This is a genomic window from Rhizobium aethiopicum (genome assembly GCF_900094625.1).
Lineage (GTDB): Bacteria > Pseudomonadota > Alphaproteobacteria > Rhizobiales > Rhizobiaceae > Rhizobium > Rhizobium aethiopicum.
Genome location: NZ_FMAJ01000024.1, coordinates 1 through 46609, shown reverse-complemented (window position 1 = coordinate 46609; position 46609 = coordinate 1). Strand labels below are relative to the sequence as shown.

General features: G+C 62.0%; 44 protein-coding genes and 1 pseudogene. 19 read left to right on the top strand and 26 right to left on the bottom strand.

Annotation, left to right across the window (positions count from 1 at the left end; all coding sequences use genetic code 11):
• Positions 1–434: aldehyde dehydrogenase family protein (locus tag GA0061105_RS29040; protein WP_141130244.1), on the top strand; the 434-nt coding region annotated here is incomplete at its 5' end.
• Positions 435–765: 331 nt separating this feature from the next.
• Here the strand turns inward: GA0061105_RS29040 and GA0061105_RS29035 are convergent.
• Positions 766–1122, bottom strand: a complete 357-nt coding sequence (locus GA0061105_RS29035) for a cupin domain-containing protein (protein WP_064693153.1) — start codon at positions 1120–1122, stop codon at positions 766–768.
• Between the two features lie 364 nt (positions 1123–1486).
• On the bottom strand, positions 1487–1963 hold the full coding sequence (locus GA0061105_RS29030) for an Lrp/AsnC family transcriptional regulator (RefSeq protein ID WP_064693246.1): 477 nt from the start codon (positions 1961–1963) through the stop codon (positions 1487–1489).
• 235 nt (positions 1964–2198) lie between these two features.
• Here GA0061105_RS29030 and GA0061105_RS29025 point away from each other — a divergent pair, with 235 nt between their 5' ends.
• Positions 2199–3524 carry an NAD(P)/FAD-dependent oxidoreductase gene (locus tag GA0061105_RS29025; RefSeq protein ID WP_092754551.1) on the top strand — a complete coding sequence of 442 codons (1326 nt, stop codon included), beginning with the start codon at positions 2199–2201 and terminating at the stop codon, positions 3522–3524.
• A 57-nt stretch (positions 3525–3581) separates the two neighbouring features.
• Here GA0061105_RS29025 and GA0061105_RS29020 read toward each other — a convergent pair whose 3' ends face one another.
• The 5 genes from GA0061105_RS29020 to GA0061105_RS29000 all read right to left on the bottom strand — a co-directional run bounded on the left by GA0061105_RS29020 (position 3582) and on the right by GA0061105_RS29000 (position 11088).
• Complete coding sequence (locus GA0061105_RS29020) at positions 3582–6119, bottom strand: methyl-accepting chemotaxis protein (RefSeq protein ID WP_092754548.1); 2538 nt, start codon at positions 6117–6119, stop codon at positions 3582–3584.
• Positions 6120–6462: 343 nt separating this feature from the next.
• Positions 6463–7314, bottom strand: a complete 852-nt coding sequence (locus GA0061105_RS29015; RefSeq protein WP_092754545.1) for an alpha/beta hydrolase — start codon at positions 7312–7314, stop codon at positions 6463–6465.
• 11 nt (positions 7315–7325) lie between these two features.
• Complete coding sequence (locus tag GA0061105_RS29010; protein WP_092754542.1) at positions 7326–8813, bottom strand: NAD-dependent succinate-semialdehyde dehydrogenase; 1488 nt, start codon at positions 8811–8813, stop codon at positions 7326–7328.
• 14 nt (positions 8814–8827) lie between these two features.
• A complete protein-coding gene (locus tag GA0061105_RS29005) occupies positions 8828–10057 on the bottom strand; it encodes an iron-containing alcohol dehydrogenase (RefSeq protein WP_092754539.1) in 1230 nt (409 codons plus the stop codon).
• Positions 10054–11088: an Ldh family oxidoreductase gene (locus GA0061105_RS29000; protein ID WP_092754536.1), complete on the bottom strand. Its 1035-nt coding sequence runs from the start codon at positions 11086–11088 to the stop codon at positions 10054–10056. Before GA0061105_RS29000 ends, GA0061105_RS29005 begins: the two co-directional genes overlap by 4 nt.
• Before the next feature lie 96 nt (positions 11089–11184).
• On the opposite strand from GA0061105_RS29000, the gene GA0061105_RS28995 reads away from it, so the two are divergent.
• Both GA0061105_RS28995 and GA0061105_RS28990 read left to right on the top strand, forming a co-directional pair.
• The gene (locus tag GA0061105_RS28995) at positions 11185–11883 is read left to right on the top strand and encodes a GntR family transcriptional regulator (RefSeq protein ID WP_092754533.1); all 699 of its coding nucleotides are present in this window, start codon (positions 11185–11187) and stop codon (positions 11881–11883) included.
• Positions 11884–11937: 54 nt separating this feature from the next.
• A complete protein-coding gene (locus GA0061105_RS28990; RefSeq protein WP_064693160.1) occupies positions 11938–12531 on the top strand; it encodes a DJ-1/PfpI family protein in 594 nt (197 codons plus the stop codon).
• 73 nt (positions 12532–12604) lie between these two features.
• On the opposite strand, the gene GA0061105_RS28985 is transcribed toward GA0061105_RS28990, so the two are convergent.
• Genes GA0061105_RS28985 through GA0061105_RS28970 form a run of 4 tightly spaced genes read right to left on the bottom strand, consistent with a single transcriptional unit; the run spans position 12605 to position 16317 of the window.
• On the bottom strand, positions 12605–13795 hold the full coding sequence (locus GA0061105_RS28985) for a M24 family metallopeptidase (protein ID WP_092754530.1): 1191 nt from the start codon (positions 13793–13795) through the stop codon (positions 12605–12607).
• A gap of 31 nt (positions 13796–13826) precedes the next feature.
• Positions 13827–14240: a cupin domain-containing protein gene (locus GA0061105_RS28980; RefSeq protein ID WP_092754527.1), complete on the bottom strand. Its 414-nt coding sequence runs from the start codon at positions 14238–14240 to the stop codon at positions 13827–13829.
• Between the two features lie 25 nt (positions 14241–14265).
• Entirely contained in the window at positions 14266–15108 is an 843-nt protein-coding gene (locus GA0061105_RS28975; RefSeq protein WP_092754524.1) for a phosphoenolpyruvate hydrolase family protein, read from the bottom strand.
• Between the two features lie 12 nt (positions 15109–15120).
• Positions 15121–16317: a Tm-1-like ATP-binding domain-containing protein gene (locus tag GA0061105_RS28970; protein ID WP_092754521.1), complete on the bottom strand. Its 1197-nt coding sequence runs from the start codon at positions 16315–16317 to the stop codon at positions 15121–15123.
• A gap of 98 nt (positions 16318–16415) precedes the next feature.
• Between GA0061105_RS28970 and GA0061105_RS28965 the strand changes: the two genes are divergently transcribed.
• The 7 genes from GA0061105_RS28965 (at position 16416) to GA0061105_RS28935 (ending at position 23121) form a co-directional block, all read left to right on the top strand.
• The gene (locus tag GA0061105_RS28965) at positions 16416–17054 is read left to right on the top strand and encodes a TetR/AcrR family transcriptional regulator (RefSeq protein WP_167358595.1); all 639 of its coding nucleotides are present in this window, start codon (positions 16416–16418) and stop codon (positions 17052–17054) included.
• A 351-nt stretch (positions 17055–17405) separates the two neighbouring features.
• Positions 17406–18716, top strand: coding sequence for an ABC transporter substrate-binding protein (locus GA0061105_RS28960; protein ID WP_092754515.1), 1311 nt, complete (start codon positions 17406–17408; stop codon positions 18714–18716).
• 157 nt (positions 18717–18873) lie between these two features.
• Entirely contained in the window at positions 18874–19779 is a 906-nt protein-coding gene (locus tag GA0061105_RS28955; protein ID WP_064693167.1) for a carbohydrate ABC transporter permease, read from the top strand.
• A 1-nt stretch (position 19780) separates the two neighbouring features.
• A complete protein-coding gene (locus GA0061105_RS28950) occupies positions 19781–20740 on the top strand; it encodes a carbohydrate ABC transporter permease (RefSeq protein WP_064693168.1) in 960 nt (319 codons plus the stop codon).
• The gene (locus GA0061105_RS28945) at positions 20737–20949 is read left to right on the top strand and encodes a hypothetical protein (protein ID WP_064693169.1); all 213 of its coding nucleotides are present in this window, start codon (positions 20737–20739) and stop codon (positions 20947–20949) included. Before GA0061105_RS28950 ends, GA0061105_RS28945 begins: the two co-directional genes overlap by 4 nt.
• Positions 20936–22045 carry an ABC transporter ATP-binding protein gene (locus GA0061105_RS28940; RefSeq protein WP_092754512.1) on the top strand — a complete coding sequence of 370 codons (1110 nt, stop codon included), beginning with the start codon at positions 20936–20938 and terminating at the stop codon, positions 22043–22045. The genes GA0061105_RS28945 and GA0061105_RS28940 overlap by 14 nt, the downstream gene beginning before the upstream one ends.
• Positions 22045–23121, top strand: coding sequence for an ABC transporter ATP-binding protein (locus tag GA0061105_RS28935; RefSeq protein WP_092754509.1), 1077 nt, complete (start codon positions 22045–22047; stop codon positions 23119–23121). Before GA0061105_RS28940 ends, GA0061105_RS28935 begins: the two co-directional genes overlap by 1 nt.
• 72 nt (positions 23122–23193) lie before the next feature.
• On the opposite strand, the gene GA0061105_RS28930 is transcribed toward GA0061105_RS28935, so the two are convergent.
• From GA0061105_RS28930 to GA0061105_RS28915, 4 genes are read right to left on the bottom strand one after another with little or no spacing between them, the layout of a single operon-like run.
• Complete coding sequence (locus GA0061105_RS28930; protein ID WP_092754506.1) at positions 23194–24168, bottom strand: hydroxyacid dehydrogenase; 975 nt, start codon at positions 24166–24168, stop codon at positions 23194–23196.
• 23 nt (positions 24169–24191) lie between these two features.
• Positions 24192–24884, bottom strand: a complete 693-nt coding sequence (locus tag GA0061105_RS28925; RefSeq protein ID WP_092754504.1) for a FadR/GntR family transcriptional regulator — start codon at positions 24882–24884, stop codon at positions 24192–24194.
• 2 nt (positions 24885–24886) lie between these two features.
• Positions 24887–26056, bottom strand: a complete 1170-nt coding sequence (locus GA0061105_RS28920) for a mandelate racemase/muconate lactonizing enzyme family protein (RefSeq protein ID WP_092754501.1) — start codon at positions 26054–26056, stop codon at positions 24887–24889.
• A 55-nt stretch (positions 26057–26111) separates the two neighbouring features.
• Positions 26112–27002, bottom strand: a complete 891-nt coding sequence (locus GA0061105_RS28915; RefSeq protein ID WP_092754499.1) for a sugar phosphate isomerase/epimerase family protein — start codon at positions 27000–27002, stop codon at positions 26112–26114.
• Between the two features lie 339 nt (positions 27003–27341).
• On the opposite strand from GA0061105_RS28915, the gene GA0061105_RS28910 reads away from it, so the two are divergent.
• The gene (locus GA0061105_RS28910; protein ID WP_092754496.1) at positions 27342–28193 is read left to right on the top strand and encodes a sugar phosphate isomerase/epimerase family protein; all 852 of its coding nucleotides are present in this window, start codon (positions 27342–27344) and stop codon (positions 28191–28193) included.
• Positions 28194–28357: 164 nt separating this feature from the next.
• Here the strand turns inward: GA0061105_RS28910 and putA are convergent, their stop codons facing one another.
• Positions 28358–32065, bottom strand: coding sequence for a trifunctional transcriptional regulator/proline dehydrogenase/L-glutamate gamma-semialdehyde dehydrogenase (gene putA, locus GA0061105_RS28905; protein ID WP_092754494.1), 3708 nt, complete (start codon positions 32063–32065; stop codon positions 28358–28360).
• Between the two features lie 28 nt (positions 32066–32093).
• Complete coding sequence (locus tag GA0061105_RS28900; protein WP_092754491.1) at positions 32094–32300, bottom strand: hypothetical protein; 207 nt, start codon at positions 32298–32300, stop codon at positions 32094–32096.
• A 172-nt stretch (positions 32301–32472) separates the two neighbouring features.
• Here GA0061105_RS28900 and GA0061105_RS28895 point away from each other — a divergent pair, with 172 nt between their 5' ends.
• Positions 32473–32967 (top strand): Lrp/AsnC family transcriptional regulator, encoded by a 495-nt coding sequence (locus tag GA0061105_RS28895; RefSeq protein WP_092754488.1) that lies wholly within the window; start codon positions 32473–32475, stop codon positions 32965–32967.
• A 34-nt stretch (positions 32968–33001) separates the two neighbouring features.
• On the opposite strand, the gene GA0061105_RS28890 is transcribed toward GA0061105_RS28895, so the two are convergent.
• Positions 33002–33898, bottom strand: a complete 897-nt coding sequence (locus tag GA0061105_RS28890; protein ID WP_064693180.1) for a LysR family transcriptional regulator — start codon at positions 33896–33898, stop codon at positions 33002–33004.
• A 94-nt stretch (positions 33899–33992) separates the two neighbouring features.
• Here GA0061105_RS28890 and GA0061105_RS28885 point away from each other — a divergent pair, with 94 nt between their 5' ends.
• From GA0061105_RS28885 to GA0061105_RS28870, 4 genes are all read left to right on the top strand, one after another.
• Positions 33993–35180: an MFS transporter gene (locus GA0061105_RS28885; RefSeq protein ID WP_092754485.1), complete on the top strand. Its 1188-nt coding sequence runs from the start codon at positions 33993–33995 to the stop codon at positions 35178–35180.
• A 30-nt stretch (positions 35181–35210) separates the two neighbouring features.
• A complete protein-coding gene (locus GA0061105_RS28880) occupies positions 35211–35957 on the top strand; it encodes an SDR family oxidoreductase (RefSeq protein ID WP_092754482.1) in 747 nt (248 codons plus the stop codon).
• A 12-nt stretch (positions 35958–35969) separates the two neighbouring features.
• Positions 35970–36440 carry a cyclophilin-like fold protein gene (locus GA0061105_RS28875; protein ID WP_092754479.1) on the top strand — a complete coding sequence of 157 codons (471 nt, stop codon included), beginning with the start codon at positions 35970–35972 and terminating at the stop codon, positions 36438–36440.
• 130 nt (positions 36441–36570) lie between these two features.
• Positions 36571–38223 (top strand): acyltransferase, encoded by a 1653-nt coding sequence (locus tag GA0061105_RS28870; protein WP_092754476.1) that lies wholly within the window; start codon positions 36571–36573, stop codon positions 38221–38223.
• Here the strand turns inward: GA0061105_RS28870 and GA0061105_RS28865 are convergent, their stop codons facing one another.
• The gene (locus tag GA0061105_RS28865) at positions 38224–39111 is read right to left on the bottom strand and encodes a LysR substrate-binding domain-containing protein (RefSeq protein WP_092754472.1); all 888 of its coding nucleotides are present in this window, start codon (positions 39109–39111) and stop codon (positions 38224–38226) included.
• Between the two features lie 108 nt (positions 39112–39219).
• On the opposite strand from GA0061105_RS28865, the gene GA0061105_RS28860 reads away from it, so the two are divergent.
• Positions 39220–40473: an aromatic ring-hydroxylating oxygenase subunit alpha gene (locus tag GA0061105_RS28860; protein WP_092754468.1), complete on the top strand. Its 1254-nt coding sequence runs from the start codon at positions 39220–39222 to the stop codon at positions 40471–40473.
• Positions 40463–41548, top strand: coding sequence for an FAD-binding oxidoreductase (locus GA0061105_RS28855; protein WP_092754465.1), 1086 nt, complete (start codon positions 40463–40465; stop codon positions 41546–41548). The genes GA0061105_RS28860 and GA0061105_RS28855 overlap by 11 nt, the downstream gene beginning before the upstream one ends.
• Before the next feature lie 12 nt (positions 41549–41560).
• Here the strand turns inward: GA0061105_RS28855 and GA0061105_RS28850 are convergent, their stop codons facing one another.
• From GA0061105_RS28850 to GA0061105_RS32205, 7 genes and pseudogenes are all read right to left on the bottom strand, one after another.
• The gene (locus GA0061105_RS28850) at positions 41561–42574 is read right to left on the bottom strand and encodes a GlxA family transcriptional regulator (RefSeq protein WP_092754557.1); all 1014 of its coding nucleotides are present in this window, start codon (positions 42572–42574) and stop codon (positions 41561–41563) included.
• Between the two features lie 29 nt (positions 42575–42603).
• Positions 42604–42828, bottom strand: a complete 225-nt coding sequence (locus GA0061105_RS33980; protein WP_306371886.1) for a hypothetical protein — start codon at positions 42826–42828, stop codon at positions 42604–42606.
• Positions 42829–43114: 286 nt separating this feature from the next.
• A complete protein-coding gene (gene gfa / locus GA0061105_RS28840) occupies positions 43115–43687 on the bottom strand; it encodes an S-(hydroxymethyl)glutathione synthase (RefSeq protein ID WP_092754462.1) in 573 nt (190 codons plus the stop codon).
• 55 nt (positions 43688–43742) lie between these two features.
• On the bottom strand, positions 43743–44579 hold the full coding sequence (fghA, locus tag GA0061105_RS28835) for an S-formylglutathione hydrolase (protein WP_092754459.1): 837 nt from the start codon (positions 44577–44579) through the stop codon (positions 43743–43745).
• Between the two features lie 3 nt (positions 44580–44582).
• Complete coding sequence (locus GA0061105_RS28830; RefSeq protein ID WP_092754456.1) at positions 44583–45710, bottom strand: S-(hydroxymethyl)glutathione dehydrogenase/class III alcohol dehydrogenase; 1128 nt, start codon at positions 45708–45710, stop codon at positions 44583–44585.
• A gap of 93 nt (positions 45711–45803) precedes the next feature.
• Positions 45804–46496: a dimethylsulfonioproprionate lyase family protein gene (locus GA0061105_RS28825; protein WP_092754554.1), complete on the bottom strand. Its 693-nt coding sequence runs from the start codon at positions 46494–46496 to the stop codon at positions 45804–45806.
• A 14-nt stretch (positions 46497–46510) separates the two neighbouring features.
• Positions 46511–46609, bottom strand: a pseudogene (locus GA0061105_RS32205) (electron transfer flavoprotein subunit alpha/FixB family protein); the annotation flags it as partial.

Below are 46609 nucleotides of genomic sequence, written 5' to 3'. Positions count from 1 at the left end.
CGTTGATCGAACGCGGCATCGCAGAAGGAGCGGAGCTCGTCGCCGGCGGCCCTGGCCGCCCTTCGCATCTCAATTCCGGCTATTACGTGCGCCCGACGGTGTTTGCCCGCGTCACCAACCAGATGACGATTGCGCGGGAGGAAATCTTCGGCCCGGTGCTGTCGATCATCGGTTATGACAGTGAGGATGAAGCGATCGCGATCGCCAACGATACGCCCTACGGCTTGGCTGCCTACATTCAGGGCGACCCGGAGGAAGCGCGAGCGCTCGCAGGCAGGCTGCGCGCCGGCAGCGTTCGCCTCAACAGCTCCGCCTGGGACAGTGCCGCCCCTTTCGGCGGCTACAAGCGATCCGGCAACGGTCGGGAATACGGGAAGTTCGGACTGCACGAGTTTACCGAGATCAAGGGTATCGTCGGCTTCTTAAACGATTGAATGTCAAATGTGACAGGTCCGCGTTCGGGATGCCCGGGTGTGATAAGGTCGCGCGGGATCCGAGTGCATATGCGCGAGCGCAGGTGATTTGCGACGGAGCGATCGTGTGGAAGAACCTGCGAGCGCTCTCGTCGTGCCTGAGATTGGCACCCTCGCGCAAAGCGGCTGCTCGGGCACCACGAGAGATACTCGCAAGCCCCAGCGACATGACACAAGCAAGCAGATTATCGTAGCGGGGCCTTTGAAAAGGGCGCCCTACCTCTCGGTTCAAATTTCAAGTCACTCATCCCGAATTCACAGGTGCGCCCGTAGACGCACCTGAGTTTTGCCGTCACTCGTAAACGCAAATGTAGATCTTGCGCACGGTCTCTATCGTGCGCCAAACACCGGCAAAACCTGGCTTCATGACAAAGCTGTCACCGGCGCGATAGGTCTTCGTCTCCCCACCCTTCTCCTCGATTTCCACAAGACCTGAGATGATGTGGCAGAATTCGTAGGTGGTGCCCTTGATCGAATGATGCTCGCCAGGCGTCGCTTCCCAGACGCCGGTCAACACCTTCTCTCCCTTGGAAGCATCCTGGGCCCAGGTCTTGAAAAGAGGATTGCCCGAGATGAGCCGCTCCGGTGCGGGATTCGCCTCCTTTGCCGTGAAATTCGGATCCGTATCGATGCTGACCAACAGTGACATGTCATCTTCCTTTTTCGGTTGGCGGGTTCTGAGATTGACGAGGCAGGTCAGATTGTTTGGGTCAGATTGTTTCCGGCGTGGCGGGGCCTCCATCATCCGGGTCTGCCTCTGGGTGGGCCAAGTGTCACCCGAGATTAACTCAATGCAGAAGTTGGCGTTGCTGAAGAAAAGCGAAGCTTTAGCGGATAATTTCAAAATCCCGCCACAACCCGGCCAAACCTACCGCCGTCGCGAGAGCTGTCATCGGGGAACACCGTGAATCGGTGGTGAGCAACGACGGCGCTGGTCTGCAAACGCGGGGCTCCGAGCCTTCGCCATTCGAGGTGAAGGCCAAGTGCGGACCACTAATGCCCGGCCGCGCTTTTCAATGCGGGAATAAAGTAGTCAGCGGCATGTGCGCTTTGACAATCGGTGATTTCAGGACGACGAAGCTGAAATATTTATCGATGCCAACGTCCATGTCGGTGAGCCGTTCCATGATCGTCTGGTATTCGTCTATTCCGGCGGTGACGAATTTCAGCAAATAATCATAGCCGCCCGAAACCAGATGGCATTCGATCACCTGGTCGACCTTCTCGATGGCTGCGAGGAAACGGGCGAAGTCGATCTGCCGATGGTTTTTGAGGGTGATCTCGGTGAACACGGTCAGTGTCTGCCCGAGTTTGCTGACGTTGATCTGAGCCGAATAGCCTTCGATGTAGCCTTCGGATTGCAGTTTCTTCACCCGCATCAGGCACGGGCTCGGCGACAGATTGACCAGCTCGGCGAGTTCCACATTTGTGACGCGGCCGTTTTTCTGTAGTTCGTAGAGAATTTTTATGTCGATCCGGTCGAGTTTCATCATCACATGCGCCTTCGCTTGCTCGAGATCGCCAACGACGCAGCATATTATGCTGCGGCCGTCCAACGTCGAGCTTAGCACATCATCAGGGGCTGTCGACCGAATTGCGGGACATATCGAAGCATAAACGGCTACCTGCCACCCGCTAAGTCGGAATCTTCTGCTGTCGTCGGCTGATCTCCGGCAAAGTCGCGGCGGCGGATCCGCTAGACTGGCCCCAAACGGAGACCATGCCATGCCCGCACCGCTCACTCGCGTCGAGACCACACCGCAGCTACCTGATGCCGCCGATGCGGTGGTGATCGGCGGCGGCATTGTCGGCGTTTTCGCGGCCTATTATCTGGCCAGGCGCGGATTGAAGGTCGCCCTGATCGAGAAGGGCCTTGTCGGTGCGGAACAATCGAGCCGCAACTGGGGCTGGTGCCGCCAGCAGAACCGCGACGCTCGCGAACTTCCGATGTCGACGAAGAGCCTCGATCTGTGGGAGCGCTTCGCCACTGAGACCGGCGAGCATACCGGCTTCCGCCGCTGCGGTCTCTTCTATCTCAGCAACAGCGACGAGGAACTGGCTGGCTGGGCGCGCTGGCGCGATTTTGCCCGATCGGTCGGCGTCACGACGCATATGCTGAGCGGCGCCGAGGCGACCGAACGCGGACGGGCCACCGGGACCGCGTGGAAAGGCGGGGTCTTTTCGCCGACCGACGGTACCGCCGATCCTGCAAATGCCGCGCCTGCCGTCGCGCGCGCGATCCTGAAGCTCGGCGGCACGGTGCATCAATCCTGTGCGGCCCGCGGCGTCGACATCGAAGGCGGCCGGCTTGCAGGCGTCGTCACGGAGCATGGCACCATCCGGACAAAAGTCGCGATCCTGGCCGGCGGGGCCTGGGCATCGTCCTTCTGCCGCCAGCTCGGCATCCGCTTTCCACAGGCCTCGATCCGCTCGTCGATCCTCTCGGTTTCGCCAGGCGCGAGCGGCCTGCCGGATGCGCTGCATACATCCGCGGTTTCCGTGACCCGTCGCGGCAACGGCGGATACACACTCGCCATCAGCGGCCGCGGCCGTGTCGACCCTACCGCGCAGCAGTTTCGTTTCGCGCGGCAGTTCCTGCCGATGTTTGCCCGCCGCTGGCGGAGTCTGGCACCCGGCGGATTGGAGGGGTTTCGCTCGGGCCACGAATCTCTGGCGCGGTGGCAGCTCGACAGACCAACACCCATGGAGCGCATGCGCATCCTCGATCCCACAGTCGACGCGGCCACCATTGCCCTGACGCATTCGCGGGCGCTCAAGCTTCTGCCCGCCTTGAAGAACACCGAAATCAACGCCGCCTGGGCGGGCTATATCGACAGCACGCCGGACGGCGTGCCGGCGATCGGCGAGATCGCCACGGTTCCAGGTTTCATCCTCGCGGCCGGCTTCAGCGGCCACGGCTTCGGCATCGGACCCGGCGCCGGTCATCTGATTGCCGATATCGTCACCGGCGATGAGCCGATCGTCGATCCAAGACCCTATCATCCCAGCCGCTTCGCGGCGTCCGCCTGGGGCAAAGTAGCCGATTTCTAGACAATCTCGGCAAGCGTGCGCGGTTCTTCATAAGCGGAGGACAGAACGAAATGCCGCTTAGGAGGCCATGGCGATCCGCGGGCTCACGCCCAGCGACGCCCTGCGCGCGTCGGCGGTCTGGAAGCGGGAGATCCGTTCGTTCAGCAGTTCCACCTGCTGGCGGAGCCTGTGAATTTCGGCCGTGTTTTCCTCCACCATGGCGGCATTGTGCTGAGTGATATGCTCGATGTCGCGGACGGCGCTGTTGACCTCGTCGATCCCTTTGTACTGCGTGCTGGTCGCTGTCGAGATGACCTGCACTAGTCCGTTGATCGAGGTGAAATGCTCGATGATCGCGGAAAGCGCCTCACCCGTCTCCTCAACGAGCCTGACGCCCGCGCCAACCTGCGATGCGCTGTTGGAAATAAGATCCTTGATTTCGCGGGCAGCTTTGGCGCAACGCTGTGCAAGCTCGCGAACCTCCTGTGCGACGACGGCGAAACCCCTGCCCGCCTCTCCTGCCCGCGCCGCCTCAACCCCGGCATTGAGTGCGAGAAGATTGGTCTGGAAGGCGATCTCGTCGATCACGCCGATAATGCTGGAGACCTTGTCCGACGAACGGTTGATGGCGTCCATGGCTTCAACGGCCTTGGCAACGACGGCCGCGGAATGCTCCGCCTCCCGATGCGCCTCGGCGACGGAAACCGATGTCTGATGTGCGTTTTCCGCCGTTGTACGCACGCTGGCTGTGAGTTCGCCAAGCACGCGAGAACTGTCTTCGAGGGCGGCCGCCTGCTGTTCGGTGCGCCGCGCCAGATCATCGGCCGCGCCTGAAAGATTGGTGCTGCCCTCGGCGATTTCATAGGTTGTATTGCGGACCTCGGCGAGTGTCCGGCGGAGCGCGTCGATCGCCTGGTTGTAGGTCTTGGCCATCGCGACGTAATCGGCGGCCAGTTCCTCACTCATCACGGCTGCGAGATTACCGTCGGCGAGCTTGCCGAGCATGTCGGAAAGGGCATCGAGGGCCTCGCTCTGCTCAGCTTCGATGCGCGCCTGCTCGGCTGCGCGCCGCGCCTGTTCCTGTTCGTCGCGCGCCCTATTGGCCTCAGCGACTTCTTCGAGCCTAGTCTTTTCAAGCGCTTGGTCGCGGAAGACAGTCACGGACCGAATCATATCGCCGATTTCGTCGCCACGCTTGCCGTCGCCGATCGGAACATTGAGATCACCGGCGGCAAGTCTTGTCATTGTCTGGGTGATCCGCTTCAGCGGTCCGCGCAGTGTTTCGATCAGCATCAGACCGCCGATGATCGCAAGCACCGTGCCGGCAATCATGGCCGAGAGCGACATGGTGGCCGAGCGCTGGCTGATTTCCTTGCCACTCTCCTGCGCCGTGCTGACGAATTGCTCCAGAGTGTGACTTGCCGCGGCCACGAGTTCGGTTGCCGCCCCCTTCTCTGCCCGCCACCGGTCTGCAATCGATATCAGAAGCGCGGTGTCCTTTTCAATCGCGGCCAGGGACGGCTCGATCTTCTTCGCAAGATCCTGAAGGGCGGGGTTTTTTCCGCTCAGGGGTACCAGCTTTGCGGCGCTTTCACGCAGTGCCCTAAGGTCGGTCAGAGCGGCATTTCGGGCTTCGGCGTCAACGCGCCTGTTCAGCTCGCTCAAATGCAGGCGCAGATTGTCGATCGACTTAAAAGCGGCATTGACGATCATTGCCATCGAGCGAAGCGTCGAGATGCTCGCATCCATGCCGGTAAAACGCTCGATCGCGGTCTCGGCATTGCCCGAGGCGAGTTTGGCAAACTGCTCCTCGAAACGCTGCAGGTCCTGGTCGACCGGAGCGTAGCCCTCGAGCGACAGGCTGCTGTCCTTGGCCATCGCAGCGAGCTTGTCCAAAACGGGTTTCAGCGAAGCGATCTGCCCCTTTGCCTTGTCGGACGCCAGTGCCTCGCCTTCGCCAACCTCCTTGACGAGCGGCGGCATCAGGCTGCCTATAGCCGCGGCGAGCTTCTGCGGGTCGGCGGCGGCTGCGGTCGCCTTGCGCAGCTTCGAAATGCGTTCAGCGAGATCCTTGTAGGCCGACGCATCGAGAAGGAGCGCCCGGACGAAAGCTTCCTTTCCGTTCGCCTGATCCTGAAGAACGTCGAGCTGCTTGCGCGCGGATTGGCTTTCCTTGAAGAGCTGGGCGACCGCGTTGTCGATTGCCTGCTCTGTATTTGCACGCTCCTGCGCCACGGCCCAGAGCGCATCGGCGCCGCCCTGCATCTTGCCGCCGAGGTCGCGCACGGCGGAGATCTGCTGCTTCTGGGCGAGATCGGAGAGCATGGCGTCGAGCGTCACGGCGGCTTTCTGCTGGTCCGAAATACTGGCAATCAGCCGATCGCGTGTCGCGGTAGTGGGAAGATCGGTAAAGGCCGTCAGAGAGGAGCGCAGCTGCTGGAAACTCGAAAGCGTATCGATCGTCTGCCGGGTCAGGGTCATCTGGCCATTCAGCGTGCCGGCCGTGAAATAGCCGAACAGGCCGATGCCTGCTATGAGGATGACGAGAGGCACCACGAAGCACAGGACCTTAGTCACAATCCGCATGCGCTGCAACAGTCGATCAATCAACGACATAAAATGATGGCCCCCGCCCAGGAAATTCGGCTCTTTCTCCAGCCCCACCAGGCAACAGCACGCCTACGCGCAAATTGACCATTGTCTCAATTCCGGTGGACCGCCCGAGGGCATCACGATAGGCGTAACCCTTAAAAAAATGGTCAATGGTGTCGAGTTATCCGGCGCAAAGAAAATGGCGAAGCGCAGGGCCTACAATCTTTAAGCCCGTGCAACAGCCGTGCTTGAGATCGAAAACGTTAAGGCGCTTGCCGGAGCGAAAAGAACGGCGTGCTACTGCCTAGCGGGTCAATGACGCCGGCTGGCACAAGCTGGTACCGATACGACAACACAAAACGGGCGATCAGGCGAAGGTTGATCGCTTCGGTTCTTCACCGGCATCATTGGCAATTGAGGCGCGCAATGCTGCCGCCACAGGGGTGCCAAGGACGGCGAGATCGCGAACCGTGCTCATGTGATCCCCGACCGCGGCGTGCGATGCTCGTACTTCAAGCCCTTGGGCGTCAAGAATGTCTCTGAACGCATTTGCCTGGATTTTGAAGGGATCAGTTTCCAGTTCACCGGTCATGATAGCGACACGCGTTGCCGGATCGTGCTCATGACGCATTGGCGTAAACCGTCGCACCTCCTCGTCGCTCAAGGCGATTTCGTCGCGCAGGAAAGACGTCTGCAGGGGTTCGAGATCGTATAGCCCGCCAAGCAGGAAAGCAGCAACTACGCCAGAAGGCGCCGACGAGCGATGGAAGAGAAAGGTTGCTAGATGCGCACCGGCAGAGTGACCGCTAACGGAGAATTGCTTTGCTGTGGCGCCAAAACGATCCGCATGCGCCAGCAGGAAAGCCTTGGCCTTCAGGATCTGACCGATCAGGACGTCCATCCTCACGCCGGGCATCAACGAATAATCGACGATGGCTGCGACCGCACCAGCGCCTGTGATGGTCTCAGCAACGCAGGAAAAGTCCTCCTTTGAAAACATCCGCCAATAGCCACCATGGATGAACATGTGGATCGGCATGTCCGAGCCGGCATTGTTTGGCAGGAAGATATCGAGCGTCTCGCCCGTTCCACTCCCATAGGCGATGTTGGCCTTCATGGGCACGGTGCGCCGCGTAGCAAGGCTGCGAGCACGGATATCGCCAACGATCTCGTCGAAATTTGCGACGTGGTCACGGATGCGGAATGGATCGGTGGCCACAGGCTCCTCCTTCAGAAACTTGTCGCAATGTACTTGGCTTCCATGAACTCCGCGATACCGTGATGCTGGCCTCCTTCGCGTCCTAGGCCGCTCTGTTTCACACCGCCAAAGGGGGCAGCGGGATCCGAGACCAGTCCACGATTGAGCGCGATCATGCCGGCCTCGACCTTGGAGGCGACGCGTATGCCACGGCCAATATCGCGGGTATAGATATAGGCGGCGAGGCCATATTCCGTCTCGTTGGCGGCAGCGATGACCTCTGCCTCGCTCTCGAAACGGTAGAGCGGCGCGACCGGACCGAAAATCTCCTCGCAACTCATGTCGGAGGCCGGGGAAACATCGACGAGCACCGTCGGCGGATAGAAAAAGCCCCGTCGTACCAATGTTCGTCCACCGCAGAGCACACGCCCTCCTCGGGAAATGGCGTCCGTAACCAGGCGGTCGATCTTCTCCACCGCCTTGCGTGTGATCATCGGACCGCACTCGGTATCCGGGTCTACACCGGGGCCGACCTTGAGTTCGGCCATCCGTCGGGCAATTTTTTCCGCGAAGGCATCGTGGATTCCCGACTGGACATAAATACGGTTCGCGGCCGTGCAGGCTTCACCGGCATTGCGCATTTTCGCAACCATCAGCCCGTCGATCGCCGCGTCAATGTCCGCGTCGTCGAAAACGATGAATGGCGCGTTGCCGCCGAGTTCCATGGAGCAGGAGATGACATTTTTCGCCGCTTCCGCCAGAAGCGTGCGGCCGACGCCCGTCGAGCCTGTAAAGGAAAGTTTCCGCACGCGCGGGTCGGCCAGCATGGCGGCAATGACCGGGCCAGGCGTCGATGTTGTCATTACGTTCACGACGCCCGGCGGCACCCCAGCCTCCTCGTAGAGAGCCGCAAGCGCATAGGCCGTCAACGGCGTCTCACTCGCCGGCTTCAGGATGACGGTGCAGCCTGCGGCAAGGGCTGGCGCAATCTTGCGGGTCGCCATCGCGGCCGGAAAATTCCACGGTGTGATGAGAACGCAGACGCCGATAGGCTGGTAGTCGACGACAATCCGGTTCCCACCGGCCGGGGCGATCCCGAACTCACCAGAGATGCGGACCGCCTCCTCGGCGTACCACCGAAAGAACTCCGCCGCATAGGCCACCTCGCCGCGCGCGTCGCGCAATGCCTTCCCGTTCTCGAGCGAGATGAGACTGGCAAGCGTTTCGGAGCGCTCCACCATAAGTTCGAAGCAGCGGCGCAGGATCTCGGAACGCTTCCTCGGCGGAGTCTCGCGCCAGCTTTCCGCGGCACCTGCGGCAGCCTCCACGGCCGCTGCCGCATCCGCAAGGGTCGCATCCGGCACGGCGGCAATGACCGCCTCCGTCGAGGGATCGATCACCTGGATCCGACCCTCGCCCACTGAAGGCAGCCAGGCACCGCCAATATAGAGGCCGCGGGAAAACGCGCTGAGCCCGAAGGGATCGTGGTCTGGATGCGGAGAATGCTGGTTGACGTTCATGATGATTTCCCAGGTCAGAGGGCGGAAGCGGCGAGGTCGCCGTCATAGGCGGCCCGCACCAGGCCGCGCATGGCGGCCGGATCGAGGGGTCGTGGATTATTCTTGATCAGCCGGCCGATGCCGAGCGCCTGCTCGGCCGCCCAGTCAATCCGGTCTTCCGGCAGGCCGAGCCTGGCGAGCGTCGGCGCAATGCCGATCGCTGCAAAGAGGCGGCTCACCTCGCCTATCGCGGCATCGGCAAGCGTCTCGTCGCTCTCCACTCCGGTGGGGTCGAGGCCGAGCGCCCTGCCGACGATGGCGATCTCCGCGGCAGCGACCTTGCGATTATATGTCATCACATAAGGAAGCATGGTCGCGACGCCGAGCCCGTGCGGCGTGTGGGTCACGGCACCGACCGGATATTGCACCGCATGGGCCGCAGCGGTGCCCGCGGTCCCGAAGGCGCAGCCGGCTGCAAGCGCGCCCATCATCACATCGGCGCGCGCGTCGATGTCCGAACCGTCGGTGAAGGCCTTTTCCAAACTCCGGCTGAGGAGCCGAATAGCATGGAGCGCGAACTGGTCGGAGAGATCGCTCTTGCCGATAAAGACATGCTGCTGCGCAAGCTGCGGATCGCCGGGGCGGCGCATGGCCGTGAACGCTTCGATGGCATGTGTCAGCGCATCCGCACCGGCAACCGCCGTGAGCGCAGGCGGGCAGGATAAGGTGAGTTCCGGATCACAGATCGCCGCGGCAGCGATGAGATAGGGGCTGGAAATGCCAACCTTCAGGATACGATCGGGATCGGAAACAACCGCAACCGGCGTCACCTCGGAGCCGGTGCCTGCCGTCGTCGGCACGGCGATGACCGGCAGGACGGGTGCAGGCACCTTGAACTCACCATAGTAATCGTCGAGCGCGCCGCCGTGAGCGAGCAGGAGCGAGGCGCATTTCGCCATGTCGAGGCAACTGCCACCGCCGATGCCGATCACCATATCGGGCTCAAAGCCGCGCGCCGCCTCAACGCAAACTGCGACCGTATCGCGCGGCACGTCCGGCAGCGTCTGATCATGGACCAGCACAGCGATGCCGGCGGCTTCGACGGCGGCGATCATTTCCGCGAAGACGGGCGTTGCGGCAAAACGTGCGTCCGTGCAGACGAGTGCGCGCCGGCCGGTCCTGCTGGCGACTTTCGCGAGCGCATGGCGCTGGCCGATGCCAAACAGGATCTCCCGCGGCAGCCTCAAGGCGGCAAACAGGCTCATGATCTTTGTCCCTCAAAGGCCAGAATACGGGAGGGGGAAAGCGCATTGAGGTCTTCCCAGAGGCGCTGGTCGATCTCAAAACCGTTGCGGCTGGCGGCCGCACGCCGCTTGCGGGCTCGATCGCCGGGGACGAGAACCGGTTTGCCGGCCACCTCGGATGGTGATGAGCGCACGGCACCGAGATAGGCTGACAGCCGCGCCGGAAGCCCCGGCGCCAGGCTAGGCTCGATCAAGATGAAGACGTCGCCCTTGTTGCATGGCGACTGGCTGTCGAGCGTGCCGTGCACTTCCGGTGCGAGCGCCGAGCCTGCAAGAGCCGCCACCAGCAGCTCGATGGCAATGCCGAGGCCATAGCCCTTCGCATCGCCGAACGGCGCAATCGCGCCGGCCTTGGCGCGTCTCGGATCGGTTGTCTGCTTGCCGGCGGCATCGCGCGCCCATCCCTCAGGAATAGGCCTGCCGGTCGCCGCGTGATGATGAATCCTGCCCATCGGCACGATGCTGGTGGCTAGGTCGAGTACGAGAGGGTCCTCGGCGGTCGGCACGCCAATGGCGATGGGGTTGGTGCCAAGCATGGCCCGTGTACCACCGAAGGGGTGGACCAGCGCCTCGCTCGACGAGAGCGCGATGCTGACCAACCCCATCGCAGCGATGGCTTCAACGTAGTGCGCGAGCATGCCGAGGTGGTTCGCATTGCGTACGGCGACCATGCCGATGCCGAGATCGGGAATATGGGGCGCCAGCCGCTCGATCGCGGCCATGGCGACGACGGGGCCAAATCCCGCCGAACCCTCGACCTCTAACACCGCATCCGCCCGCCAGCGCTGCGTTCCCTTAGTTTGGGGGTCGACGACACCGCGGGCGATCCTCTCGATCAGGCGCGGGAGCCGGCACAGGCCGTGCGAAGCATGTCCCTTCATTTCGGCCGTTACCAGGACGCGAGCCTGCAGCGCCGCATGGTCACGCGGTGCGCCATGCTCTTCCAGCAGGCGGGTGGCAAGCGCAAGCGCTGAAGCTTCGGAAACTCGCATGAATTTTCCTCCCTATATAAAATCGTATAGGATATAGGATTGTCTTGGAGGCAGCATCGTGCTAGCGATCGAACCTGTCAAGAGGCAAGGCAGCAGATGATTTCGACGAAACTCAGAGAACCTTCAACGGGAACGACACAGATACCGCGCGCCAACAGCCTGGCCGTTGACGTCTACGAGGCAATCTTCAACCAGCTCATGTCGTTGAAAATCGCGCCGGGCGCGCGCATCACGGTCGACAACCTGGTCAGGGAGTTCAACGTCTCCCACACCCCGATCCGCGAAGCCCTCGGCCGGCTTGAAGGCGAAGGCCTCGTCGTCAAGCAGCATCTCGTCGGCTATCGCGCAGCGCCCCAGATCACGCGCCACCGCTTCGACGAGCTCTATGAACTTCGTCTGTTGCTGGAACCCGCCGGCGCTGCGAAGGCGGCCCGGGCGATGGACGATGAGAAGCTGGCCATCCTGACGGAGGCCGCGGGCGTGATGACACGCAGCGACAACAGGGACGAGCGGGCGAACTATTCGGCCTTCGCCCGCAATGACGCTATTTTCCACGACCGCATCATGGAATTTGCCGGCAACGAGTTGATCCGAGGGATGCTGGCATTCCAGCACACGCATTTCCACATCTTCCGCCTGATGTTTCATCGCCGTGTCACCGAGGAGGCACTCGGCGAGCATCAGACGCTGCTCGACGCCTTTGCGGCGCGCGACCCCGACGCGGCTGCGGATGCAATGCGCATCCACATCGAACATTCGCGCGACCGGCTATTGCCGGCGTTCGACGACATTTGATCCACCCGGCAGGCAAGGACGTGCCTGTCGATCTGACAACGAGGAGGAGAACCCATGGCAGGCAAGAAAATCCTGATGCTCACCGGCGATTTCACCGAGGAGTACGAAATCTTCGTCTTCCAGCAGGCGATGGAGGCGGTCGGTCACACGGTGCACGTCGTGTGCCCGGACAAGAAGGCCGGCGACATTCTCAGAACGTCGCTGCACGATTTCGAAGGGGATCAGACCTACACCGAAAAACTCGGGCACAACGTCACCATCAACAAGACGTTTTCCGAAGCAGAGGACCAGCTCGACCAGTATCATGCCGTCTACTGCGCGGGCGGGCGCGGGCCTGAATATATCCGCACTGACAAGCGGGTGCAGGCGATGGTGCGTCACTTCCATGAGTACAGGAAGCCTATTTTCACCATCTGCCACGGGGTCCAGATCCTGATAGCAGTCGACGGTGTCGTTCGCGGCAAGAAGGTGGGTGCGCTTGGAGCCTGCGAACCCGAGGTCACTCTGGCGGGCGGAACCTACATCGACCTCTCGCCCACTGAAGCCTATGTCGATGGGACGATGGTCTCGGCCAAGGGTTGGACGGCGCTCGCCGCCTTCATGCGCGAATGCCTGAAGGTGCTGGGAACGGAGATCCGCCACACCTGAGACGACGGCGCCAAGACGCGAAACGCTCCGGCAGTGACACCTGCCGGGCCTTTCAGTACCTCTGGCCTTGCAATCACACTCCGCCGCGGTTCCAGCCGCGGCCACGGTCGCCGAACATTTCATAGCCGCCATCAGTGATGGCGAGCGTATCCTCCAGCTTGATGAAACCGCGCTTCGGGTGAAGCATCGTCGTCTCGACCGAGATCACATTGCCGACTTCCAGCGGCTTGTCGGCATCAACTCCCTCATAGGCGACCGGGTGGTTCGTCATGAGGAAGGGCGCTTCGTGGCTGATGAGGCCCATGCCATGGCAGAAGAAGTCGGTGAAGGCCGCCGACGGCGAGGCCTTGAGCTCGGCTTCCGCCGCCAGGATCATTTCACTGCCCACAGCCCCCGCCCTGACCTTGGCGAAGGCCGCTTGCTGGATGCATTCGACTTCGGCCAGAAGATCCTCCAGCTCCGCATCCGGCTCGCCGAGCACACCCATGCGGCAGAGGTCGCCGATATATCCGTGATAATTGCCGCCGGAATCGATCGACAGGATCTCGTCCTCGACCCACGCCTGCGGCGAGCCCGCCCGATTGTGGCTGGCGCCGAGCGTGAGCAGGCAATATTCGAAGTGCAGCCCCCGGTTCGTTTCCTCCCGGCGCAGCTGCTCGATGATCTCCAGTTTCGTCGAGCCGGCGCGGGCCGCAGCGATCGTCGCCAGCATCGAGTCTGTGATCAGTTCGGAGGCGCGTTTCAGCTTTACCAGTTCATCCTGCGTCTTAACGGCCCTCAGCCGCTCCAACACATGTGTGGCATCAACAAACCGAGCGCCACCCAGCCTAGAGACAAGGAGATCGCGGGCGTCTGATGGCAGAAAGGCCGGCTCGATGCCTATCCGCCCGCCTGTCTTGCCGATTTTCTTCAGGTGCTCGACGGCGAGTCCGGCCGCATCCTGGGTGCCCCAGGTCGCTGTATGCACGGCAGGCGTCCAGAACGGATTGTTCTGGTGCTCTGCGCCCTCCATGCGGTTCCCGACATAGGCGGAGTGATCAGGCGCGCCTTTCTCATAAATCACGATCGGCAGGTACCGGCTATGCCCGATCGCATCCATGGCGGCGAAGAAGATGAACTTGTAGCCGCCCATCAGATATTGGGTGTTGTGTTTGGAGGTGGCGACGATGACGTCGATACCGGCTTGCTCCATGAGACGGTCGAGCTTGGCGGTATCGAACGGCGCCACCGCGGCCTGCCTTGTCTGCCCTGCATTGTCGTTCATCGTCTTTCCTCCCAAAAATGGATGCCCCGCCTCAGAGGCCCTGCGGCAGCAGGCGGAAGTCCGGCAAATCGCGAAGCGCAAGCTCCGGCCCCGCCGGTGAGTAGACCACGAAGAGGAGCATAGGCCCGCCGCCCGTGTTCTTCGTCGAATGAAAGCGACTTTCAGGAATATAGATCGTGCAGCCGCTCGCTACCTTCCGGGTCATCGGATTGCCGTTCTCGTCCTCAACCATCTGTTCGCCCTCACCGGAAATCACGAAGATGATTTCCTCTGCCCCCGGATGATTGTGGCGGGAATGGCCCTGACCACTTGGCAGTTCGACGACCCCGCCGGAAAAGCGGCTGGCGCCGTTGACCTCGGGCGCCACGGTCAGCGACAGCTTGCCCCAGTCGAAACCGAAGGCGCTCACATCCCTCGGATAGATGAAGTACTTGTCCTTTATCATAAAATGGCCTCCTCCATGCCCGTCCTCAGACGACCGCGCTTATGGCGAGCGCCTTGAAATCTTCCGTCTGCTTGCGGATTGCAGCCTCTGCCGGCAGGCGCTCCATCGAGCTTGCACCATAAAAGCCGTGGCAGCCAGCACAACGCTCGAGGACGTAGCGCGCATCCTCCGGCATGGAGATCGGACCGCCGTGGCAGAGGACGATGACGTCGTCGCGCACGGAGCGCGCCGCCTTGGCGATCGCGTTGATTTCGTCGACGCAGTCATCGAGCGACTTGCCGGATGTGGCGCCGATCGTGCCGCCGGTCGTCACCCCCATATGCGCCACGACGATGTCGGCGCCGGCGCCTGTCATTGCGATAGCCTCGCTCTCGTTGAAAACATAGGGCGTCGTCAGAAGGTCGAGCCCGTGGGCAGTCGCGATCATCTCCACCTCCAGATTGTAGCTCATGCCTGTTTCCTCGAAACTCTGCCGCATCCGGCCGTCGAAAAGGCCGATCGTGGGGAAGTTCTGGACACCTGAAAAGCCCATGCCCTTCAGCTCGGCAAGGAAGCGCGGCATCAGCACGAAAGGGTCCGTGCCATTCACGCCGGCGAGCACCGGCGTCTTTTTGACGACCGGCAACACTTCGAGTGCCATGTCCTTCACGATCTCGTTGGCGTTGCCGTAGGCCAGCAGTCCGGCCGCCGAACCGCGTCCCGCCATGCGGTATCGCCCGGAATTGTAGATAATGATAAGGTCGATGCCGCCTGCCTCCTCGGCCTTGGCGGAGATGCCGGTGCCGGCACCGCCGCCGACGATCGGCAGGCCGGCTGCTATCATGCCGTGAAATTTTTCGAGGATGGTCTTGCGCGGTATGGCTGGCATCGATCTTGTCTCTCAGGGGTTGGCGATGTCACGATAGGCCGCGACGGCGGCTTCTGCGAAATCCGGATCGTTGATATGGAGCGGCAGTCGAACAATACGTCGCGACGCCGTCGGCTTCACCGTCGCCTCGAGCGCGGCAAAGAGCGCGGCGTCGGCGTGCGGATCGAAGAACGCACCGCCTTCGATATCGAGGGCCGAGACACCCTTCTCGGGAATGAGGAAGCATACTGGGCCGTGGCAGAGGTTGAGCTTGTCGCCGATCCAGCGGCCAATCTGCGCACATTCGGCCGCCGTCGTGCGCATCAAGGTGACGTTCGGATTATGGCGGTAAAATAGCCGGCCGGCATAGCGTTCGGGGACGGTATCCGGAGCCCAGAAGTTCACCATGTCGAGCGCACCGACCGAGCCGACATAGGGCAGGCCCGTGCGGGCAATCGCGTCGAAACGGTCCGGGGTGGCCGGGAAGACACCTCCGAAAAGCAGGTCGCAGACCTCGGTGGTCGTGATGTCGAGCACGCCTGAGATCAGGCCGCTGTCGGCAAGCTTCTCCATCGCCCGCCCACCCGTGCCGGTGGCGTGGAAGACCAGGCAGTCATGGTCCACCCGCAGGCGCTCGACCATGGCCGATACGGCAGGTGTAGTCACGCCGAACATGGTAAGCCCGAGTGCCGGTTTCGATGCTGTCACCTCGGCAGGCCGGTGAGACATGGACGTGATCGCCTGGGCGGCGTTGTGGAGGATGACCCGGCTCAGCCGGTTCAGGCCCGCCATGTCCGTGACCGAGGGCATCATTATGATGTCGGACACATCGACATAGGGAGCAACATTGCCGGAGGCGAGCGTCGAAACCATGATCTTCGGCAGGCCGAGCCGCAGTTGGCGCATGCCCGCAGTGATGATCGAGGTGCCCCCGCCTCCGCCGATACCGATGATGCCGGCGATGTCCTGGCGCGCCACGAGGAAGCGCGCGAAGGCAATGCCCATCGCTTCGACCGCCCTTCCGCGGTCGTCGCAGGAAAGGACGGCTCCAGCACCCTCGGGATGGCAAGCGGCAACCTTGTCAGCCGCCACATCGACGGCGGTCCGAGGCTCACGGATGCCGACGTCGACGCGCGTAACCGCCCCGCCCGCCGCCTCGATGCAAGCGGCGAGATAATCAAGCTCTTCGCCCTTCGTGTCAGCCGTGCCGACCACGTAGATCTGCTTCATTTCCCCTCCGCAAACGGGCGGGTTTCCTCCCAGCATATCCCACGTTCGGAGCAAGCGATGGGCCTTGCAAATTTGTGAGACGCGCGTATCATAAAGATATGGATGTCTCACGTCAACAGAACGAAACAGCGAGGACCGAGCGAGGACCGCGAGCCCGCACGCGAAAACTGATGCTCGAAACGGCAACGAGGCTCATGCAGTCCGGCATTACTCCCTCGGTCAGCGAAGTGGCCGAGGCCGCCGAAGTGTCGCGGGCGACGGCCTACCGCTACTTTCCCAGCCAGGCCGCGCTCGTGCATGCCGTGGTGGATGAGGCTCTGGGACCGATACTCGGCTGGTCGTCCGACAGTCCGGATGCACGTACTCGCGTTGCCGACCTTTTGGCGACCGCGATGCCGCGCATCGACGAGTTCGAGGCCACCTTCAAGGCGGCGCTGAAACTATCGCTCGACCAGTGGGCGCAGCGCCAGGCGGGAACGCTCGGCAACGAGCCGCTGTTCACGCGCGGCCACCGGGTCGACCTGCTGAGGTGCGTTACGGCGCCCCTACAGGGCACCGTACCGCCCGAAGCCCGGGAACGCCTTGCTCAGGCGCTTTCGCTGGTCTTCGGCGTTGAGGTGCTGATCGTGTTGAAGGATATCTGGGGCCTGACCTCGGAAGGCGCGCAATCTGTTGCCGAGTGGGCCGCCAAGGCGCTCGTCGACAGCGCGCTACGGCAGGCGGAGGGTAGAGCGTGACATCGCAGCCCGCCAACTGGTTGGACCAGATGAAGTAACATGTTCCGCATGATGGCTGGGATTGGCGACAAGGAATTTGAGGCAGCCCGACAAAACAGTATCAGGTAAGTCGCAATTGCGGGAATATATCCAGAAGTCTGGAAGAAGAGCCGAAGATGAAGCTCTCCGAGGGTCGCTCTTGACGGTAATGGAGTTTGGTACTACCAGATCAGAGAATAATATTCAGGCTTGAGATCTGAAACGCGCAGGGGTCGGGGAGGACTCCAGCACGAAATCCACCCAGAAGGATCAAGAAGCCGGATCGGGAGGCCCGCGACGACGCGGGAAGGTGCATAAATGGGAGGAAACGTTATGCGCAAAACTATGACCGGTCTCGTTGCCGGTGTCGGATTGATATGGGCCTGCGGAACTTCCGCACAGGCCCAGGAACTGACGATTTTCTGGGCCGAGTGGGACCCGGCAAATTATCTTCAGGAGCTCGCAAACGAATACGAGGCTGAAACCGGCGTCAAGGTCACTGTCGAGACCACACCATGGGCCGACTTCCAGACCAAGGCCTTCACCGAATTCAACGCAAAAGGTTCAGCCTATGACCTGGTCGTCGGCGACAGCCAGTGGATCGGGGCGGCGTCGGAAGCAGGACATTACGTCGATCTGACCGACTTTTTCACCAAGCATAATCTGACCCAGGTGATGGCTCCGGCAACGGTGAAATACTACGCCGAATATCCGGCAAACTCGAAGAAGTACTGGTCAATTCCGGCCGAAGGTGATGCCGTCGGCTGGTCCTACCGCAAGGACTGGTTCGAGGACCCCAAGGAGATGGAGGCGTTCAAGGCCAAATACGCCTACGACCTCGCCCCGCCGAAGACGTGGGCGGAGATGCGCGACATCGCCGAGTTCTTCCACCGTCCAGACCAGAAGCGCTACGGCATCGCCATTTATACCGACAATTCTTATGACGGTCTCGTCATGGGTGTCGAGAACGCAATCTTTTCGTTTGGAGGCGAACTCGGCGACTACCAGAACTACAAGGTTGACGGCATCATCAACTCTGAGAAGAACGTCAAAGCGCTCGAATTGTATCGCGAGCTCTACGGCTTTACGCCTCCGGGCTGGGCCAAGTCCTTCTTCGTCGAGAACAACCAGGCGATCACCGAGAACCTGGCGGCGATGAGCATGAACTATTTCGCCTTCTTCCCGGCTCTGGTGAACGAGGCGTCGAACCCCAACGCCAAAGTTACCGGCTTCTTTGCCAATCCAGCAGGCCCGAACGGCGAGCAGTTCGCAGCGCTCGGTGGGCAGGGCATATCGATCATCTCCTATTCAAAGAACCAGGAAGAGGCGATGAAATTCCTCGAATGGTTCATCAAGGACGAGACCCAGAAGCGCTGGGCCGAACTCGGCGGCTACACGGCAAGCGCCAAAGTGCTTGAATCTCCGGAATTCCAGAACGCCACGCCCTACAACAAAGCCTTCTACGAGACCATGTTCAAGGTGAAGGACTTCTGGGCAACTCCGGAATATGCCGAACTGCTGATCCAGATGAACCAGCGCATTTATCCCTTCGTCACCGCCGGGCAGGGCACGGCGAAGGAAGCGCTCGACGCTCTGGCAGCCGACTGGAACGCGACGTTCAAGAAATACGGACGCAACAAATAGCAAACGCGATCAGCGGAGGGGCCCTGCCGCCCCTCCCATTTCATTCTGCATCTCGCGCCGACAGGCGCGGTTCGAGAGGGCGCGGCGCCCGGCATTCACTTCGCGCATCGTGATGCCTTCCGGGCATCCGGCGCCGAACTCTCGGAGGAGGAGAGGATTGGCCACCGCAGTCATGACATCGCTGGACACGACATCGCGTGCCGCATCGCGCGGCATGAGCGACATCCGCATCCGCAATCTGTTCATTATTCCGACGATCCTGTTCCTGATCGTCTTCAACATCTTTCCGCTGATCTATTCGCTCGGCTATTCCTTCACCGACTTTCGCGCCTCGTCGAACGCGCCGGCCAGGTTCGTCGGCCTACAGAACTACCGCGAGCTGCTGAACGATCCGTTCATCTGGTCGAATTTCGCGATCACCGCGAAGTATGTGATTGTTTCTGTTACGGGGCAGGTGATCGTTGGCTTCGGCACGGCGATGCTGCTCAACCGCGATATTCCGCTGAAGGGTCTTCTCACGACGCTGCTGCTGCTGCCGATGATGCTCTCGATGGCGGTGGTCGGCCTCTTCTGGAAGCTGCTCTACGATCCCTCCTTCGGCATCATCAACTACACACTCGGCCTCGGCTCCTACGAGTGGCTGTCGAATCCGGATGTAGCGCTCTATGCGGTCGCGATCACTGATATCTGGATGTGGTCGCCCTTCGTGATGCTGCTGTCGCTTGCCGGCCTTTCTGCCGTGCCAAAGCATCTCTACGAGGCCGCGGCGATCGATCGGGCAGGACCATTCTATACATTCTTCCGCATCACGCTGCCGCTGGTGGCGCCGATCCTGATGATCGCAATCATCTTCCGCACGATGGAAGCCTTCAAGACCTTCGACCTTGCCTACATCCTGACCAGCCAACCGACGACCGAGGTGATCTCCATCCGGCTCTACAAGATGGCCTTCCAGGAATGGCAAACGGGGCGCTCCTGCGCACTAGCCTACATCGTGCTCATCATGATCCTCGCCATCACCAACATCTACGTAAAGTACCTCAACAAAGTGAAGGAGCGCTGAGATGGCGGCCGTCCAAACCCGCTCCGAACGCGCGCTGAACCGGGTCGCCATCGCCGCAGTGCTGATCATTACGCTGATCTTCCTGGCGCCGATCTACTGGATTACCTCGACGGCCTTCAAGCCTCGCAACCTTGCCACCACCATCCCGCCGACGGTGCTCTTCGAGCCGGAACTCTCGCCCTTCGTGAAGCTCTTCACCAAGCGCTCGCAGCTGCGCGGGGCGCCGACGCCCGAAGAATATGCCGCCGCTCCCTGGTGGGAGCGGATGGTGTTCGACGGCGGCGAGAAGATCGTTCGCTCCGGCCGCGGCGAGGTGCAGCCATCCGGCTATCCGAACCGCTTCATGAACTCGCTGATCGTCGCCATCACGTCCACGGTGCTGGCGGTCGGCATGGGAACTTTCACAGCCTACGGTTTCTCGCGCTTCCGAGTGAAGGGGGAGGCAGACCTTCTCTTCTTCATCCTGTCGACGCGCATGCTTCCGCCCGTGGTTGTGGCGATTCCGATGTTCCTCATGTACCGCGTCGTCGGCCTCAACGACACGCATTGGGGTCTCATCATTCTCTACACTGCCTTCAATCTTTCCTTCTCAGTTTGGCTGATGAAGGGTTTCATCGACGAGATTCCGAAGGAATACGAGGAGGCGGCGCTCGTTGACGGCTACACGCGGATGGAGGCCTTTTTCAAAATCGTCATTCCGGAAGCGGCGACCGGCATCGCTGCGACCGCCGTCTTCTGCTTCATCACGGCCTGGAACGAATATGCGTTTGCGTTGATCATGACGAACCGGCGCGCGCAAACCGCCCCACCCTTCATTCCGAGCCAGGTCGGCTCTGGCCTGCCGGATTGGACGGTCATTGCGGCCGGTACGTTCCTGTTCCTGCTGCCGGTCGCCATCTTCACCTTCCTGCTCAGGAACCATCTCCTGCGCGGCATGAGCTTCGGAGCGATCCGCAAATGACCTTGCGCGCCTTCAACCAAAAATATCTGGAACCCGGTTCGCAGTATCTGATGATCTTGGGCATCATCGCGCTCTGCCAGCCCTGGAACCTGTTCCTGCACCGTTACGGCATGACGATGACGCTTGTCGGACTGATCGCCTTCATGGTGACGACCAAAATCCCCCGGGATGCGCAACAGACGAAGGCAGCCAATCATGACGCAGATTGAACTACGCGGCATCCAGAAATATTTCGGTGCCGTCCAAGTCATCAAAGACCTTAATCTCGCCATCGCCGACAACGAGTTCATCGTGCTGCTCGGACAATCGGGCTGCGGCAAAACGACGACGTTGCGCGCCGTCGCGGGCCTGGAGACGATCGACGAAGGCGACATCCTGATCGACGGGCAGCCGGTGCAGCATATCAAGGCATCCGGCCGGGACATCGCCATGGTGTTCCAATCCTTCTCGCTCTATCCGCACATGACGGTCTACGAAAACATCGCCTTCCCGCTCCGCGCCACCCGCATGAGCCGCGCAGATGTCGATAAGGCGGTACGAGAGATCGCCGCCGTGCTGCGCATCACCGATCTGCTGGCCCGCAAGCCTTCAGCCCTGTCGGGGGGCGACATGCAGCGAGTCGCAATCGGCCGCGCGCTGGTGCGACGCCCAAAGGCCATGCTGATGGACGAGCCGATCGGTGCGCTGGACGCGAAGCTGCGAGAGGAGATGCGGGCAGAAATCAAGCGTCTGCATATCAAGCAGGGTTCAACCACCATCTACGTGACGCATGACCAGGTGGAGGCCATGTCGCTCGCGGACCGCATCGTCATCATGCACGAGGGCATCCTCCAGCAGGTCGGCACGCCGGAAGAGGTTTACGGGCAACCTGCCAACATGTTCGTCGCGCAGTTTGTCGGAAGCCCGGTCATGAACATGGCGACGGCGACCGTCAGCCAAGCGAGCGGCCGCACGAGCGTGCAGGTCAGCGACGGGGTAACGGGTTTTGAATTCCCTGCCGTACTGGCCGACCGCCTCTCTGACGCGCGGGCGGAGAACGGCCAGCTGACACTCGGGGTTCGGCCGGAGGGCGTGGTCGTTTCACGGGAGGCGCGTGAGGGCTTCGTGCCGGTCGAGGCGCATATTATCGAGCCGCTCGGCTCGCACGATATTGTGGACCTGAAGGTCGGCCAGCAGATGATCAGGGCCCGCACCAAAAGTGGTTTCGTACCCGGTCCGGGCCAAGCCGTCTGGGCACGCATCGACCCCGCCCAGGCACATTTCTTCAACACGGCAACCGGCTCATCGCTTGGGATCAGACTCTGATGGCGCATATCGAACTCAAGGGCATCACCAAGACTTTCGGCAACCACACGGCACTGAAAAACCTTACCATCGGCATCGCTGACGGCGAGTTCTTCGTGCTGCTTGGGGAGACCGGCGCCGGCAAGACGACGACGCTGCGCCTGATCGCCGGTCTCGAAAAGCCGACAGCAGGCCAGATCTTAATCGACGGCCACGACGTCGCCGACTGGGGCGCGGCCGAGCGAGACGTGGCCCTGGTGCTTCAGCAGTACTCGCTTTACCCGCGCTATACGGTGCGAGAGAACCTGGAATTTCCATTAAAATCCCGTATCCGCCGCATTGAACCCCAGGAAATCAAGGAGCGCGTCGCACGGGTTGCGAAGACCCTGCGCATCGAGCATCTGCTCGACCGCAAGACGGACCGGCTGTCGGGAGGCGAGATGCAGCGCGTCTCGATCGGCCGGGCCATCGTGCGCAAGCCACGGGTCTTCCTGATGGACGAACCACTTTCGGCGCTCGACGCAAAGCTTCGCGAAGCACTCCGCACGGAGTTGAAGAACCTGCAGATGAACCTCGGCGCGACCTTCCTCTTCGTCACCCACGACCAGATAGAGGCGATGTCGATGGGCGACAAGATCGGCGTTCTGAATAACGGTCAACTGGTGCAGACAGGGACACCGCAGGAGATCTACCGGAACCCGGTCAACACCTTCGTCGCGCGCGCCGTCGGTTCACCGCCGATGAACCTGATCACCGGCACGCTTGCAGGCGGCGAGGCAGTGGCCAGCGAGGGTTACCGGCTGCCGCTCGGCAGCAGCCACGGGATCGCGACGGACGGTCGCCCGCTCACCTTCGGCATCCGCCCAGAGGACATCTTTCTCGACAGCGGTGCGCCGGGGGAAGCACGGGTGCACGACGTGGAAAACCATGGTGTCGAAAAGATCGTGACGCTACGCACCGGCGAGAGGTTCATCCACGCGACCGTGCCGACGCAGACGGCGCTTCGGATCGAGGATACGGTTCGTTTTTCGTGGAATCCGGAAAAGGTCGTGCTGTTTGACGCCAGAAGCGGCGTAAGCCTGCGGCATGCGGGCTGACCTGATCGGTGCAAAACATGCCTATGGCTCTGGCCAGGGCAGGACAGCCGGCCTTCCCGCTCGCATGCCGCGTTATGCCGGAAAGCGCCGACGGTAGTGGTCTATCACTTCGGGATTGCGTAAATTGACCGGCAAGTCGCCCTTGATGACCCGCAGCGCTTCGGCGGCCGCGCCTGTTCCCATGCGCATCATGCTCTCTTCCGTCAGACCAGCCAGATGCGGGGTGACGATGACGTTGGCAAAGCCGAAATAGGGGTGATCGAGCGGCAGCGGTTGCGTTGCAAAGACATCGAGCGCCGCCCCGCCGATGCGGCCGTCCCGCAGCGCCTCGATCAGCGCGGCGTCATCGACCACCGGTCCGCGCGAGACGTTGACCAGAATGGCGCCGGGCTTCATGCGGCCGATGCGCCTGGCATTGAGCAAGCCAGTTGTCTCGGGCGTCAGTGGGCAGCAGAGCACGAGGATGTCGGCACTTGCGACAAGTTCATCGATTGCCAGGAAACGCACGCCCTCCGGCATGCTTTCCGGCGACCGGCTCGTGGCGACCACCTCCAGCCCGAACCCGAACTTCGCGATCCTGAAGACCGCTTTGCCGACATTGCCCATACCGACGATGCCCATAGTGCGGCCGCCGAGGTCGACGGCGGCATCCGACTGCGCGCGGCCTGCTGCCCAGCCGTTTTGACGCAGGTCCCGGTCCATCTGGCGGAAGCGCCTGAGCAACGCCAGTGTCACCAGAAAGACGTGTTCGGCGACGGTCGACGCATTGACAGCCGGCACGTTAGCCACAAGCACGCCGGCTCGGGTCGCCGCCTCCATCGGCACCATATCGAGGCCGGCGCCGTGGCGGATCGCCGCGCGAAGCGCCGGCGCATCCTCGAAGAAGGCCGGCGGGATCGGCGCGCGCACGATGACAATGCCCGCGCCGCGGCCTTCTCGCAACAAGGTTTCGGGATCGGGTGCGGAAGCCACGCGCAGATCACCCGCAGCCTCAAGCATGGCCGTGGCCGCGGGGTGCAATGGATGCGTGGAAAAGATGAAGCTCATCGGCCCTCCCCCGCCGGTTACGCCTATCCGGCTGCCTTCGCTGGACCGCCAAGGAGACCCTTCCAATAGCTTTCCGCACCTTGAAGATGCGCGCTCATCAGCGCCTGGGCGAGATTGCCGTCTCGGGCAAGCAGTGCCTCGTAGATGCGGATATGCTCCTCATGCGAGCGCCGGCTGCGGGCGGCATCGGCAAAATAGATCGGCAGGCGGTGCTCGCCCATGACGTAATAGACGCTGCAAACCCGATAGAAGACGCTATTCTTGGTGGCTCGCACGATCTCCAGATGGAAATCCCGGTCCTCGCGCGCCAGCCCCTCGCCCGCGGCTAGCTTCGCCTCGGACGCGGCGAGGATATCGCGCAAGCGCTGGTAATTCTCCTCCGTCGCACGATCGCAGGCGAGTTCCGCGGCCTTGATCTCATGGATCTTGCGAAGCTCCACGGTCTCGTAGATCAGGATGGGATCAAGCGGAACGCCGGCGCGGGCAAAAAGCGCCATTGCCTCCACGCTCGCCTCCGTCGTCGTCAGATAGATGCCCGACTTGGCTCGACGCTCGACGATGCGCATTGCCTCCAGGATCGCCAGTGCCTCGCGAATCTGGCCCCGGCTGACGGTGAAATGCTCCGCAAGCTCGCGCTCCGATGGCGTGCGGCCGTTGCCGCTCGAGTTTGAGAAAAGGTGTGCCGCGAGATCCGAGAGCAGGGAATTTTCTTTCATCGTCACTGTCTTTGCGCGTGAGTCTCCAGGACCCGCTGATTGATCGTGAAGCCCAGGCCAGGCTTGTCCGGGATCTCTATCATACCGTCCTTGACCGACACAGCGTCCTCGACAAGATCATGGATCATCGGATTTGCGCCGAGGGAATATTCGATGACGAAGCTTGCCGGGGAAGCCGCGCAGAGGTGCAGGCCGGAGAAGAAGCAGGGCGCACCGGCCCAAAGATGCGGTGCGAAACGCAGGTTGAAGGCGCTGGCGAGTGAGCTGATACGCATTGCCTCCGTAATGCCGCCGCAGAAGGCCGGATCCGGCTGGAATATGTCGGCGGCCCGAAGCATCGCAAGATCTCGGAAGGCAAAACGCGTCGCCTCGCTCTCGCCGGCAGCGATCGGCACGTTCCCAGCCGCGCGCACTTCCGCCATGCCAGGCTTGTCATCGGCTATCACCGGCTCCTCGAACCAGGCGAGGTCGCAATCGGCAATCATCTGGATGAAGCGCTTCGCTTCGGCAACAGTATAGGTGCCGTGCGCATCGACCATCAGGTCGACGCTGGGGCCGACAGCTTTGCGAGCCGCCCGCACCCGCGATGCAGAGACATGCGCCGCACCATCCATCGCGCCGACGCGCATCTTGACTGACTTGAAGCCGCCGACCGCGATATAGGACCGGAGTTGATCGCCGATCCGCTCCGTGCTCTCCCAGCCGCCCGAGGCGTAGGCGGGCAACCGGTCCGCCTTGCGGCCACCCAGCAGCTTCCAGACCGGGACGCCGAGCGACTTGCCGAGAATGTCCCAGAGTGCGATATCGACCGCGCTGATCGCAGCGACGGAAAGACCACGTCGCGCGATCTCCGGCATGGCGTGACCCGAACTCGCCGCGGTCTCGTGGCGCACGCCGTTGTAGAGCATCTCCCATATGCTGGAGATGTCGGCAGGATCGCGGCCGATAAGCTTCGGCCCTACCTCGTGATTGATCATATGTACCAGCGTGCCATAGTTGCCCGCGCTGCCCGCGGCATTCTTGCCCTCTCCCCAGCCGACGATGCCGTCGTTCGTTTCGATACGTAGGATCGCAGCGTCGAAGGTCGTCAATCGGCCGAAGTCGCTGCGGTGCTGACGGCTCGCCTCGATGGGAATCTTAACCCACCAGGCCTCTACGGTCTTGATACGCATGTCTGATCCCCGCTCCCCACGGCCATCCGCGGGCCGCCGGCATATGTCTTTCCGTTCATTGCTTGATCAGCGGCAGGATCGTCTCAGCGGTGATCCGCATCTGGTCGTCGTAGAATTTTTCGGTGAGAAGGCTCGAACCGTGGTCCTGGATAAATTTCAGTTGCTCCGGAGGAATATCGACAGGGTTGCGCTCGACCATGTCCGGATATTTGGTGGCTGGCGTACGGTCGACCGGAGCCACGAATTCGTTGGTGACGGCGCCGCCGTAACCGATCTCCTTCAGCGTACCGATGATCTTCGGCCAGTCGAGGTGGCCGAGACCGGCGGCGAAACGATTGTTATCGGCGATGTGGAAATCGAACAGGCGCTTTCCGGCGAGCCGGATCGCCTCATATATGTCTTCCTCCTCGATGTTCAGGTGGAAGGCATCCAGGCACACCCCGCATTCGGGGCTGACAGCATCGGCGAGCGCCAACGCCTGGGCGGCACGGTTGAAGAAATAGGTCTCAAAACGGTTGAGCGGCTCGACGGCAATGCGCACGCCCCTCTTCTGAGCGTGGGCAAAACACTCCCTGGTGGCGTCCACCACCCATCTCCACTCTTCCTCCTCGGTCCCATCCGGCACCACCTTGCCGACCGTCGCCGGTACGAGCGTAAGGATCTCGCCCTCGAGTTCGCTGACCATGGTGATAACGCTATTGACATAGTCCACCGACCTGGCCCGCTGGCCTTCATCCTTGGCGGCGAGATTTCGCTCCCCGAGCGTCAGCGTAACAGCGCCCCAGCAGCGGATGCCATGCTCCTTCAGCAGCGCACGCGTCTCCTTCACGTCGTACTGTGCCGGCTCGCCGGATATCTCGATGCTCTCGTAGCCATATTTCTTGATGCGCTTCAGCGTGACGGCAAGCGGTTCAGCCCGCATCCAGTTGTGTGTCGAAAGATGCATGAGGTTCCTCCTAGACTGTTGCGGCGACGCTCGACGCCAGGCATCGAAACGTCACCTTTTGCGGACCACTCTCGTTACCTGCGGCAATCTGGTTTGGCCAATTCTTATTGTCTGAAAGGTCTAACTCAATTCCGGAGCAGCTGCAAGACGACCTCGAAACGCCGAGACAGTCTGCGTATTCGATTGTTTGCCCCGGTATTTCACCGCTCATGCGCGCAATCCTTGCTCCCAATGGCGAGTGAAGCGGCTTGACCAGAGCCGCCATTTTGGTATGACCAGATTTGGGAAATGACAAACGCTGGAGTCGCAACGCAGTGGCCAAGTCCCAAGGGGGGAGAGATGAAGATCGGCATGTGCATGTTCCTCTGGACGACAGCTGTCGGCCGGAAACACGAGGGACTGTTACGCGATATCAAGGACACGGGTTTTGACGGCGTCGAGATCCCGATCTTTTCGGGCACACCCGACGACTACCGGCGGCTGGGGGCCTTGCTCGACCGGATCGGCCTGGAACGGACCGCCGTTTCCGCCATGGGCGACCCCCAGATGAACCTCATCGCTTCCGACGCGGCAACCCGCAGACGCGGCATTGATTACGTGAAATGGGCAATCGACTGCAGCGATGCGCTTGGTGCGACAGTGCTGAGTGGGCCGCTGCATTCGACGCTCGGCAAATTTTCCGGAAGCGGGCCAAGCGCGGCGGAACTAAAGCGCTCGATTTCATCGCAGTTGGCGATCGGCGATCACGCGGCAAAGCACGGTGTCACGATCGGACTTGAGGCGCTCAACCGTTTCGAATGTTACCTGTTCAACACGATGGACGACCTTGCGGCCCATATCGACGCGGTCGGGCATCCGAATATCCGCGCCATGTACGACACGTTTCACAGCAATATCGAAGAATCCGATCCCATCGACGCTTTCACGCGCAATAGTGACCGCATCGTGCATGTCCATATTTCGGAGAACGATCGCGGCGTACCGGGACGCGGCAACATTCCCTGGGCGGAGACGTTCCAGGCACTGCGCGCGAGTGGCTACGACGGATGGCTGACAATCGAAGCCTTTGGCCGGGCGCTCAAGGAGCTCGCCGCCGCGACAAAGGTCTGGCGCGACTTTTTCGAAACACCGGAATCGGTCTATCGTGAAGGGTACCGTCATATCCGCGACGGATGGCAGACGGCGGCATAACCGCCAACCGACCAGAGGTTTCGATCCCGCCGGGCTGCACCGCACCGCAGACCGAACACGGCTGCGCTACCAGGAGGAATCCGGGCGCTCATGCTGCTCACGGAGACCGCCGGTTTATCACGCTTACCGACGAGACTGCGTTTTCAGCGCGTCCGTCTCGTGCCTCAGCCGATGGCCATCAGGCTCGCATTGCCGCCGGCAGCCGCTGTGTTGATGGAGGTCGACACCTCTTCCAGCAGCCAGTTGAGGCAATAGGCTTCCGGGTCGCCCGCCAGTTCCTCGCTCGTCGCAGCCTGGACGAGCAGAAGTGGACCCGGCAGCGCAGCGATCTTCCGGTTGACGGCAAGAACCCTGTCGCGATCGCCCTCGACCAGCGCGCCGGAGAAAGGCCCGTCCTTCGCCCAATTCGACGTCCAGGAAAGGCGGCCGGCGACAGCGGGAGGCAGGTCCGCCAGGACCGACTTCGATATCGAACCCGCATCGATGACGACGTGGTTGCCTGTGGAAAGGGCGGCCGCGATCTGGCGATGGAGTCCGGCTTCGGTCTGTGGCACGAGCAGGATGCGGCCGCGCGGATGGAGCGCATAGAGATTGCGCTCGCCGACGGGGCCGGTGAGCTCGCGTTCTAGTCCGAGCGCCGAGCGACTCGCATAACCGCGCGCCGCTTCGCCTTCACCCGTCAGGCCTTTCTTGTCGAGCCAGACGATGAAATCGCGAAGGGCAAGGTCGGTATGAACGGAATCCTGCTGCGGCGGCACGGGGGGGCGCTGCACCAGCCGGCCGATGTAGAGCGGGCCGCCGGCCTTCGGGCCGGTTCCCGACAGGCCCCGGCCGCCGAAGGGCTGCACGCCGACGACCGCGCCGATGATGTTGCGGTTGACATAGAGGTTGCCGGCCTTGATGCGGCTCGTCACATGCGCGATCGTTTCATCGAGCCGTGTGTGAAGCCCGAATGTGAGGCCGTAGCCCGACGCATTGATGTCGTCGATCAGGCGGTCGAGGCCGTTCCTCTTGAAGCGGACGACATGCAGGACCGGCCCGAAGACCTCCTTCGTCAGGTCCGAGAGCGACTTGATCTCGATGATCGTCGGCGGAACGAAGGTGCCTTTTGCAGCGCTTTGCGGCAGCGGCAGCTGCTCCACCTTGCGGCCGGCACCGCGCATCGCTTCGATATGCTGGTCGATCTCCGTCTTGGCGCCGTCGTTGATGACAGGCCCGACATCGACACTCAGCCGATCCGTGCGGCCGATCGTCAATTCACGGAAGGCGCCCTTCAGCATGGCGAGCGTCCTGTCGGCCACGTCATCCTGCAGGCAGAGAACGCGCAGCGCCGAGCAGCGCTGGCCGGCGCTGTCGAAAGCCGATGTCACGACGTCGGCCACCACCTGTTCGGCGAGTGCGGAGGAATCGACGATCATGCCGTTCTGACCGCCGGTTTCGGCAATCAGCGGGATCGGCTTGCCGGTCGCCGACAGGCGTTCGGCAAGCTGCGCCTGGATCATGCGCGCAACCTCGGTCGAGCCGGTAAACATGACGCCCGCCGTTTGCTGCGCCCCAACCATGCCAGCGCCCAGGCGGCCGCTGCCGGGCACGAATTGCAGCGCGCCGACCGGCACGCCTGCTTCATGAAGGATCTTCACGCTCTCCGATGCAATGATCGGCGTCACGCCGGCAGGCTTCGCCAGCACGGGATTGCCGGCGACGAGGGCGGCGGCAACCTGCCCGGTGAAGATCGCCAGCGGGAAATTCCAGGGGCTGATGCAGACGATCGGCCCGAGGGGCAGATGCGACGGCCCGAGGGTCTTGCGGGCCTGATCGGCGTAGTAGCGCAGGAAGTCGACAGCCTCGCGCACTTCGCCAATTGCATTGGCGGCGGATTTGCCGGCCTCGCGCATGATGATGCCCATCAGCACCTTGATGCGGGCCTGCATGATGTCGGCCGCCCGTTCGAGGCAGGCGGCGCGCTCGACCGGCGGGACGGCCGCCCATTGCGGCGCATAGTCCGCGGCCATCGCAACGACGCGGGCTGCGTCCTCGACCTTCACTTCGGTCACCGTGCCGACCACGTCGCGGTGATCGGCAGGATTGAGGACATCGCGCGTCACGCCGTCCGTGGAGCCGTCGGCGAGGATCGGAAGCGCATGCCATGGCGTCGCAGCCGTGGAGGCGAGCGTCTGCGCCAGGTCCGAAAGGGTGGCTTCGCTCGACAGATCCAGGCCGCTCGAATTGGGACGGGCGTTGCCATAAAGTGCCTTGGGTGCTGCGATCTGCACATGCGGGGCGCCGACAACGGGCATGGCCGCAACGGTCTCGGCCGGATCGGCAATCAGCGCCTCGACCGAGACGTGAGGATCGGAGATTCGGTGCACGAAGGAGGAGTTGGCGCCGTTTTCAAGCAGGCGCCTTACCAGATAGGCGAGCAGCGTCTCATGTGTTCCGACTGGCGCATAGATGCGGCAGGGCCGGTCGAGCTTCTCTTTCCCGACGACTTCGTCATAGAGTGGCTCGCCCATGCCGTGCAGGCACTGGAACTCGTATTTGCCGACTGCGAAGTCCGGCCCCGCCAGATGATAGATCGTGGCGAGCGTCTGCGCATTGTGGGTCGCGAATTGCGGGAAGACGGCATCGGCGGCGGCCAGCAGCTTGCGCGCGCAGGCGATGTAGGCGACGTCGGTGTAGATCTTCCGGGTATAGACCGGATAATCGTCGAGACCATCCAACTGGGCGCGCTTGATCTCCGCATCCCAATAGGCGCCCTTGACGAGACGGACCATCATCCGGCGCCCGGATCGACGCGCCAGATCGATGATGTAATCGAGCACGAAGGGGCAGCGCTTGCCATAGGCCTGCACGACGAAGCCGAGCCCGTTCCATCCTGCAAGCTCAGGGGCAAAGCACAACTCTTCGAGAAGATCAAGCGACAGCTCCAGCCGGTCGGCCTCCTCGGCGTCGATATTGAGGCCGATATCATAGGACTTGGCGAGAGCGGCGAGCGCCTTGACCTTCGGCAGCAGCTCGCCCATCACTCGGCCGGCCTGAGCTCTGCTATAGCGGGAATGCAGGGCCGAAAGCTTGATCGATATGCCGGGGCCGTCATAGATGCCGCGGCCATCCGCCGCCTTGCCGATGGCGTGGATCGCCTTTTCGTAATCCTTGAAATAGCGCTCGGCGTCGGCGGCAGTCGTCGCCGCCTCGCCCAGCATGTCGTAGGAATAGCGGAAGCCGCGGGCTTCCAGCGGCCGGGCGCGCTTCAGCGCCTCCTCGATGGTTTCGCCGGTGACGAACTGCTCGCCCATCATACGCATCGCCATATCGACGCCGCGGCGGATGACCGGCTCGCCGGCGCGCGCAATCAGCCGCGTCAGCGCCGCCGACAGGCTGCGGTCGTTAACCGTCGAGGTAAGCTTGCCGGTGACGACGAGCCCCCAGGTGGCGGCGTTGACGAACATGGATTTGCCACCGCCAATATGCGAGGTCCAGTTGCCCTCGGCGATCTTGTCGCGGATCAGCGCGTCGCGGGTGTCGGTGTCGGGAATGCGCAGCAGTGCTTCGGCAAGGCACATGAGCGCCACGCCTTCCTGGCTGGAAAGCGAATATTCCTGCACCAGCCCTTCGACGCCGGTGCCCTTGTGCTTGGCACGCAGCGCCTCGATCAGGGTGCGGGCCGTGCTGCGAATGTCATAACGCTTCGCCTCGGAAACGCGCGCTGCCGCAACGAGCGGCGGCAGGCATTCGGTTTCCGGACGGCGATAAGCGGCCGTGATCGCCTGGCGAAGCTCGGATTGCGGCCGGATCGGCGGCGCAAAAGCGGCGAACGGCGCACTGCCGGCGGGATCATTGGAGGATGCGGGGTCGATCGCTGCGTTCAACATGGGAGTCCCTGATCAAAGAATGTTTCGTCTAACGGATAAATGGAACACCGGGCTCGTCATCCCAGAGCCCATCATCCATAAAAGCGGGGCCGGAATATTCCGTCTCGCGAAGCGGGCGCGTATCCGGCTTGTCGCGTTTGAGGGTGAATGCCGCCGCAACCGCTCTTATCGCCACCGGTCTGTAGTGAACGAGCAAGTCTGGCTTTTGGTCGTCATCCGCGTTTCTCTCGTGCATCCATGATCTCCGCTTTGGTTCGGCGCCGCTGCCGCTCCCGGTAATGCGCCAGGCGCTCACGCCTTCCTCCCATTGCCGACGCATAATCTAGCACAGCCGCAAATCGCGATCTCACTTGCTTTTTGCGGTTTTCAAGTTGTATGAACTTATAAGGCGATCATCGAGAGTTAAAATGGCCACGGAAACCGACGTTTTTAGTGAATTGGACCAGTTCGACAGAAAGATCCTCGCGGCGCTAGCCGAGGACGGCAGGCTGTCGATCACGGATCTGGCGGCGCGTGTCGGATTGTCGAAGACGCCGTGCCAGCTCCGCTTCAAGCGGCTGATCAACGACGGCTATATCGAAGGCTTCAAGGCGGTCCTCAACCCGGCGAAAATGCAGCTCGACCACATCGCTTTCGTCGAGGTGAAGCTCTCCGACACCCGCGAGGCGGCGCTCAAAAGCTTCAACGACGCCATCAAGAAGATCAGGGAAGTCGAAGAGTGCCACATGATCGCCGGCCGGTTCGACTATCTCTTAAAAATCCGCACCCGCGATATCGGCCGCTACCGCCGCGTCCTCGGCGAACGTATCTCGACGCTGCCGCACGTTGCCAATACCTCGACCAACGTCGCGATGGAGACGATCAAGGAAGGCTGGGACAAGTTCGGTTCCAGTCTTTCGTGAACACTGCCCAGCGAAGCCGCTCGACCTGTTCCGACTACCTCTGCCGGTATCGGAAAGCCTCGACGAAGGCGGCGAAAGCAGGGGATGGATGGCGGCGGCTGGGGTAATAGAGATGATATCCTTGGAACGTCGGCGTCCAGTCCGCGAGCACTTCGTGCAAATCGCCGCTGTCCAGATATTGCCGGACGAGGTCCCTCGGCACGTAGGACAGCCCCACGCCATCGAGAGCGGCATTGATCGCCGGCCCTATGTTGCTCATCACGAGTTGGCCCTCGACACGGACGCTGAACTCGCGGCCGTCTTTTTCGAACTCCCAGGCGTAGAGAGCGCCTGATGTGGGAAGCCGCAGGTTGACGCAGTTGTGGTCCGTCAGCTCGTGCGGGGCCGCGGGCGCGGCGCGGCTCGCAAAATAGTCCGGTGATCCGACGACGGCATAGGAGACGTCGGGACCGACACGAGCGGCCACCATGTCGCGTGCAATCGCTTCGCCGAGCCGCACGCCGGCATCGAACTGGCGTTCGACGATATTGGTGAAACCATTGTCGACGATGAGTTCCACGGTGATATCGGGATAGTCACGCAGAAATGCCGGCAGCCGTGGATGGAATACGAGGTCGACGGCATCGTCCGGACAGACGATGCGGACATGGCCGGAAGGCTTGTCTCGCAGCGCGCTGATCGCGCTGATCTCCGCGGCGATGCTTTCGAAATGAGGCTGAATGCTTTCCAGAAGCCGCGCACCGGCCGCCGTCGGCGCCACATCGCGTGTCGTGCGGGAAAGAAGCCGCACACCGAGCCGCGCTTCGAGCGCGCTGATCGTATGGCTGAGCGCCGAGCGCGTCACTCCGAGCTTCGCTGCGGCGCGCGTGAAACTCCGCTCCTGCGCCACCTCGAGAAACGCACGCATTTCAGTGAATTCGTCGCGCCGCATTGTTGAATCTCCCTCATCACGACGTTCAGATTATAGCTTCTAGTTGCGCAAAACCAGCCCGGCTATCTCTCTCGCAATAGACAGGAGACCACGGATGAGCATCGAGCTGACATTGAACGAGACCTCGCTGAGGGAAGATGCTGCGACCCGGTGGAGCGCGGTGACCTGCCTCTCGCTGCTGACATTCCTTCTGGTCGGGCTGGAGTTTCTCCCCGTGAGCCTCCTGACGCCAATCGCAAGGGATCTCTCGGTGTCGGAGGGGCAAGCCGGATTGGCGATCACCGTGTCGGGCGTGTTTGCGGTCGTCACCAGCCTTTTCGGCAACGCATTGCTGGCGAAGATCGACCGCAGATCCGTCGTGCTGCTCTATACGGCGGTTCTTGTCGCATCGAGCCTGGCGGTTGCGCTGGCGCCCAACTTTCTCGTCTTTCTCGTTGGGCGATCGCTGGTCGGCGTTTCGATCGGCGGCTTCTGGTCGCTATCGACGGCTATTCTGGCGCGCCTGGCTGCCGACCGTGACCTGCCCAAGGCCATTGCCCTTCTTCAAGGCGGCACCGCATTCGCGCTCGTGCTTGCTGCGCCGCTCGGCAGTTTTCTCGGCGGGTTGATCGGATGGCGCGACACCTTCTTCGTCACCGCGCCGATCGGAATTGCCGCTCTCGTCTGGCAATTGGCGGTGCTACCGAGGATGCCCGCGACATCATCCGTCTCGGTGGCAGTGATATTCGGGCTGCTGCGCAACCGCACATTCGCGATCGGAATGGCGGCCACCGGTCTCGCCTTCATCGGCCAGAACGCCTTATCCATCTATCTTCGCCCGTTCCTGGAGGGCGTGACGGGGCTGGAACTGAATGTCCTGTCCATGGTGCTTCTCGGCCTCGGCGCCGGCGGATTGGCAGGAACCTCCGTCATCGGCTTCGTGGCCCGGCGGCATCTTCTCCTCGCGCTCGTCGGCCTGCCGGCGGCCCTTGCGGTCCTTGCCCTGCTGCTGATCGCGCTCGGGCCGTTCGCTGCGCTCACCGCGTCTCTGCTCGTGATGTGGGGATTCTTTTCGACGCCGCTACCGGTCGCCTGGAATACCTGGATGGCTGCCGTCGTTCCCGGTGAATTGGAAGAGGCAGGCGGATTGCAAGTGGCGCTGATCCAGCTCGCCATCGCCGGCGGCGCTTTCGCCGGCGGCATCCTGTTCGACTCCGCGGGGTGGTGGAGCACCTTCCTGCTGGCCGCCGTCCTCCTTACCGGTTCGGCTGTGCTCGCCGCCATCGCCGGCCGCCGTGCCTAAGCTTCCGAACCTTGAAAACAGGAGATCATCATGTCTCAAAGAGTCGAAGACAAAGTCGTCGTCATCACCGGAGCAAGCAGCGGGCTTGGCGAAGCCACGGCGCGCCACCTTGCGGAGCACGGCGCGTCGGTGATCCTTGGTGCGCGCAGAGCCGACCGCATTGCTGCGCTGGCTAGGGAATTGTCCGCCAAGGGCCATAAGGCCAAGGCAGTCCAGACTGACGTCACGGATCGACATCAGGTCAAGAACCTCGTCGACACCGCCGTCGCCGCGTTCGGTCGTATAGACGTGATGCTGAACAATGCCGGCCTGATGCCGCTTGCGCCGCTCGAACGGCTGAAGGTCGACGAGTGGGATCGCATGATCGACGTCAACATCAAGGGCGTGCTCTACGGCATCGCAGCAGCGCTTCCCCACATGAAGGCACAGAAGTCGGGGCACATCATCAACGTATCCTCCGTCTACGGCCATGTGGTCGATCCGGGTGCGGCCGTCTATTGCGCCACCAAGTTCGCCGTACGCGCTCTTTCGGAGGGGCTGCGGAAGGAAGTGAAGCCATACAACATCCGCACCACGATCATCTCGCCCGGCGCAGTCAAAACCGAACTGCTCGAGCATATCAGTGAGAAGGACATTCAAGCCGGCACACAGGAATTCGTCAGCAGGATCGCTATCGGCGCGGACACTTTCGCCAGAACGGTCGCCTTCGCGGTGGGCGAGCCGGATGATGTTGATATCAATGAAATCCTGTTCCGGCCGACGGCTCAACCAGTCTGACGAGGGCGCGCCATGGTTACGAGACCCCATCTCATGAGCCGCCGCACGGTGTTGGGCGGAGCCTTGGCGGCTGGCGCAATGCCACTCCTGGCAAGTGCGCAGGAGGGCCGCGACCCAGCTAGCCAAGAACCCACCAATGTCAGGATCAGGATGACCTTCAACCGCCTGCCCCTGACTGCGACGCTTTACGACAATCCCTCCGCCCGCGATCTTGCGTCCATGCTCCCCTTGGACCTCAAGATCGAGGACTACGGTAGGAACGAGAAGATCGTCCATCTGCCGCGCAAATTGACGGAGGAAGGCAGCGGTCCCTTCGGCAACGAGCAGCCGGGCGATCTCTGCTATTTCAAGCCGTGGGGTAATCTCGCTCTGTTTTACGCGGACTACCACTGGGACGGACTGATCCGGCTCGGCCGCTTTGAAAACGGTTTCGATCCGCTGCTGGTGCGAGGCGAGTTTCCGGTACGCATCGAGCGCATCTGACGACGGCTTCGCAGCGCGCCATGTGCGGACAGCCTTGCTTTCGAACGGCTCCCGCTGTCTGATGCCGCGAACCACCGACCGCTGCAGACGAACGAATAATCGGCGGCCGAATCCGAGAACGAGGAGCAGGATGGATCACGCCAACAGCCCGCAGGCATCGGCGAGCGGAGAGAAGGAAGCGCGCCGGCTGCGATACCTTCCCTGGGAGCGCATCGCATCGGATCTCGATCATCCCGCTCACCTCGCCCGCAAGGCGGAGCTTCGGCGGTCATGTGCCGCCACGCTGGCCGAGACGTCCTACATCGCCGAGAATGCCGCGATCTTCACCGAAAGCCTGACGATGGGCGAGCGGTCGTGGATTGCGGGGCACGCGCTCGTGCGCGGCGATGTCGTGCTCGGTGACGATTGCTCCATCAATCCCTATGCCTGTGTTTCCGGCAAGGTGACGTGCGGCAATGGGGTCAGGATTGCTTCGCATGCGTCGATCGTCGGCTTCAATCATGGCTTCGACGACCCCGCTCTGCCCATACACCGCCAGGGGGTCGTCAGCCTCGGCATCGTCATCGGCGACGATGTCTGGATCGGCGCTAATTGCGTGATCCTCGACGGCGTCACGATTGGGAACGGCGCCGTCATTGCTGCCGGGGCGGTCGTCACCGGCGACATTCCCGCGATGGCGATTGCCGGCGGCGTGCCTGCCCGAGTGCTGCGCAACCGAGGCTCGGCGGCCAGGAAATCCAGCGCGGGAGATACCGAAGACCAATTGGTCAGGCTCGGACAGAAGGCGAAGGAGCAATGGCCGGATGTTCTTGCACGATGGAGAACGCAGGGAATTTATGAATCACTGGAAGCGGACGGCGTCAGGCGGCCGGCGATCCGGCACCTATGCGATGCAATCGAGATCGCCGCCGGCTTCGGTCACCTGCCGCCCGAACTCGATCCGTCGGAGACCGTAGAGCGCCTGCAAGGTCTGCAGGACCAGGAGACCGGCCTTTTTCCGGAGGAGCATGTGCGTGCACACGGCAGCGTATTGAGGGATGATCCGAAGTCGCTCTACAACGTTCTATCGGTCGGCTACGCGCTTGAACTGCTCGGCTCACATCCGCTGCACCCTGTCCAAGCGGTCGAGCTCGACGCCGGAGAGCTGGATGAATGGCTGCGCGCGCTGCCCTGGCAAAGCCGGGCGTGGCACTCGGGCAGCGTGGTCGATGCCATCGGCACCGCCATGTATTTTAACGCCCAATATTTCGGCATCCGCCAATCGCGGCAGGCGCTGTTCGAGTGGCTGAACCGAAATGCCAACAGCGTGTCCGGCCTATGGGGCGAGCCGACGGCTGTGGAGGGATGGCTCCAGCCGGTGAACGGCTTCTATCGCTTGACGCGCGGCACCTATGCCCAATTCGGCATTGCGCTTCCGCATCCGCACGCCGCGCTCGAAACGGTTCATCTCAACTATCGCAATCACAAGGGCTTCGTCGGCGCGAAATATAATGCCTGCAACCTGCTCGATACGATCCATCCGCTGCTGCTGATTGCCCGGCAGGCCGATTACCGGCGGGGCGACGGCGAGGCGATTGCCCGAAATCTCATAGCAAGGGCCCTGGACAGATGGCAGGACGGTGAGGGTTTCCCCTTCGCCGACGGTGGCGAGCCGAGCCTGCAGGGGACGGAAATGTGGCTTTCGGTCATCCATCTCGCAGCCGATTTCCTCAGCCTTGCGGATCACTTCGCCTTCGTCCCGAAAGGCGTGCACCGGACGGCCACGTCGGGGCTCGGTCTGTAATCAACGATGCAGCGATGCCGCCAGCCAGGCGGCGGCGAGATTGCGGGCATTGCTGCGCTTGGCCTTGACGGGCACGATCACGTTGTAACGATCTTCGGCGGCGAGTTCGCTTGCATCGGCGCTCACCAGGGTTCCGTCCTCCAGGAAAGTGCCGATCAGCATGCGCCATCCGAGCGCGATCCCCTGCCCCGCGCGCGCGGCGGCGATGGTTTCGGTATAGTGGTTGAAGCGAAGCGACGGTTTTACCTCGATATTGGCGCCGGTGAGCGATACCCATTGCGACCAGTTGTACCAGGAACGGTCGAGAACGTCGGTCTCGATGAACTCGTCGGAGGCTCTCAACGAGCCACTCCCTCGACGCCTGAGATAGTCGGGTGAGCAGACGGGAGAAATGACGTCGCCGCGCGAGGCGATGACCGTTCCATCGTTGAAGGGTGGCATGCCGTAGCGGATGGCGACGTCGATCTCACCGTCGTCGAGAGCGATCGGGCTGTCCTGGGAGATCACCCGCACCAGAATTCCGGGATTCGCCCGGCGGAACTCGGCCAGCCGCGGCAGCAGCCAGAAGGAAGAGAAGGCGACGGTCGCCCCGATCGTCACCACGTCCTGGCTGCGCGATTGCATTGCTTCCAAGCTCTCGGCAATATCGGCGAAACTCTTGGCGAGCGTCGCGCCGAGACTGACGCAGGCCGCCGTCGGCTCGATCGCCCGGTGCTTGCGCAGGAACAGCGGCTGGCCGAGCTCCTCCTCCAGAGCGGCGATCTGCCGGCTGACCGCGGCTTGGGTGACGCCGAGTTCGGTCGCAGCCGTGGTGAAACTCTTCCTTCGCAGAACCGCTTCCAGCGTCACCAGCGCCGTCAGCGAGGGGAGCCGTTTTCGGAATCGCATCTAAACCTCTTTCGCATGATAAAAACTTATGCGAGCGTGATTTTTTATGACGTTGAAACCCAATAACTGCAAGGGCAATCTAGGGAAACTCTCACATAAGAGGTTCTCATGCTAAACAAGCTTCCATCTTCGATTTCGGCCCTTCTCGAAGCCCGTGCCGACGGTCATTCTCTGCCGGCCGGCCTTTACACCAGGGAAGATGTGTTCGAAGCGGATATCGACGTCTTCTTCCACAAGCATTGGATCTGCGTCGGCCTCGACTGTGACGTTCCCGAGCCCGGCGACGCCACAGTGATCGATATCGGCAAGACGAGCCTGATCCTCCTGCGTGACGACGACGGCGAAATTCGCGTCCTGCACAATGTCTGCCGCCATCGCGGTTCCCGCCTTCTCAATCCGGGCAAGACGATCGTTTCGAAGCTCGTCTGTCCCTACCACACCTGGACCTATGAGCTGACGGGCGAACTCAGCTACGCCCCTCATATGGGCAAGGATTTCGACAAGGACTGTCACGGCCTGAAGCCGGTTACCTTCAAATCGATCGGCGGCCTGATCTACGTCTGCCTGTCCGAGAATCCGCCCGACGACATTGCCGGCCTCGAACAGGCGATGGCCGAGCGTCTCGCTCCCTATGACATCCGCAACGCCAAGATCGCCCACCAGACCGACGTCATCGAGGACGGCAACTGGAAGCTGACGATGGAGAACAATCGCGAGTGCTACCATTGCTCCGCCAACCATCCGGAACTCTGCGTCTCCTTCGTCGATCTCGATTTCGGCTTCGATCCCGAAACGCTGAGTCCGGAAGACGGTGAGCAGGCAGAAGAGCATTTCCGGCTTTACGAGGAGCGCACGCAGGCATGGGAGGCCGATGGATTCCCCTCGGCTGCCATCGAGCAGCTCACCGACTGCGCCACAAACTTCCGCACGCAGCGGCTGATCATAGCAGGCGCGGGCGAATCCCAGACCCCCGATGCCACCGCCGCATCCTCCAAGCTGCTCGGTCACATGACACGCAAGGATCTCGGTGACACGCATCTCTGGGGCCACAACAGCTGGAACCATTTCATGGGCGACCATGCGGTGGTGGCAACCGTCATCCCGCTTTCGGCGGGCAAGACGCTGGTCCGCACCAAATGGCTGGTCCACAAGGATGCCGTCGAAGGGGTCGATTACGATCTCGACAAGCTGACGGATGTCTGGATCGCAACGACCGACCAGGACGCCGATCTCGTCGCCCGCTCCCATGCCGGCACGCTCGATCCGGCCTATCAGCCGGGGCCCTACTCCCGCTTCTCGGAGACGAACCTCGACAAGTTCGCCACCTGGTACATCGATCGGATGCGCGCCCATGGATACTAGAAGCCCACAGGCGTTGACGGTGAAAGCCCACGCCGACCTCTGGAATCCTGAGGAAGACGACGCGCTCGTGTGCCTCGACGTCCAGCAGGAGACCCATGACGTCAAGACCTTCACCTTCGCATCTCGCGAGGGCAAGCGGTTTGCGTTCAAGGCCGGGCAGTATTTCCTGTTCGACCTCGAACACAATGGCGAGGCAGAAAGCCGGTGTTACAGCATCTCCTCCTCGCCGCATCGCACGAATGCCTTTTCCGTCACGGTGAAGCGCGTTCCCGGCGGCAAGATCTCCAACTGGCTGCACGACACGCTCGTTGCCGGGGCATCCGTCAAGGCGAACGGCCCGCTCGGCCATTTCGTGCGATCCGGCACGGGCCAAAAGCTCCTGCTGCTCTCGGGCGGCTCCGGCATCACGCCGGTGATGTCCATTCTTAGAGAGATCGCCGACAGCTGCGAACCGGCCGATGTCGTCTTCATGCACGCCGCCCGCACGCCGCAGGATCTGATCTTCCGCGACGAGCTCGCCTGCATCGCCCGGAAATTGAGAGGCCTTCGGCTGCACTTCCTTCCCGAGATCGTCACCGGTGAAGCATCGTGGCCGGGGCTGACCGGCCGTATTTCGGCGGAGTATATGCGGCTTGCGGTACCCGATATCGCCGAGCGCACCGTGATGTGCTGCGGCCCCGCCCCGTTCATGGCGGCGGCGCGCCGCATTGCAGGCGAACTCGGCGTGCCCGCTTCGCACTATGTGGAGGAAAGCTTCGACGCCGCGGTCATCGACGAGGCTGACATTCCGGCGGTCAAGGAAGCGACCGCCAAGGTCTTTCAGGTCACCTTCTCCAAGCAGGCACGCTGCATCGACGTACCGGGGGACCAGAGCGTGCTTTCTTGCGCAAAAAAGGCGAGCGTCCGGATACCATCCTCTTGCGCCAACGGCGTCTGCGGCACCTGCAAGTCGAAGCTGACATCGGGCACGGTCGACATGAACCACAATGGCGGAATCCGCCAGCGGGAAATCGACGCCGGCTTCTTCCTGCCCTGCTGCTCCAAGCCGCTCAGCGATCTCGTCATCGAGCGCTGAGCGTCGGCCAGTTCAGTGCGCTCTCGCAGCCGCTGCGCGATGCTGCGAGGGCGTCTGCCCGAATGTACGCTTGAACGTCCTCGTGAATTGCGAGGCGTTTTCGAAGCCGACATCGAGCGCGATCTCGATCAGCGGCGCCTTCGACTGGGCAAGGATCGATTTTGCCCGCTCCATGCGGACACGGTTATAGGCCTTGGCAGGAGACATTCCCGTCTTCTCGATGAAGATTCTCTCCAGCTGCCGCCGGGAGAGCCCGACCATTGCGGCGAGCTTCTCGATCGGCATGCTGCCGTCGACGAACTGCTCCATAGTGATCATCGCCGCCTTGACGCGCGCATCATCGTAATCGTCGTAGAGCGGGCGCCGGGGCTGAATGTCGGCCGGAGCACGGGCCTTCTCGATCTGCAGCACTTCAAGCGCGTTTCGTTCCGCATCGCGGCTGATGTATTTTCTGACCAGCAGGGCCGCCATATCGGCGCTGCTGCTGCCGCCGGCGCACGATCCGCGCTGGCGATCGAGATTGAAGAGCCGGTCGGAGCGAACGGTGAGATCGGGAAAGCGCTCGCGATACTCCTTGTAATGCAGCCAGCTCACGCATGATTCATGCCGCTTCATCAGGCCCGCGGCGGCAAGAATGAACGTGCCGGTGCAGACACCGATCAGCGGCACTTTCTTTGCATCCGCCTGCTTGAGAAAGGCGATGGTCTGCTGGTCGACGGGGTTCTCCACGCTGAGAAGGCCGCCGACCACGGCGATGTAGTCGAAGCGCGCGGGATCGACGAAGTCGGACGTCGGGGCGACCTGGACGCCGCAGCTCGAGGTGATCAGATGCCGCGTGCTGCCGATCACCTGCCAGTCGGCAAGCACCCGTCCGGAACGGTCCTGCTCGTCGCTTGCAAGCCGCAGCGTATCCACGAACAGCGCAAAGGCCGACAGTGTAAACGACCGCGACAAAACGAACCCAACCTTCAGCCGGGCGGCGGGTTTCGCGGCGCCGTCTGCCTGCCGATGCTGCCCGGGTCGAATAGTCATCTCATCACCGTTCCTGAATGCACTCATCTGATCTGAAAACCGTGCGCCAGAGGGTCGCGATCGTCAACAAAAATGCTGTTGTGGCCGATGACCCGCGCCCAGCCTCCGCAACGTTCATGACTTCGGTCAGTCACGATCAATAACGCGAAAGCGATCGACGCATTGATCGAAGCCGCGATATCGAGCATCCTGATCGCGCCGTAGATCATTTCTCCGAGCCGAGACTTGATGTCTGCGGTGATGGCCATGCCGCAAACCATCATCATGATCTGATTGAATCATGCTGGAGCAAGCGCAAGGGAAGCCCAGATATTTGGAAAATTTTGCCGATGCCGTCCCGTGCGCCGCAAACTGGGCCGGAGGGACACGAGTGAATCCGCCGCGGCGCTTGATGCCTCGCGGTCCTAGCAGACTGGTTCTGGCCGACGTAGAGGCGAATTGCCGGTGCCGTAAGTCGCGAATCGAGAGCCGTCGTGGACGATCGATTGATCCAAACTCGATCGGGGAGCGCCTGCTCGGCGCCCCCCGAAAGAATTACGCGGCTAGGACGCCGCTCTTCTTGGCGGTCCAGGTGGCGATATAGTCCATCAGGCCGGGCGAGAGGCAATCATAGGGCTCAAGGCCCGATGCTTTCAGCTGCGCCCTGACGGCGTCCATCTTCGAAGGATCGAAGCCGCTTTCGATGATCGAAGATACAAAGGCTGCGAAAGTCGGCTTTGCCCAGCCGCCCTCCTGGAAGCGTTCCGGATGGATGAAGGACAGTCCCTGGAAGGCGTGTTCGCGTTCGACCGGACCGTACATATGCACGCCGCACTCCTTGCAGGCATGCCGCTGGATCAAGGCGGCGGAATCGACGACGGCGAGCTTGTCGCCGTTCTCGAGAACTTCGACGCTTTCGGTCGGAGCGACCGCCACCACCGAGAAGGCCGCTCCCTCGGGCTTCCAGCACTTTGTGCAGCCGCAGGCGTGGTTGTGGGCGATGTCACCCTTGATCCTTACCTTGACGGGATTGCTCGCGCATTTGCACACGAGCGTTCCGCCCGTGAAAGCGGCGTCAGTCGCTCGAAAGCCTGAATCCACTGCCGGATGTATGGCTATGCTGGTCATTGCCTTTCTCCTTCCCTCCCTGGCCGTTTGCGTTATGCCCGGCCGAGCTCTGCAATTACTGTCCCAGCCTCTGCGCATGCCAGCGCAGATGGTCCTCCATGAATGTCGAAATGAAGAAATAGGAATGGCCGTAGCCTTCCTGCATGCGAAGCCGGAGGTTGATATCAGCCGCCTCGCAGGCCTGCCTGAGCTCCTCGGGACGCAACCCATCCTCCAGGAAGCTATCCACCGTTCCTTGGTCGACGAGCAGCTCTGGGAAACGATGCCCGTCCTCGATCAGCGAGCAGGCGTCATAGGCCCTCCAGGTCGCCTGGTCGGCGCCGAGGTATTTCCGGAAGGCCGGCTTCGACCAGCCGGAGACCGAGGGATGGCTGATCGGCGCGAAGGCCGAGCAGCTGCGGAAGCGATCCGGGTTTTTGAGCGCAATCGTGATCGCGCCGTGTCCACCCATTGAGTGACCGAATATTCCTTGACGATTCATGTCGACAGGGAATTCCGCAGCAAGAAGCTGCGGCAGCTCGTCGACGATATAGCTGTACATGCGGTAATTCGCCGAATAGGGCGCCTGGGTGGCATCGACGTAAAAGCCAGCACCCTTGCCGAACTGCCAGTTATCGGCCTCATCGGGAACATGGTCACCGCGGGGGCTGGTATCCGGGCAGACGATAACGAGACCGAGCTCGGCGGCAAGCCGCCGATACTCGCCCTTGTCCATGACATTGGCATGCGTGCATGTCAGGCCGGACAGATACCATAGAACCGGCAGCTTTCCCTCGGCCGCCTGCGGCGGCACGAACACCGCGAAGGTCATGTCGCAATCGCAGGCCTCGGAGCGTTCGACGTAGACGCCCTGCGTGCCGCCGTAAGACTTGTCGGTCGCGATCGTCTTCATGGCTCAATACACCACCACGCCGCGGATGCTTTCGCCCTTGTGCATCAGCTCGAAGCCCTTGTTGATGTCGTCGAGCGGCATGGTGTGGGTGATCATCGGATCGATCTGGATCTTGCCCTGCATATACCAGTCGACGATCTTCGGCACGTCGGTGCGGCCGCGTGCGCCGCCGAAGGCAGTGCCCATCCAGTTGCGGCCGGTCACCAGCTGGAACGGCCGAGTCGAGATTTCCTGGCCGGCGCCGGCCACGCCGATGATCACCGACTTGCCCCAGCCGCGATGGCTGGCCTCCAGCGCCTGGCGCATCACCTTCGTGTTGCCGGTGCAGTCGAAGGTGTAGTCGGCGCCGCCGATCAGGTCGCCATTGCGTTTGGTCATGTTGACCAGATAGGGCACGATATCGTCGCCGACCTCTTTCGGATTGACGAAATGCGTCATGCCGAACTTCTCGCCCCAGGCCTTGCGGTCCGGGTTGATATCGACGCCGATGATCATGTCGGCGCCGGCAAGCCGCAAGCCCTGCAAGACGTTGAGGCCGATGCCGCCGAGGCCGAAGACGATGGCGGTCGATCCGATCTCCACCTTGGCGGTGTTGATGACGGCGCCGATGCCTGTGGTGACGCCGCAGCCGATGTAGCAGACCTTGTCGAAGGGGGCGTCGGGGTTGATCTTGGCGAGCGCGATCTCCGGCAGCACCGTGTAATTGGCGAAGGTCGAGCAGCCCATATAATGATGGATCTTGTCCTTGCCGATCGAGAAGCGGCTGGTGCCATCCGGCATCACGCCCTGACCCTGGGTTGATCGAATCGAGGTGCAGAGATTGGTCTTGCGGGACGTGCAGGAATAACACTCGCGGCATTCGGGCGTGTAAAGCGGAATGACGTGGTCACCCTTCTTGACCGAGGTCACACCCGGGCCGACATCGACGACGATGCCGGCGCCCTCATGGCCGAGAATGGCGGGGAAGAGACCTTCCGGATCGGCGCCCGACAGGGTGAAATCGTCGGTATGGCAGATGCCGGTCGCCTTGACCTCCACCAGCACTTCACCGGCCTTCGGCCCGTCGAGCTGCACGGTCATCACTTCCAGCGGTTTTCCGGCTTGAACGGCAACAGCGGCGCGAACGTCCATTTGATAATCCTTCCCTATTAAATCCAATTTCAATGTTAGGTATGCGCAGATACGGCCGAGAGATCGATAAGGTCCGCTTCGGCCTCATCTTCATCATCCCGGCTCGACCTGACACCAGACCGCAAGAAGCGGCTGGGCCGTACATCTTATCGCGAAGGATTGCCCGGCATCGTTCGCGAAGACTGTTCCGGTCGCGGCAGAAAACCATTGGGAATCGCCAAGGCAGATTTCGCCCGGCGACAGCAGAATGAAGGCACGCGGCTGCGTCTGAACATGATCGGGAAACCGGGTGTAGCGATCCATATAGATCACCCCCACCCGGAGATCGGCCCGCTCCTCCATGCCACCGGGACCGACCAGGACCGCATGCGAATGCGTGTTGCCGAAGTTCAGGCTTGCAAAGGGGCCGGTGCGGCCGCGCCTCCACAGCAGCTTGTCGGCGAGACTGTTGAACTGGCCGGCGATCGCCTCATATTTCCGGCCGGATTTTGCCAGATGGCTGATCGCCTCATCCAGCCCCTCGGGCACGCCGGGAAGAGGGCCGCCTTCCGGGTGCACCTTGCCTGTCTTGAGCAGCCTCTGAAGGACCTTGCCGGCGACGAAACTGGCAACGGCAGGGGCGTCGGCCGACAGCATCAGCCCGCCGATATCATTGAGGAATTCCTGCAGCGGCCGAGGACGCCTCTCCCTTCCGATGTCGTGCAGCCTCACATATGCCGGCTTTTCCTCATCGTTCAGGAGAAGGTCGGCACCAGGTCTGATTGGACGTCCCACCACACGCACCACGTTCAAACTCCCCGTCAAAGCGCCTTTTGCAATTCCGGCAGTGCGTCGAAGAGATCGGCGACGAGGCCGTAATCGGCGACCTGGAAGATCGGCGCCTCCTCGTCCTTGTTGAT

Excerpts from the sequence above, each read along its gene's own strand:
- GA0061105_RS28970 (WP_092754521.1), bottom strand. The coding sequence starts at position 16,317 with ATGAAGCAGATCTACGTGGTCGGCACGGCTGACACGAAGGGCGAAGAG.
- GA0061105_RS28925 (WP_092754504.1), bottom strand. The coding sequence starts at position 24,884 with ATGAAAGAAAATTCCCTGCTCTCGGATCTCGCGGCACACCTTTTCTCA.
- GA0061105_RS28885 (WP_092754485.1), top strand. The coding sequence starts at position 33,993 with ATGAGCATCGAGCTGACATTGAACGAGACCTCGCTGAGGGAAGATGCT.
- GA0061105_RS28950 (WP_064693168.1), top strand. The coding sequence starts at position 19,781 with ATGGCGGCCGTCCAAACCCGCTCCGAACGCGCGCTGAACCGGGTCGCC.
- GA0061105_RS28960 (WP_092754515.1), top strand. The coding sequence starts at position 17,406 with ATGCGCAAAACTATGACCGGTCTCGTTGCCGGTGTCGGATTGATATGG.
- GA0061105_RS29010 (WP_092754542.1), bottom strand. The coding sequence starts at position 8,813 with ATGAACGTCAACCAGCATTCTCCGCATCCAGACCACGATCCCTTCGGG.
- fghA (WP_092754459.1), bottom strand. The coding sequence starts at position 44,579 with ATGAAGACGATCGCGACCGACAAGTCTTACGGCGGCACGCAGGGCGTC.
- GA0061105_RS28995 (WP_092754533.1), top strand. The coding sequence starts at position 11,185 with ATGATTTCGACGAAACTCAGAGAACCTTCAACGGGAACGACACAGATA.
- GA0061105_RS28870 (WP_092754476.1), top strand. The coding sequence starts at position 36,571 with ATGGATCACGCCAACAGCCCGCAGGCATCGGCGAGCGGAGAGAAGGAA.
- GA0061105_RS29000 (WP_092754536.1), bottom strand. The coding sequence starts at position 11,088 with ATGCGAGTTTCCGAAGCTTCAGCGCTTGCGCTTGCCACCCGCCTGCTG.
- GA0061105_RS28935 (WP_092754509.1), top strand. The coding sequence starts at position 22,045 with ATGGCGCATATCGAACTCAAGGGCATCACCAAGACTTTCGGCAACCAC.
- GA0061105_RS28855 (WP_092754465.1), top strand. The coding sequence starts at position 40,463 with ATGGATACTAGAAGCCCACAGGCGTTGACGGTGAAAGCCCACGCCGAC.
- GA0061105_RS29025 (WP_092754551.1), top strand. The coding sequence starts at position 2,199 with ATGCCCGCACCGCTCACTCGCGTCGAGACCACACCGCAGCTACCTGAT.
- putA (WP_092754494.1), bottom strand. The coding sequence starts at position 32,065 with ATGTTGAACGCAGCGATCGACCCCGCATCCTCCAATGATCCCGCCGGC.
- GA0061105_RS29020 (WP_092754548.1), bottom strand. The coding sequence starts at position 6,119 with ATGTCGTTGATTGATCGACTGTTGCAGCGCATGCGGATTGTGACTAAG.
- GA0061105_RS28915 (WP_092754499.1), bottom strand. The coding sequence starts at position 27,002 with ATGCATCTTTCGACACACAACTGGATGCGGGCTGAACCGCTTGCCGTC.
- GA0061105_RS28975 (WP_092754524.1), bottom strand. The coding sequence starts at position 15,108 with ATGCCAGCCATACCGCGCAAGACCATCCTCGAAAAATTTCACGGCATG.
- GA0061105_RS28875 (WP_092754479.1), top strand. The coding sequence starts at position 35,970 with ATGGTTACGAGACCCCATCTCATGAGCCGCCGCACGGTGTTGGGCGGA.
- GA0061105_RS28895 (WP_092754488.1), top strand. The coding sequence starts at position 32,473 with ATGGCCACGGAAACCGACGTTTTTAGTGAATTGGACCAGTTCGACAGA.
- GA0061105_RS28880 (WP_092754482.1), top strand. The coding sequence starts at position 35,211 with ATGTCTCAAAGAGTCGAAGACAAAGTCGTCGTCATCACCGGAGCAAGC.
- GA0061105_RS28945 (WP_064693169.1), top strand. The coding sequence starts at position 20,737 with ATGACCTTGCGCGCCTTCAACCAAAAATATCTGGAACCCGGTTCGCAG.
- GA0061105_RS28940 (WP_092754512.1), top strand. The coding sequence starts at position 20,936 with ATGACGCAGATTGAACTACGCGGCATCCAGAAATATTTCGGTGCCGTC.
- GA0061105_RS33980 (WP_306371886.1), bottom strand. The coding sequence starts at position 42,828 with ATGGCCATCACCGCAGACATCAAGTCTCGGCTCGGAGAAATGATCTAC.
- GA0061105_RS28900 (WP_092754491.1), bottom strand. The coding sequence starts at position 32,300 with ATGCACGAGAGAAACGCGGATGACGACCAAAAGCCAGACTTGCTCGTT.
- GA0061105_RS28860 (WP_092754468.1), top strand. The coding sequence starts at position 39,220 with ATGCTAAACAAGCTTCCATCTTCGATTTCGGCCCTTCTCGAAGCCCGT.
- GA0061105_RS28920 (WP_092754501.1), bottom strand. The coding sequence starts at position 26,056 with ATGCGTATCAAGACCGTAGAGGCCTGGTGGGTTAAGATTCCCATCGAG.
- GA0061105_RS28980 (WP_092754527.1), bottom strand. The coding sequence starts at position 14,240 with ATGATAAAGGACAAGTACTTCATCTATCCGAGGGATGTGAGCGCCTTC.
- GA0061105_RS28830 (WP_092754456.1), bottom strand. The coding sequence starts at position 45,710 with ATGGACGTTCGCGCCGCTGTTGCCGTTCAAGCCGGAAAACCGCTGGAA.
- GA0061105_RS28985 (WP_092754530.1), bottom strand. The coding sequence starts at position 13,795 with ATGAACGACAATGCAGGGCAGACAAGGCAGGCCGCGGTGGCGCCGTTC.
- gfa (WP_092754462.1), bottom strand. The coding sequence starts at position 43,687 with ATGACCAGCATAGCCATACATCCGGCAGTGGATTCAGGCTTTCGAGCG.
- GA0061105_RS28930 (WP_092754506.1), bottom strand. The coding sequence starts at position 24,168 with ATGAGCTTCATCTTTTCCACGCATCCATTGCACCCCGCGGCCACGGCC.
- GA0061105_RS29030 (WP_064693246.1), bottom strand. The coding sequence starts at position 1,963 with ATGAAACTCGACCGGATCGACATAAAAATTCTCTACGAACTACAGAAA.
- GA0061105_RS28865 (WP_092754472.1), bottom strand. The coding sequence starts at position 39,111 with ATGCGATTCCGAAAACGGCTCCCCTCGCTGACGGCGCTGGTGACGCTG.
- GA0061105_RS28990 (WP_064693160.1), top strand. The coding sequence starts at position 11,938 with ATGGCAGGCAAGAAAATCCTGATGCTCACCGGCGATTTCACCGAGGAG.
- GA0061105_RS29035 (WP_064693153.1), bottom strand. The coding sequence starts at position 1,122 with ATGTCACTGTTGGTCAGCATCGATACGGATCCGAATTTCACGGCAAAG.
- GA0061105_RS28910 (WP_092754496.1), top strand. The coding sequence starts at position 27,342 with ATGAAGATCGGCATGTGCATGTTCCTCTGGACGACAGCTGTCGGCCGG.
- GA0061105_RS29005 (WP_092754539.1), bottom strand. The coding sequence starts at position 10,057 with ATGAGCCTGTTTGCCGCCTTGAGGCTGCCGCGGGAGATCCTGTTTGGC.
- GA0061105_RS28965 (WP_167358595.1), top strand. The coding sequence starts at position 16,416 with ATGGATGTCTCACGTCAACAGAACGAAACAGCGAGGACCGAGCGAGGA.
- GA0061105_RS28890 (WP_064693180.1), bottom strand. The coding sequence starts at position 33,898 with ATGCGGCGCGACGAATTCACTGAAATGCGTGCGTTTCTCGAGGTGGCG.